Source organism: Pseudomonas sp. ASL8, from assembly GCF_056680355.1.
The window spans coordinates 5,072,523-5,130,193 of record NZ_CM155278.1 but is presented as its reverse complement, the minus strand read 5'-3'; the positions used below and the strand labels follow the sequence as shown (position 1 = coordinate 5,130,193).

At 57.8% G+C, this 57,671-nt stretch carries 41 protein-coding genes (2 of these 41 cut by a window edge); 24 read left to right on the top strand and 17 right to left on the bottom strand.

The features are described 5' to 3' along the window. Positions 1–158: the 5' end (the start) of an ATP-binding protein gene (locus AC1MEA_RS23485; RefSeq protein ID WP_219060824.1), read on the bottom strand. The gene continues 1,774 nt to the left of window position 1, outside the view; 158 of the gene's 1,932 nt are visible here — the first part of the coding sequence; its start codon is at positions 156–158; its stop codon lies beyond the left edge, outside the window. Positions 159–448: 290 nt separating this feature from the next. Between AC1MEA_RS23485 and AC1MEA_RS23480 the strand changes: the two genes are divergently transcribed. From AC1MEA_RS23480 to AC1MEA_RS23435, 10 genes are all read left to right on the top strand, one after another. Then, complete coding sequence (locus AC1MEA_RS23480) at positions 449–1,471, top strand: NAD(P)H-dependent glycerol-3-phosphate dehydrogenase (RefSeq protein ID WP_219060825.1); 1,023 nt, start codon at positions 449–451, stop codon at positions 1,469–1,471. Positions 1,472–1,569: 98 nt separating this feature from the next. Next, the gene (locus AC1MEA_RS23475) at positions 1,570–1,860 is read left to right on the top strand and encodes a DUF4389 domain-containing protein (RefSeq protein WP_480918207.1); all 291 of its coding nucleotides are present in this window, start codon (positions 1,570–1,572) and stop codon (positions 1,858–1,860) included. After that, complete coding sequence (gene sixA / locus AC1MEA_RS23470; protein ID WP_219060827.1) at positions 1,857–2,312, top strand: phosphohistidine phosphatase SixA; 456 nt, start codon at positions 1,857–1,859, stop codon at positions 2,310–2,312. The genes AC1MEA_RS23475 and sixA overlap by 4 nt, the downstream gene beginning before the upstream one ends. Before the next feature lie 138 nt (positions 2,313–2,450). Continuing rightward, positions 2,451–4,118, top strand: coding sequence for an AMP-binding protein (locus AC1MEA_RS23465; protein WP_480417547.1), 1,668 nt, complete (start codon positions 2,451–2,453; stop codon positions 4,116–4,118). Between the two features lie 51 nt (positions 4,119–4,169). Beyond that, positions 4,170–4,613, top strand: coding sequence for a hotdog fold thioesterase (locus AC1MEA_RS23460; protein WP_219060829.1), 444 nt, complete (start codon positions 4,170–4,172; stop codon positions 4,611–4,613). A 117-nt stretch (positions 4,614–4,730) separates the two neighbouring features. Continuing rightward, entirely contained in the window at positions 4,731–5,540 is an 810-nt protein-coding gene (locus tag AC1MEA_RS23455) for an alpha/beta fold hydrolase (RefSeq protein WP_219060830.1), read from the top strand. After that, the gene (locus AC1MEA_RS23450) at positions 5,537–6,391 is read left to right on the top strand and encodes an alpha/beta hydrolase (RefSeq protein WP_219060831.1); all 855 of its coding nucleotides are present in this window, start codon (positions 5,537–5,539) and stop codon (positions 6,389–6,391) included. The genes AC1MEA_RS23455 and AC1MEA_RS23450 overlap by 4 nt, the downstream gene beginning before the upstream one ends. A gap of 127 nt (positions 6,392–6,518) precedes the next feature. After that, positions 6,519–7,337, top strand: a complete 819-nt coding sequence (locus AC1MEA_RS23445) for a DUF4892 domain-containing protein (protein ID WP_219060832.1) — start codon at positions 6,519–6,521, stop codon at positions 7,335–7,337. A gap of 81 nt (positions 7,338–7,418) precedes the next feature. Further along, a complete protein-coding gene (locus AC1MEA_RS23440; protein WP_219060833.1) occupies positions 7,419–8,480 on the top strand; it encodes an AI-2E family transporter in 1,062 nt (353 codons plus the stop codon). Positions 8,481–8,662: 182 nt separating this feature from the next. Then, entirely contained in the window at positions 8,663–10,099 is a 1,437-nt protein-coding gene (locus tag AC1MEA_RS23435; protein ID WP_219060834.1) for a hypothetical protein, read from the top strand. Between the two features lie 48 nt (positions 10,100–10,147). Here AC1MEA_RS23435 and AC1MEA_RS23430 read toward each other — a convergent pair whose 3' ends face one another. The 8 genes from AC1MEA_RS23430 to AC1MEA_RS23395 all read right to left on the bottom strand — a co-directional run bounded on the left by AC1MEA_RS23430 (position 10,148) and on the right by AC1MEA_RS23395 (position 27,587). Further along, entirely contained in the window at positions 10,148–11,224 is a 1,077-nt protein-coding gene (locus AC1MEA_RS23430; protein ID WP_219060835.1) for a fimbrial protein, read from the bottom strand. 73 nt (positions 11,225–11,297) lie between these two features. Further along, complete coding sequence (locus AC1MEA_RS23425; protein WP_480417546.1) at positions 11,298–13,814, bottom strand: fimbria/pilus outer membrane usher protein; 2,517 nt, start codon at positions 13,812–13,814, stop codon at positions 11,298–11,300. A 33-nt stretch (positions 13,815–13,847) separates the two neighbouring features. Then, positions 13,848–14,603 (bottom strand): fimbrial biogenesis chaperone, encoded by a 756-nt coding sequence (locus AC1MEA_RS23420; RefSeq protein WP_219060837.1) that lies wholly within the window; start codon positions 14,601–14,603, stop codon positions 13,848–13,850. Between the two features lie 106 nt (positions 14,604–14,709). Beyond that, a complete protein-coding gene (locus AC1MEA_RS23415) occupies positions 14,710–15,264 on the bottom strand; it encodes a fimbrial protein (protein ID WP_219060838.1) in 555 nt (184 codons plus the stop codon). A 502-nt stretch (positions 15,265–15,766) separates the two neighbouring features. Continuing rightward, positions 15,767–20,704: an RHS repeat domain-containing protein gene (locus AC1MEA_RS23410; protein ID WP_480417545.1), complete on the bottom strand. Its 4,938-nt coding sequence runs from the start codon at positions 20,702–20,704 to the stop codon at positions 15,767–15,769. Positions 20,705–20,789: 85 nt separating this feature from the next. Next, positions 20,790–23,678, bottom strand: coding sequence for a hypothetical protein (locus tag AC1MEA_RS23405; protein WP_480417544.1), 2,889 nt, complete (start codon positions 23,676–23,678; stop codon positions 20,790–20,792). 49 nt (positions 23,679–23,727) lie between these two features. Further along, the gene (locus AC1MEA_RS23400) at positions 23,728–26,088 is read right to left on the bottom strand and encodes a hypothetical protein (protein WP_480417543.1); all 2,361 of its coding nucleotides are present in this window, start codon (positions 26,086–26,088) and stop codon (positions 23,728–23,730) included. 95 nt (positions 26,089–26,183) lie between these two features. After that, entirely contained in the window at positions 26,184–27,587 is a 1,404-nt protein-coding gene (locus AC1MEA_RS23395) for a hypothetical protein (protein WP_480417542.1), read from the bottom strand. Positions 27,588–28,400: 813 nt separating this feature from the next. Here AC1MEA_RS23395 and AC1MEA_RS23390 point away from each other — a divergent pair. Beyond that, positions 28,401–28,913 (top strand): hypothetical protein, encoded by a 513-nt coding sequence (locus AC1MEA_RS23390; RefSeq protein ID WP_219064685.1) that lies wholly within the window; start codon positions 28,401–28,403, stop codon positions 28,911–28,913. Positions 28,914–28,963: 50 nt separating this feature from the next. Beyond that, positions 28,964–32,782 carry a sugar-binding protein gene (locus tag AC1MEA_RS23385; RefSeq protein ID WP_480417541.1) on the top strand — a complete coding sequence of 1,273 codons (3,819 nt, stop codon included), beginning with the start codon at positions 28,964–28,966 and terminating at the stop codon, positions 32,780–32,782. 115 nt (positions 32,783–32,897) lie between these two features. On the opposite strand, the gene AC1MEA_RS23380 is transcribed toward AC1MEA_RS23385, so the two are convergent. The 4 genes from AC1MEA_RS23380 to AC1MEA_RS23365 all read right to left on the bottom strand — a co-directional run bounded on the left by AC1MEA_RS23380 (position 32,898) and on the right by AC1MEA_RS23365 (position 36,312). After that, positions 32,898–33,173 carry a helix-turn-helix transcriptional regulator gene (locus tag AC1MEA_RS23380; protein ID WP_219060317.1) on the bottom strand — a complete coding sequence of 92 codons (276 nt, stop codon included), beginning with the start codon at positions 33,171–33,173 and terminating at the stop codon, positions 32,898–32,900. Between the two features lie 425 nt (positions 33,174–33,598). Further along, positions 33,599–34,381: a XopAW family type III secretion system calcium-binding effector gene (xopAW, locus tag AC1MEA_RS23375; RefSeq protein WP_480417540.1), complete on the bottom strand. Its 783-nt coding sequence runs from the start codon at positions 34,379–34,381 to the stop codon at positions 33,599–33,601. A gap of 126 nt (positions 34,382–34,507) precedes the next feature. Then, a complete protein-coding gene (locus AC1MEA_RS23370) occupies positions 34,508–35,563 on the bottom strand; it encodes a sensor histidine kinase (protein ID WP_219060314.1) in 1,056 nt (351 codons plus the stop codon). Continuing rightward, a complete protein-coding gene (locus AC1MEA_RS23365) occupies positions 35,560–36,312 on the bottom strand; it encodes a response regulator (protein ID WP_219060312.1) in 753 nt (250 codons plus the stop codon). Before AC1MEA_RS23365 ends, AC1MEA_RS23370 begins: the two co-directional genes overlap by 4 nt. A gap of 294 nt (positions 36,313–36,606) precedes the next feature. Here AC1MEA_RS23365 and kdpF point away from each other — a divergent pair, with 294 nt between their 5' ends. The 6 genes from kdpF to AC1MEA_RS23335 are packed head-to-tail and all read left to right on the top strand — an operon-like array spanning position 36,607 to position 44,508. Then, positions 36,607–36,696: a K(+)-transporting ATPase subunit F gene (kdpF, locus tag AC1MEA_RS23360; protein ID WP_219060310.1), complete on the top strand. Its 90-nt coding sequence runs from the start codon at positions 36,607–36,609 to the stop codon at positions 36,694–36,696. Positions 36,697–36,704: 8 nt separating this feature from the next. Continuing rightward, the gene (gene kdpA / locus AC1MEA_RS23355; RefSeq protein WP_219060308.1) at positions 36,705–38,399 is read left to right on the top strand and encodes a potassium-transporting ATPase subunit KdpA; all 1,695 of its coding nucleotides are present in this window, start codon (positions 36,705–36,707) and stop codon (positions 38,397–38,399) included. 10 nt (positions 38,400–38,409) lie between these two features. Next, entirely contained in the window at positions 38,410–40,476 is a 2,067-nt protein-coding gene (gene kdpB, locus AC1MEA_RS23350) for a potassium-transporting ATPase subunit KdpB (RefSeq protein ID WP_480417539.1), read from the top strand. 60 nt (positions 40,477–40,536) lie between these two features. Then, positions 40,537–41,097 (top strand): potassium-transporting ATPase subunit KdpC, encoded by a 561-nt coding sequence (kdpC, locus tag AC1MEA_RS23345; protein ID WP_219060305.1) that lies wholly within the window; start codon positions 40,537–40,539, stop codon positions 41,095–41,097. Between the two features lie 14 nt (positions 41,098–41,111). Next, entirely contained in the window at positions 41,112–43,769 is a 2,658-nt protein-coding gene (locus AC1MEA_RS23340; protein ID WP_480417538.1) for a DUF4118 domain-containing protein, read from the top strand. Between the two features lie 49 nt (positions 43,770–43,818). After that, positions 43,819–44,508, top strand: coding sequence for a response regulator (locus AC1MEA_RS23335; RefSeq protein WP_219060300.1), 690 nt, complete (start codon positions 43,819–43,821; stop codon positions 44,506–44,508). A 258-nt stretch (positions 44,509–44,766) separates the two neighbouring features. Here the strand turns inward: AC1MEA_RS23335 and AC1MEA_RS23330 are convergent, their stop codons facing one another. Beyond that, the gene (locus tag AC1MEA_RS23330) at positions 44,767–48,291 is read right to left on the bottom strand and encodes an NEL-type E3 ubiquitin ligase domain-containing protein (protein WP_480417537.1); all 3,525 of its coding nucleotides are present in this window, start codon (positions 48,289–48,291) and stop codon (positions 44,767–44,769) included. Between the two features lie 425 nt (positions 48,292–48,716). Beyond that, positions 48,717–49,784: a patatin-like phospholipase family protein gene (locus AC1MEA_RS23325; RefSeq protein WP_219060297.1), complete on the bottom strand. Its 1,068-nt coding sequence runs from the start codon at positions 49,782–49,784 to the stop codon at positions 48,717–48,719. 153 nt (positions 49,785–49,937) lie between these two features. Here AC1MEA_RS23325 and AC1MEA_RS23320 point away from each other — a divergent pair, with 153 nt between their 5' ends. From AC1MEA_RS23320 to AC1MEA_RS23295, 6 genes are all read left to right on the top strand, one after another. Beyond that, positions 49,938–50,219: a hypothetical protein gene (locus AC1MEA_RS23320; RefSeq protein ID WP_219060295.1), complete on the top strand. Its 282-nt coding sequence runs from the start codon at positions 49,938–49,940 to the stop codon at positions 50,217–50,219. Between the two features lie 163 nt (positions 50,220–50,382). After that, positions 50,383–51,300 carry an AAA family ATPase gene (locus AC1MEA_RS23315; RefSeq protein WP_480417536.1) on the top strand — a complete coding sequence of 306 codons (918 nt, stop codon included), beginning with the start codon at positions 50,383–50,385 and terminating at the stop codon, positions 51,298–51,300. Continuing rightward, positions 51,270–52,253: a DUF58 domain-containing protein gene (locus AC1MEA_RS23310; RefSeq protein ID WP_449633553.1), complete on the top strand. Its 984-nt coding sequence runs from the start codon at positions 51,270–51,272 to the stop codon at positions 52,251–52,253. Before AC1MEA_RS23315 ends, AC1MEA_RS23310 begins: the two co-directional genes overlap by 31 nt. Next, on the top strand, positions 52,250–54,244 hold the full coding sequence (locus tag AC1MEA_RS23305) for a transglutaminase TgpA family protein (protein ID WP_480417535.1): 1,995 nt from the start codon (positions 52,250–52,252) through the stop codon (positions 54,242–54,244). Before AC1MEA_RS23310 ends, AC1MEA_RS23305 begins: the two co-directional genes overlap by 4 nt. A 1-nt stretch (position 54,245) precedes the next feature. Then, positions 54,246–55,013 carry a CHAD domain-containing protein gene (locus AC1MEA_RS23300; protein ID WP_219060291.1) on the top strand — a complete coding sequence of 256 codons (768 nt, stop codon included), beginning with the start codon at positions 54,246–54,248 and terminating at the stop codon, positions 55,011–55,013. A 106-nt stretch (positions 55,014–55,119) separates the two neighbouring features. Next, entirely contained in the window at positions 55,120–55,917 is a 798-nt protein-coding gene (locus tag AC1MEA_RS23295; RefSeq protein ID WP_219060290.1) for an acyl-CoA thioesterase, read from the top strand. Between the two features lie 20 nt (positions 55,918–55,937). Here AC1MEA_RS23295 and AC1MEA_RS23290 read toward each other — a convergent pair whose 3' ends face one another. Further along, positions 55,938–56,306, bottom strand: coding sequence for an Mpo1-like protein (locus tag AC1MEA_RS23290; RefSeq protein WP_219060289.1), 369 nt, complete (start codon positions 56,304–56,306; stop codon positions 55,938–55,940). 112 nt (positions 56,307–56,418) lie between these two features. Then, a protein-coding gene (locus tag AC1MEA_RS23285; protein ID WP_219060288.1) for a methyl-accepting chemotaxis protein crosses the window boundary here: on the bottom strand, positions 56,419–57,671 show its 3' portion. The gene runs 229 nt beyond the window's last position; only the last 1,253 of its 1,482 coding nucleotides appear in the window; its start codon lies beyond the right edge, outside the window — the gene reads right to left on this strand; the stop codon is at positions 56,419–56,421.

Below are 57,671 nucleotides of genomic sequence, written 5' to 3'. Positions count from 1 at the left end.
TTGGCGATCAATTGACCGGTATGAGTCAACTCTTGACGCAAGTCCTGAATCCGCACGAAGGTGAAGAAACTGATCAGCAATAAGGTCAGTAGCAGCGCCGGCCCCAGACTGATGATTTGGGTGCGGGTGTTGATGCCCCAGTTCAGGCGGAAAGTCATCGGACGCTTTCTCCTGCCGCCCGCGGTGGATCGCTCCCCTGCAGGCACGTGAACTGCGCGCACAGTTTTATGATCCATTGGTCATAAACACTGCTTATCCTTGACTGACAGGTCATCGCGAAACGCCATCAAAAGGGGGAGTCGGGCATGGTAACCGACGCTGCGGTAATTTCCATTGAACTTGTGGGGTATTGGTCGGCCTGAATTGAATCTCTTCAAGGCTGGTCGCGCAGGCTCTGCCCCGTATAATGCTGCCATCGCCAGATGTGATGGCTCTAAGTGGATTGGTTATGACTCAACAGCAACCTATTGCGGTTCTTGGAGGCGGCAGCTTCGGTACTGCTGTGGCGAATCTGCTGGCAGAGAACGGTTATCCGGTCAGGCAGTGGATGCGCGACCCGGCTCAGGCCGAGGCGATCCGTGTCAACCGCGAGAACCCACGGTACCTCAAAGGCATCAAGGTTCACCCTGCAGTTGAACCGGTCACGGACTTGCTGACCACGCTGAACGGCAGCGAGTTGATTTTTGTTGCCTTGCCCTCTAGCGCCTTGCGTTCTGTGCTGGCGCCTCATGCGGACCTGTTGACCGGCAAGATGTTGGTGAGCCTGACCAAAGGCATTGAGGCGCACACCTTCAAGCTGATGAGCGAAATCCTCGAAGAAATCGCCCCGAATGCGCGCATCGGTGTGTTGTCCGGACCGAATCTGGCCCGAGAAATCGCCGAGCACGCGTTGACCGCCACAGTGGTGGCCAGCGCGGATGAAGACCTCTGCCAGCAGGTGCAGGCCGCGCTGCACGGTCGGACGTTTCGTGTGTATGCCAGTGCCGATCGGTTTGGTGTCGAACTGGGCGGCGCGTTGAAGAATGTGTACGCGATTATCGCGGGCATGGCGGTCGCGTTGGGCATGGGCGAAAACACCAAGAGCATGCTGATCACCCGTGCACTGGCGGAGATGACCCGGTTTGCCGTGAGCCAGGGCGCTAATCCAATGACCTTTCTCGGCCTGGCCGGGGTTGGCGATTTGATTGTCACCTGCTCATCGCCCAAGAGCCGTAACTATCAAGTGGGTTTCGCCCTCGGTCAGGGTTTGAGTCTTGAAGAGGCTGTCACCCGCTTGGGCGAAGTGGCAGAAGGGGTTAACACCCTGAAGGTGCTCAAGGCCAAATCGGATGAGTTGCAGGTGTATATGCCGCTGGTTGCGGGCTTGCATGCGATTCTTTTCGAAGGACGTACGCTCAATCAAGTCATCGAAGTATTGATGCGTGCCGAGCCGAAAACCGATGTCGACTTTATTTCCACCAGTGGTTTTTAACGGAACCACTGTTTAACTGAAGCCCTTAGAGATAGGTGAAGGTCTTGAACGAATCGAAACTCAAACAGAATGAGTCGGTCCTGCTGCGCATTCTATGGATGCTGCTGTTTGTATTGATCTGGCAACTGGCAGAAGTCGTCCTCGGGTGTGTGGTACTGGTGCAGGTTGGCTACCGCCTGATCTACGGCGCTCCGAGTGGCAGCTTGATGAATTTTGGCGACAGCGTGAGTCAGTACTTGGCGCAGATCGGCCGTTTCGGCACGTTCCACAGCGACCAGAAGCCCTGGCCTTTCACCGATTGGCCTATGCCACGGGCACCTGAAGGCGAGGCGCCGCATAGCGTTGCCCCTGCGCCGCATCCCGTTCGAGATGAGGAGCCAAAACTGTGAAGTTGTGGATTTTGCGCCATGGTGAAGCTCACTCTCAGGCGCGCAACGATGCCGAGCGCGAGCTGACCGCTCACGGTCGCGAAGAAGTGCTGAAAAGTGCAGCGCACCTGTTGGGCAAGCCGCTGAACCGGATCATCGCCAGCCCCTATGTACGTGCACAGCAGACGGCCGAACTGGTCCATCAAGTCCTCGGGTTCAACGAGCCGATCATGACCGTTCCCTGGTTGACTCCGGACAGCGACCCGCAAAAGGTCCTGAGCGAACTGGATCTGTACTCGACGGACGATGTGCTCCTGGTCAGCCATCAACCGCTGGTGGGAGCACTGGTGGGGTTGCTTGTCGACGGTCATTATCGGCAGGCCCAACCCATGGGCACTGCCAGCCTGGCTGAGCTCGAAGGGGATTTCCCGCTGGCGGGTCTTATGGAGCTGTGCAGCATTCGGCATCCTTGATCCGGCCGCACAGGCGCCGATTGTTTGACCGGGCTGATCTCGACACGTGACAGCCCCGCACTTGATTTTGAAATTACTCCCAAGCAAGTGCTTGGTCAGCTACGCTTCCGGGAAATAAAAAACCCAGGAGCAAGTCGCATGTCTGGCGCTATTCGTTTGCCTCTCGACGTATTCTATGAACGCGAAGCCCGTCATCCGAACAAGCGCTATATGGTCCAGCCATTGGCAGGCGGCCACGTGCAGACGTTGAGCTGGTCTGATGTCGGTGACCAGGCCCGTCGCGCTGCACACTGGCTGCGCCGACGCGAATTGCCCCAAGGCAGCCATATTGCGATCATTTCCAAGAACTGCGCCCACTGGATCATTGCCGACCTGGCGATCTGGATGGCCGGCCATGTCTCGGTGCCGTTGTATCCCAATCTGACATCTGAATCCGTTGCTCAAGTGCTGGAGCATTCCGAAGCGGCACTGGTGTTTATCGGCAAGCTCGATGATTGGTCGGGCATGGCTGACGGCGTCAGGCCCGGCTTACCCACCGTCGCCTTGCCTATTTGCCCGACTGCCGACTTCGATTTCAACTGGTCCGAGTTGCAGGCCTGCGCGCCGATTCAGGACAACCCGTCGCCCTCGTCAGAGCAATTGGCGACCATCATCTACACGTCCGGCACCACCGGGCTGCCCAAAGGGGTGATGCACACCTTCGGTGGCCTGGCGTTCGCCTCCAGCCACGGGGTCGGCCTATTCCAGTTAGGGGAGCAGGATCGGCTGCTGTCCTACTTGCCGTTATGCCATGTGGCAGAGCGGATGTTCGTCGAGATGGCGTCAATCTATACGGGGCAAACGGTGTTTTTCGCTGAGAGCCTGGACACCTTTCTGGTCGATCTCAAACGCGCCCGGCCCACTGCAATGTTCGGTGTGCCGCGTATCTGGACCAAGTTCCAGATGGGGGTCTACAACAAGATGCCCGCCGCGCGCCTCGACGCGCTTCTGCGCTTGCCGATCATCGGTAAAATCGTTGGCCGCAAAGTGCTGGCCGGGTTGGGGCTGGATGCGTTGCGCATCGCATTGTCCGGCGCCGCACCTATCCCCGAGGCGTTGATGAACTGGTACCGGCGCTTGGGCCTGGAGGTGCTGGAGGTCTACGGCATGACTGAAAACTGCGGTTATTCGCACATCAGCCTGCCGGGTAAGCAGAAAATTGGCTGGATTGGCCAGCCCTGCCCGCAGGTCGAGGTCCGGATTGATCCGAGCGGCGAAGTACAGGTGCGCAGCGGTGCGACCATGCAGGGTTATTTCAAGGAGCCGCTCAAGACTGCCGAAACCATCACCGAGGACGGCTTTTTGCGCACCGGTGACAAAGGCGAGCAGGACGCCGACGGCTATTTGCGCCTGACGGGCCGTCTCAAAGAGATTTTCAAGACCAGTAAAGGCAAGTACGTCGCGCCGGCACCCATCGAAAACCGTCTGGCCGTGCACACTCGCATCGAACAAGTGTGTGTGGTCGGGGACGGTTTAAGTGCGCCGCTGGTGTTGTGCGTGTTATCCGCAACAGGTCTGCAAGATGCGGCCAGCGGAGCCCGTAGCGCATTGCACGAGAGCCTGGAAGTGCTGCTTGAAGAGGTCAATGCTGCCCTCGACAAACATGAACGCTTGCACAGGCTGATCGTCGTGAAAGATAGTTGGTCGGTCGAGAATGGCTTTCTTACGCCGACCTTGAAAATAAAACGTGCGGTCATCGAGTCGACCTATGGCGCCAGCTTCCAGAAATGGAGCGATCGATCCGAGGTTGTGCAGTGGCAAGAGTGACCCATTTATGTCTGGCGTTCGTCATGCGAGCGCCACTTAAAAGGATTGAACATGAGTGTATGGCTTAAAACCCCCGATATAGACCAACTCAACGCGCTGCAGAAAAATACCATTGGTGAAGTGCTGGACATTCGTTTCGAGGCTTTCGACGAGAATTCCCTGACCGCGAGCATGGTCATCGACCACCGTACCCATCAACCCTACGGCCTGTTACACGGTGGGGCGTCGGTGGTACTGGCTGAAACCGTAGGCTCCATGGCCAGTTACTTGTGTATTGACCCAAGAAAGTTCTTTTGCGTGGGGCTGGAGGTCAACGCTAACCACCTGCGTGGTTTGCGCAGTGGTCGCGTCACCGCCGTTGCGCGCCCGGTGCATATCGGCCGCACCACTCACGTCTGGGACATCCGTCTGACCAGCGATGAAGGCAAGGCCAGCTGTATTTCCCGCCTGACCATGGCTGTTGTGCCGGTAGGTGAGCAGCCGCCGGCACGCTGATAGCGAGCGGATCGTCATTCTGGCTCAAGTGTCACCCTTCCTGGCAGTTACAGTCATTGCTGTGTCGACGGCGGATGCGCACAATCGCCGTTGGCTTTTGTTTTTGGACGTATTCGCATGTCGCAACAGGTGTTTTTCGCTCACGCCAACGGGTTTCCGTCGGCTACGTATGGCAAATTGTTCGACGCACTGGCGCCGGATTACGCCGTCGCGCATCTGGAGCAGCACGCGCACGATCCACGCTTCCCGGTGAACGACAACTGGCTGAGTCTGGTCGACGAGCTGATTCATCACCTGCGCCAGCAACCTGAACCTGTGTGGGGTGTCGGGCACTCGTTGGGAGGCGTGCTGCACTTTCATGCCGCGTTGCGCTGTCCCGAGTTGTATCGCGGGGTGGTGATGCTCGATTCACCGGTGCTGACATGGGTTGATCAATGGATGATTCGCGCCGCCAAACGCTTTGGTTTCATTGATCGCATCACCCCGGCCGGTCGCACCCTTGGACGCCGGGAGGCTTTCGCTGATCTGAGCGCTGCCCGCACGTATTTCGCTGGCAAGACCTTGTTTCGCGGCTTCGATCCCGAATGCTTAGAGGCCTACCTTGAGCATGGTTTGCAACAGGACGGCGATCAGCTGCGCCTGCGCTTCGATCCGGCGACTGAAATAAGTATTTACCGCAGTGTGCCCCACACGAGTCCCGGTCGGGCGCAGCAGTTGAAAGTGCCACTGGCGGTGGTGCGCGGGCTACGCAGTCGGGTGGTCATGCGTCACCACGCCCATTCGGTGAAACGGATGCCGCAAGGCGAATACCTGTCCATGCCCGGCGGACATATGTTCCCGCTCGAACGTCCACAAGACACCGCTGCGCTGCTCAAGACCTTGTTCGCTCGCTGGGATGCGCGTTGCGCCGAGCAGGCGTGCGCATGAGCGTGCCCGTCGAAGAAGTCCGCCTGAGCCTGCCGCATATTGAATTGGCCGCGCACCTGTTCGGGCCTGAAGACGGTCAGCCAGTGATCGCTTTGCATGGTTGGCTGGACAATGCCAACAGCTTTGCCCGCTTGGCACCGCAGCTCAAAGGCTTGCGCATCGTCGCCCTGGATCTGGCCGGGCATGGTCACTCCGATCATCGTCCGTTGGGGGCCGGTTATACCCTGTGGGACTATGTGCATGACGTGCTGCACGTCGCCGAGCAACTGGGCTGGCAGCGCTTTTCCCTGCTTGGGCATTCATTGGGTGCGATCATTTCGGTGGTGTTGGCGGGTGCGTTGCCTGAGCGTGTGACCCGTCTGGCACTGATCGACGGAGTTATCCCGCCGACCGGCGAAGCCAGTCATGCGGCCGAGCGGTTGGGCATGGCCTTGCAAGCGCAACTGAACCTGTCGAATAAGCGCAAACCGGTCTACAGCGACATGGAGCGAGCCGTCGAGGCGCGGATGAAAGGTCTGGTTGCCGTCAGTCGTGAAGCGGCCGAGCTGCTGGCTCAACGAGGGTTGATGCCGGTGCCGGGGGGGTACACCTGGCGCAGTGACAGCCGGCTGACGTTGGCCTCTCCGATGCGCTTGACCCGCGAGCAGGCCATGGCGTTCGTCCAGCGCGTCAGTTGCCCAACCCATCTGGTGGTGGCTGGGCAGGGCATGTTGGCCCAGCACAGCGAACTGCTGTCACAGCTGACGTTCGAGACCACGACCTTGCCCGGCGGCCATCATTTGCATTTGAATGACGAGGAGGGCGCACGCGCTGTTGCAGACTGTTTCAATCGCTTTTATGCCGTTCCTTGACTTGCAGCAGGCAACTGCCGAGGCTGGGCGGATTGAAATGGGAGACAACGTTGATGGACCTACCTATCGCTGGCACTTGCAAGACGATTAACTCCGCCCCAATTTTGGCGATCCGATGAGAATACGTATGCGCTTATCCCGTGTTCTCGGCGTGTCGATCTGCGGCTCGCTGCTCAGCGCGATAGCCTGCGCCGCCGACGTGCCTGGCAGCCACGATCTGGAGGGGGTGCCGCGTTTGGCAGATGCCGAAATCGTCGACTATCGGCCCGTCACGGAGCTGGAGCGAATCTACCCGTTGGGTTCGATCCGCAAGATCAGCGGCCAGTTACGCTTTGACGGTCAGATCGGCGCACGGGGCAATGTCACCTCGGTGACCTACCAGCTGCCTGCTGAACACACGTCTGACGAAGCCTTCACCGCAGCCCGTGAAGCCCTGCAGAAGCAGGGCGCCGAGCTGTTGTTCTGGTGCCAGGCCCGTGATTGTGGTGAAAGCAGTCTGTGGGCCAATGAAGTATTTGGTAACTCCAAGTTGTATGGCGCCGATGAGCAGCAGGCTTATTTGCTGTTGCGTCTGGCTGCGCCGAAAAACGATACGTTGGTGGCCTTGTACAGCATCACTCGCGGCAACCGTCGAGCGTACCTGCATGTTGAACAGTTCAGCGCAGCAGCACCTTTGGGCGACGTGTTGCCGACCTCGGCAACCCTGTTGCGTCAACTCAAAAGCACAGGTGTGCTGAGTTTGCCCAAGCTGACAGGTGCACCTCAGGATGTCTGGGCGACCCTGCTCTCGCGTGGGCTCAATCTGGATGGCAACCTGCGCGTGACTGTGTCCGGGGCAGATGCCGAGGCCTGGCGTCAGGCGCTGATCACCAAGGGCGTACGTGCCGCGCGGATCGAGGCTGGCAGCGGCGACAAGCCGGGGCTGTTCGTCGAGCTTATTCGCTAAAGCCCTGCGTTCACCAGGCGAGCACTGGCGTTGCGGGTGTTCGCCGTTATGCTCTTATCATTCGCTTTTTCGAGATAACCCATGCCCAATAATGATCGCCTGTTGGTGCAGCTCCTGCTCCTGACACTGTTCGGTGCCAGTCTGTGGGTGATGGCGCCGTTCTGGTCGGCGCTGTTCTGGGGCGCGGTACTGGCCTTCGCCAGTTGGCCGTTGATGCGCCTGGTAACACGCTGGCTCAATGGCCGTGAAGCGTTGGCGGCGGGGCTGCTGACCTTGATCTGGATGTTATTGGTGGCATTGCCGTTGGTGTGGCTGGGTTTCAATCTCGCGGACCACATCCGTGACGTGACGCTCTTCATCAAGGACGTGCAGGTCGACGGCCTGCCCGCGCCGCCGGTATGGCTATCAGGCGTACCGTTCGTGGGCGAGCGGTTAGTGGGGTTCTGGAACACGATCGATGAGCAGGGCGCTGCGGCAATGGCCGCGATCAAGCCCTACCTGGGTCAAGTCGGCAACTGGTTGCTGGCACGTAGCGCACAGATTGGCGGCGGGATCCTCGAACTGACCCTGAGTCTGGTTTTCGTGTTCTTTTTCTACCGTGATGGCCCACGGCTGGCGGCGTTTGTCCTGAGTTTGCTGGAAAGGCTGATCGGTGACCGTGCCGGTTATTACCAGGATCTGGTGGCGGGTACCGTGCAGCGGGTGGTCAATGGGGTGATCGGCACCGCAGCGGCGCAGGCCGTGCTGGCCCTGATCGGCTTTTTGATCGCCGGCGTCCCGGGGGCGTTGGTGTTGGGGGTCGTTACGTTCCTCCTCAGTCTGGTGCCCATGGGCCCGCCGCTGGTGTGGATTCCCGCCACTGCCTGGCTGGCCTGGAAGGGCGAGTACGGCATGGCGATTTTCCTCGGTATCTGGGGCACTTTCATCATCAGTGGCGTCGACAACGTGCTCAAACCCTACTTGATCAGTCGGGGCGGTAACCTGCCGCTGGTGATCGTTCTGCTTGGGGTGTTTGGCGGTCTGTTGGCATTTGGTTTCATCGGCCTGTTCATTGGCCCGACCTTGCTGGCGGTGGCCTACAGCCTACTGATCGACTGGGCCGGCTCGAAAGCCAAGAGCCCGGACGTTCCAGGCAGCCCCTGAAACCACGCATCCGGCTGCCCGTTGGCACTTCGAAAAGCGGTCTGACATACCCGGATTTTAAGGGGGGACCTGTCATTTCTGACAGTATCCGAATGTTGTTCCTTGGCGCTAAATACCTTCCTGGCTGACACAGGAAGGACATTACCCTCTTCCTGCTATCAATGTTTGTTCAGGGAGAACCTATGATGCCAACCACCCGCACCACCGGGCCTGATGCGAACCCTTCGTCTCCCATCGTCGCAAGCCTGCTGCCAGACGATGCCCGATGGGATGAAACGGGACTGTTGCCCGCCGCTAATGCATCCTCGCCTCTGCCGATTGAAATTCCAATGTGGACACATAACTGGTTCCCGGGTTCATCCTCCTCCATTAGGGTGTACTGGGATAACACGCCCATATACGAAAAAGAATGGACTGATGAACACATCCCGCCAGTTGACCTGTTTTTTAATATGCCCAGTAACAATCTCACTCCCGGTCTTCATAAACTCTGGTATGAATTGACGTTAAGCAACGGAGATATACAGGACTCGGATCAGTTGAGCGTCACCATTGATCTCACGCCTCCGGTGTTGGGCGCCAATCAGGGGCAACTGATTTTCGACACGGCGACGGTCACCGAGCAATATTTGGAGGAACACGGTGATGAGTTGGTGGGTCGGGTGCCGCCTTATGGGTTGGGCCGCGCGGGCGACGTCATCACCTGGTACTGGAATAGGGATCCATTTACAGTGGCGGCGGCAGATGTCGTCACGTCAAGAACCCTGTACAGGGAGGATATCGGTCAGCCGTTGTCCGTGCTGTTTTCGGGCGACATGATCCGTAGGCGAGGCGACGGTGATCGTTACGCGTTCTATCAATTATTCGACCGGGCGGGGAATACAACGGCGTACTCATTGCCGGTCAGGTTGGCGACTCAAGCTCAGCCGGTGTCGCGTTTTTTACCCAGTCCCACGGTTGCGGAGGCCTTCGGTTCGTCGACGCAAAGCGTCTTGCAAGCTTACGATGCAAGAGCGGGGGCGACGGTGGTCATTCCGGACGACGCAGTGTTCAAACCGGGCGATGTGATCACGGTACAGTGGGCGGTTCCTGGCACTGAGGGTGCGTACCTGGCGATAACCCCACAATCCGGCGGGCTCAGGTTCAGTATTCCCGATACCCATATCGCCCAGCACATGGGCAAGGCCATACCGGTGTACTACCAGGTTGCCGGAGGGGAACCGGCACAGTCCGAAAACCATACGCTGACAGTCATGGCCTTGGAGTCAGCGCGGTTCAGGACCATTCAATGTACTCAGCCTGTGGGGGTCGTGAACCTTTTGAGCCTGAGCAGTGTTGTGGGTCAGGCGACCTTCAGGCTGGGGCGCTGGACGTTCATGGGGCCGGGTCAACTGGTTACGGTCACGCTAACCGGGGTAGGACCGGATCAGGTGGTCCTGGATAACTATCGGGTGGTCGAGGCCGACGTCACTACAGGGTGGGTCGAGGCCAATGTGCCAAAAGCCGTCCTGGAGTTTTTTCGGGTCAATGAGTCACTAACCGTGCGGGTCAAGGTAAGTTTTGATGGTGGGACGAGTCGTTTTGACTTTCCATCACTGTACCTGACTCTGGTGGCTTGACATCGGAGTGAGGAGACCCTGCCCCTGATTGCAGGGGCTGAGTCCGATTTACTGAAAGCTAATGGTAAAACTCAAGGAGCCTTTAGCGTCACCGGCGACGACATCGCGAGTGTCGCCTGTCTGGAATAAGCGTGCGCTCAGGTCCAGCACGGTGTTGCCGGAAGAAAGAGGCACCAAGGGAATGTCGCGTCCCAAAGGGACAGGCGTTATACCGTCGCTGCGTAATATTTGAATGGCTATGCCTTCGGCAGTGGAGTCAGTCGTTAGCGTGAACCCGCCTTCGACCCCGGCGATTGGGGTTGAGCCATTAACGCCATCGAGGCGTATGTGGGCCCAGGCGACATTGATGTCACCGGGATCGACCTCACAGTTACCAAGGGCAATATTGAAGTCGACTTTAGGTGTGCTATAGCCAGGGCCGGTAAAGGCCGAGGTACTCCATTCCCCCAGCTTGACCGGGTCATCGCTGACGGTCGAGACGTCGCACTGAGCTTGAATGACTGTCCCGGTCAGTTGGAAGTCAAACGCCTTGGGAATCATCGAAAAGCGGCTGTCGAACAATGTACGGTCTACTGTCTGCGGACCGGGAGCAATGGTTCCGGTTTTAACCAGCGTTACATTGCCCTCAAGAACATTGATTTGCAGCGGTAGAGGTGTCGCATTGAATAACCGCGCGTTGAAGGGGACCGTGGGGGGTGTCAGGGGAACGAATGAATCGCCGGCGATTCCGTCGAACGGATGCCTGAGTTTGATTCGGGCACCAATGCCGGGAATGCCCGTTTCGAATATCTTCCCCGTGACATTTTCGCCGTCAATGGGTGGCAGTGAACCACCGAAAATCGGTGCCACCGCTCGCGCATTGAATGTCAGGATCGAACCGTCGACGTTGTTACAAAATACATGGCGGCCCTCGGAGGTGACCGTAGAAAAGGGTCGGTCGAGTTGGCCTATGACACTCCCGACCGCTGCATCTCTAGGGACATAGACGGCGCCAATGTTGAGGTGGAAAGTAATGGGCCCGTCAGTGGGTCTGATCCAGCATTCACTCACCGCCAGGGCAAGGTCGGTTTGAAAACTGGCAGCCAGTGCCAGGATTCCCGAGCATCGTTTTAATGAAAAATTCATGTGGTGTGTCCTGAATGACAAGGGCGTGCGGAAGGCTTCATCGTTCCCTGAAAGAGTGGCTGTCGAGCGATGCTCAGCGGCACGTCAATGTCTGCAGTCGGTAACCCTGTGCTTGTTCCATAGCGTCGGGATTGATGGATAGCTGGCAGTGATGCTCGGCCTGCTCGCCCCAACGTACGTCCAGCGTCTGAGGTTCCGCACGGGTAGAGAGCATGACGCGCCCGGCCTGGCCCATAACGCCGATAACAGTGCCTTCGGCATCGCTTACCTGAGCGCCGAACGGCAGTGGCTGTCCCTTGGTCGTGTGTGCGGTGATCACCAAACGACTGACCGAGCGGGCGGCGAAGGTGGTCTTGACCACGGCACCGCGCCTTGGCACCACCTGAACGGAGCCGTTGTCGATTTCCACTTCGGGACCCAGCTGATCGGTTTGCAGCACCACATGGTTCACGCGATAGGGACGCAGGTAGGGCACCAGTGCATACCCGCGGTCATTGGTGCGCACACCTGTGGCGTTCACCACGCCGACCCCGCTAATGCCCGGCACTTCCACCAGCGCGGTGGTGTCGCTCAGGTACGGCCCCAACTCGACGCCACCGGCATGGAGCAGCACCGCGCCACTGGCATTGAGCGAAAGGTTGCGATAGTCGCTGCCTTGGGTCAGCCCGGCGCCGACGCTGGCGAAGGGTGCCTGATAACCGAGCGATAGCGATGCGGACTGTTGCTGGCTGTCACTGTTGGCCAGTGCGGCGCTGTAGCTAAGCCGATTCTGATCGGTGCTGCCGGTCAGACGGGCAGTCTGACTATAGCGACCGCCGCTTTCCCTGAAGTCCAGAGTCGCGGAGTTCGAATGGCCGAAATCCAGCGGGAATGACACGCTAAGCCCCATCTGCCGATCACTGTCGAGCCTGTCGTCATTCAGGGATTGAGAGGCGTACAGGTTGTAGCCCACGCCTTTGTACTGGGTGTTGAAGTTGAGCTGGAATTGGCGTTGCTGGTAGTCACTGTTCCAGTAGTCTTCCTGTGACAGTGTCAGGTTGATCGAGCTTGCATTGCCCAGGTTTTGATACACCGCTGCCTCCATTCGACTGCGTCGACTGCCGCGGTATTTCGAGTCACGGCTGCGCTCTCGCACCGCCTCATCAAAATCACGATAGCCTTCGGTCGAGTAGCGATAGCCTGCGAAACGCAAGCTCGTATTCGTCTGAAACGACTTGCCGTATTTAACGGCATAGCTCATCCCGTCGACGCTCCGGGTGTCGGTGTTATTGATCTCGGTGCTGGAGCGGGTGACATCGAAGGCGATTGCGCCGATCGCGCCCAGGTCCCGGGCGATACCCAGATTGCCTGCACGGTAGTAATCACTGACCATCAAACCGCCGTACAGGGTTGAGTCCCAGACGGTGCCCATGGCCAAAGTCCCTTGCCAGAGCATCGGGTCATCCAGATGACTGGCGGCGTTGTAACGTCCGAGGGAGGCGCTGTAACGCCATACCCCATCACGCAGCAAATTGCTCAGCGTGGCGTAGGGCTGGGTAAAGCGCCGGACCTGGCCGTCGGCTTCGGTCAGGACGATTTCCAGCTCGCCGCTGCCGCCGGCGGTACTGAGGTCATCAATCTCGTAGGGTCCGGGGCTGACGTAAGTGGAATAAATCGGATAGCCGTTCTGTAGCACCTCAAGCTTGGCGCGGGTCTGTGCGACGCCGCGAATGATCGGCGCATAACCCTGCATGGCGTCGGGCAACATGCTCAGGTCCGTGGCAATAACCAGGCCCTTGATCGGCAGACTCCGGAACACGTCTCCAGAGGTAAATGTTTCGCCCAAGGTCAGGTTTGCCCGGGTACCGGGCAGGTCGCGTTGAGCATAGGTATAAGCACGGGCCCACTCGCGTTTGCCTTCCGGGCTTTGGCGCAGGGACTGGTTGCTGCGCAAGCGCCAGGCGCCGAGATTGACGCCGCTGTTCAGGTACAGGTCATCACTGGTGTTGGCGCCGCTGTAGCGACTCGTGCCTTGTTGCGCCGACAGTTGGTAATTAATGAACGCTGCATTGATACCCGCATCCCAGCGCGCAGGGTCGACATAACCGACGACGTCGCGACGCATGGCAATCTGCGGAATCGACAGTGCGAGCGAAAGCCTGCCGGTATCGAAATCGATTTCAGCGCTAGGAATCAGTGTGGGCAGATCGATGCACTCGGCCTGCAGGCCCTCGGGGTTGGCAATACTGTCGAGGCGCACGCCGATGTTTTCCAGCAGTTCGCGTGACAGGCACGGTAACAATTGCTCGCCATTGGGGCTGAGGTTGAAGTCTATTTCTCTCTGATCGAAAAAGCTCAGGTTGACCAGAATGTCCACTCGGTAGCGGCCGGCTACAAGGTTAAGGTCCTTGGCCAGGGTACCGAGGGCGAGCGCGCCAGCGTTGGCGTCCTGGACACCGTCCTGACGCATGAATCCTGACTGGAACTCAACCGATGGCGTCGCCAGCACGGCGGGGGCCTTTAACAGGACCACACCGCTGCTGCCGATCACAAACAAATGAGCCAGGCGCAGGCGGCCAGGCAGACGCCATTGTCTGGGTGAAAAAATCATGGGCATATTCCGGACAGTGCAGCTACAGAAGGGTTAGAGGGCTAGCTGGACGGGTGCGATGAGGGGAGGGGTGATCGCGCCGTAGTCATTGATCGTCGAGAAAGTCACCTGCAGGCCGGGGCTGGGTTTAATGCCGGTCAGTTCATACACCTGGCTGGAAAGCGGCGAGGCCATGGCCAGGCTTTGGAGTTGCACGCTTTGGCCGTTGCCGGAGACCTCTATTCGGGTAAAGGACACGTGGAAGGGGGTCGGATTGTCCACGTGCAGATGCGCTTTGCCGTTGATGTTCTTGATCGACCACTGCAGGTCTTTCAGGCGCACAACCGGGTTGTCCTTGAGCTGGCTAGGGCGATAAAACAACTTGAGCCGTGTGCGCAGGGCGATGTTCAGGACGTTGCTTTCTCTGGTTTCAACCTGTGGGATTTCCTGGACATTGAAATAGAAAAGCGATTCACGATCCGTCGGTAAATCATTCGGTAGCCCATTGATCTGCACCTGCTGTTCCTTGCCCGGGTTAAGCCGGAACAGGGGCGGGGAAGGGATAAATGGCACGGCAGTCGTGGTGTCATCACTGGCGGTGTTAACCCAGGTTTGTACTGCGTAGGTTTTGCTGCCGGGGTTGGTGACAATCAGCGAGACACTGCGTTTGTCGCTGTCGAACACTACCCGAGTGCCGCTGATAGTCAGGGCGGCGTGGCTGACCGGTATCTGAAGGGTCAGCAGCAACGTGGTCACGCAGGCGAGAAGGGCGGGCCGGAGAATGGCCGAAGGTCTGTTTAAGCCGAACATGTACAAATACCTTTTACCGGCGCGCGAGCGTTCGCGCACCGGCTGTATCGAGGGTGCCCGTTGGGTCTGGCGCGGATCGCGTCGTGACCCAATGGGCGGGCTGATATCAGTTGATGGCGACGACGAAGGCCACGTCGGCTTCGGCTGGGCCTGGCGTGACGATCGCGGCGATGGACCTGTAGTAGACATCGAAGCGCAAATCGGTCGGGTCGATATCGCTCAGTGCGTACTCGGCGGACTCCGAACCATTGACAACGTTGGCACCGGTTTTGTCTTTGATGACGGCAACAACGCCTTTGGCCGCATCGGTGGTGGGTTTGAAGGCGTAATAGTCGCCGCTTGTGTCGGCTGTGCCAGTGAACGTCACTTTGGCGGTGTCGCCGGGCGCGATGGTGCAGCCCCCGACACCAGGGGTAACGCGCAATGCGAAGCCCTTGCCGCCATATTCTTGACCTGTTTCAGTGAAACGGCTGGCCTCAATGCTGCCCATGTTCACCGCACCGGTACCCGGAGCCCCTGTTACCGGATCAACAATTTCAATACCGCAGGTCACAGCAGTGATCTTGCCCTGAAAGTTGATGGTCCCGGTGGTGGCAAAAGCCGATGTGGCGCCAAGACCCAGAAGCAGGCCAAGAGGAAGGGCAAGTAAAGAGTTCTTCATGTAAGCAGTCCTTTTAATAAGAGGTATCGACACGGCCTGGAAGCAAGCAGTACCGATATTCACAGGTGTATCTGTTAGGGATTGTTGCTGTGGTATTGCGCTCTCTTGCTATAAGAGATATGCGATCGAGGAGTAAGATTGTTTCATTATGTTTGTAAGTTGCGTCCTACTCGACGCGGCAAATGGTAGTGATGTGTGCGCGTCGGTAATATAGGAAAAGTCATCAGTGGTGTAGGAAAAAAGCCACGCGTGTCGTAGGGATTCGGATGTTTGTTAGTGGACTTTAGTGTGGGTGATTGTCGGACGTCTTTGAGAGTAAAAGACGTCAGGGGCTTTTTCGGTGCGATGGGAGCATTGATTTTGGCGTTGCGCAGGAGGGTGGTGCTATTTTTCGGATGAGAGTATGTGAGCGAAAATGAGCACTCAAGTGCACTGCATCAGCAGTTGCACTTGAGGTGGAAGGTTGGATAGCGAGGAATGGTTGATGGGCAGATGATTGCAATCAGACATGTCGAACGTTACTTGCATCGTTGGGGCTGTTCGCCACTGCTCTTCGCGCTGCGTCTATATAGCTGCCAGGGTGGTTAGGTGCAGGCGGTGGTGCAAGTTCAGGCGCAGGAGTGGTTGGTGTTACCTGACGGCTCTTTATATCTTTAATTACCCGATCCATGTCGGGTATTGAATCCAATGATGATGAGCGTGATACAGGGCTTGAGGTCGTTGAGGATAAAGATGTGGCAGTTGATGCGGATCGTGAAGTCCCTGAAAATGCGCCTGCGTTCGCGTCAGGTTTAAATGCGCGCGTATTATGAAATGTTCTAGGTCCAGACTTAAAAGTCCAATTGCTTCCCTGTGCTTGTTTTGAACTAAAGAAATCGGGTACTCCCTTACCCCAATCGTCTACCAGCATCCCACCAGCCTCTCTTTTCAACATCTTTTTCCCCATTGCCCCAACCCCTTGCCCAATCCCTATGAACAGCGCCACCTTGTCAAAGGCATCACCAATTTGGTAAAGCCGTTGCTGTTCTTCAGGATCATGGTTCAGCAGCGCGGCGGTCTTGTATCCGGTCCCGGTAATCATGGCGCCTGTACCCAACACCGTCACGGCCATGTAAAAGGGGGTGGCGGTTCCCAGACTGGCGACCGCCAGTCCCGTGAAAACCACTGTCAGCAGCAGTCCGGTCACCAGCGCCCCTTTATTGACGTTGAAGACGCGGTGCTCGAGTTTCCCGACGCTGTGCCCGGTCGGGTCCTGGAAGGCGATCGGATTACCTTGGCAATACCCGTACGGATTGACTCCGCCGGCCCCGAACGGGCTCAGAGAATCCGGGCTGTGAAAGCGCATCAGGGTCGGGTTGTAGGCTCGGTAACCCTGGCCCAGCAGGTACCAGCCGCTGGCTTGATCGCGGACTTCACCGTTGAAGGCCAGCAAGCATTGCAACTCGCCATCGTTATCGTCGTGGCTGCTGCGTTCGCCATAAGCGCTGTAGACCGCTGTGCGCAGTTTGGCTTGCTGGCTTTCGCCGAGGACACTGTTGCTGGCGTTGGTCATCAACAGCAGGGTCTTTGTGTCGTCGTCCACCTGCTGCTGACCCAACGGAGTGTCTCCATCGTAGAGGTACTGGATCTTCGTGCTCCCCTGAACCGTGTTGCTCAGGCGATCACCCTCATAGAAGCGCAACGTCTCGACGGCAGCGCCCTGTGTGGTTGAGACCAAATGATTGTGCCCGTCGTAACGGTATTGACGGGTCGGGTCACCGCTGGCCGTCTCGACATTGAGCAGACGACCCTGGCTGTCATAGTGCAGGCGCTGGCCCAACTCATCGTTGAGCATGTTGCCGTCGGCGTCATACGCAAAAGGTGTGCTGGGTGGATAGTGCTTATGACTGTGGGTGATCTTCAGCAGTTGGCAAGGATCATCGGGAATGTTGTACGTGAACATGCACCGGTCGGTTGTCTGGTCGGCGAAAGTGGTCAGGGTAAGGGTGACGTTATCCAGCGCATCGAATCGGAAGACCTGCTTGACGATTTCATTGCCGTAGCGATCCTTGGGGAGGGTCTCGCCCGAACAGTCGTACTGTATCAACCGTCCGCGGGAGTCATATTCGAAGTCTTCTTCAAGCAGACTTTTTTCCAATGCTTTCAACTGCCGACACTGCAACTGATCGTCCGTCCGCCAGCTCTGACTGAGGGTTCGAGTTGGCTGGTTGGTCAGGCTTAAGGTACGCAGGATTTCGCGGCTGTGTTCGTCATACGCCAGTCGGGTCTCCAGCGTGACAAGGGTTTTAAGGTCGGTGCTGTTGGTTAGGCTCAGTCGTCCCAAAAGGTCGTATTCAAATCGGGCATGAAGTTGTCCTTGGCTCACCAGCATCACCCGCCCGTATCGGTCGTGATCGTAGGTGGTGGTCAGCCCACTGACGTCCGTGCGCTGCAATTGTCGGCCTTGCAACGAGCTGACATAACCGGTAGTCCAGGTGTTACCCCCTGCGGCCCATTCATCCTTTTTGAGATGATTGGCGCCATCATAGGTGTATGTCCGGTGTCCCAGACTGTTTTGCGAACTGGTCATGCGGGCGCTTTTTACGTCATAACCGAAGCTGACGCTTTCGTCCGGCGCGACGGTGGTAACAGGCTCTTGAGTCAGGCCAAGCGCGTACTCATAGTGGATGCTGGCCTGCAGTGGCGTGACCCGTTCGCTGACCTGCAATTGACCACCTTTGTAGTGATACGTTTCGACACGGGGGCCGGTACGCAATTCAGTCAGACGCTCAAGGCCGTCGAATACCTGGCCACCCGCGTTTACTTCAGGAGATGACTGGTTCGATGGCTGAACGGTCAGCAGGGTCGCCAGTTCGGCGCGGCTATGGTCTGCATAGCTGCGTTTGACTTTGTCCCCGTTTGGCAAGGTGCTTTCGACCATTCGGTCAAACGCATCGTAGCGGTACACGGTGCTGTGGCCGAGCGCATCAATCTCTTCGACCGTACGCCCCAGCCCGTCATAGTGATACTGCTGCTTGCCGATACTCTCGCCGATGAGGGTGAGCCGTTCGACCGTCTCTGGTTTTTCAAACAGGTTGAGTTGAGTCACCGTGAGGCCGTACCGCTCGGTGGACGAGCGATTGATTTGTTGCCAACTGCTTTGGGTTGGCATGAGTTGACCGTCGGAGGTTGTCCAGCCGAAAGGGTCCATCAGGCTAAAGGTCACCACCCCCTCAGGCGCGGTCTCACTGTCTTGCTGCCCCCAATCGTCGTAGCCAAAGGAGCGCTTGAGCGGCAAGTCTTCATCGCCCAGCCAGTCGTAATCGGTCTCGGCCAGCAACTGACCGCGCGCGTCATACTCGGCCTTGTACGTCTGACGAAACGCTCCGGCACTGGCGGGGTTGTCGGTGTCCTGACGTTCCTCCTTGATCACCCGATTGAGGCCATCCAGGTGGCTGCGCGTCTGTACACCCTTGACGTCGGTGACGGTCTGCGAGGCCGTTTGGCCCCCGAGGCCAACCAGGCTGTACGCGTAACTGCGGGTGGCGGCGAAGTCGGTGTCCGGGGCCACGGTTTCACTCACTACCCGGCCCAGCGCATCGTAGACGTAGCGGATTTCCACGTCGCTGTCGTCGCGGTTGAGCAGCGGTTCACCGGTGAGCAGCGAGTGCTCCAGGGTGATGACCTTGTGCACGCTGTCGAAGCTGCTGCTCAGGGTCTGCGTGGTCTCGAGCACGGTTTCGCCGGCACGGCCGGTGCCGGCGTTTTTTTCATAGGCGAAGTCGGTCGACGTACTGTGTTCGGCGTAGGTCAATGCGTCATGCAGGGTCAGCGTCGCTTTGCGCTGACGCCCGTGTCGAAGTGCATCCCCCGGCACATCGAAATAGCTGTAAGCCGTCGTTTGCATCAGGTGCTCGTCGCTGCCCTCGAGCTGTTGCAGGGTTTCGTTCTTGATCACCAACCAGCTTTTCACGCCGCCAGTGACCGGCGCCATGGCCTGATAGTGATAGCGGGTGCACAACGTCGGTGCCGGGCTGCCGAAGCTCGAAGACGCCGGGGTTACGGTCTGCTCCTTCAACTGGCGCACAAACCCTTCCGGGTCGGCCGGGCACAGTCCTGGCTCGCCAGCCGCCGGGTAATAGCGGCTGGTTTCGGTGATGCCGTTGGCCTGGACCTCTTTGGCCAGGTTGCCATAGAGGTCGTATTCGCTGCTGACCGTTTCCCGGCGAACGAGGTTCGGGTTGTCGAGGTTTGACCAGCTGTTGGTGAGCGTTTTGGGCAGTTGGCAATCAATGGGCTGCTTGGCGAAGTCGACGCCGTCCTTGGCGTAATAAACCGTGACCACCCTTTTCACGTTTTTGTTCTGGGTCGTGGTTTCCTGGGTCAGCAGGTGGAAGCGGTTGAAGGAGCGCTCAACCGTGCGCACCGCCTGGCCCCCCACGTACAGGCTTTCGGTGGTGCCATACACATAGGTGCCGGTGATTTTGTAGAGGTTGTCCAGCCCGTCGTCTTCCCAAATCAGACCGGAGGCGTTGTAGCCCAGGAAGTTTTTGCCGAGGTCGGTGCCGTTGCCACGGTAGGTATACCGCGCCTCGATTGTGGGCTGGCCGGCGCCGGGATCGGTGATGTGCTTGGTCACCCGTCGCAGCGCCAGGCGTGCATCAAGGCCGGGGAATGCATGCCCGCCATCGTTGTACTCAACGGTTTCGTGCCCCCCCACCGGGTTCCACACCTGCTGGATACAGGTCAGGCCATGGAGCAGGACGTATTCAAAGCGCCAACAGGCATTCTCGGCAGTCGGCAGGGTGATCTGGCTGACCTTGTAGTCATGTTCGACCAGCGACAGGACAAAACGCACCGGCGCATCGTCAGGCTGCAGCAGTACCTCGACCGTGCGGCCCGTGCGCTTGATGGTCATCAGCCGGCGCTGAGCATCGCTGACGGATTCAAGCACTTGGTGATCGCCGAAGTAACCGTAGCTCAAACTGACCTTGCGCCCGTCGGGGGAGTGGATTTCATGCGGCAAGGCGACCCTGTTGGTGGCACTGCCGCCGACCTGAAGGATCTCGACCAGACCGGACTTGTGCACGACCTTGTAGCGGCCGCTGCCCAGGTCGTGGAAGTGAAAACTGTCGAGTTTTTTCTCTTTCATCAGGAGCTGGTTGTCGACGCTGCTGGTGCCGGTGACCTTGAAGGTCTCGCCGGTACTCAGGGACAGGATCTGGTTATGCGGGGTGTACTGCGACAGTTGCAGGTTCCAGCCCAGGCCGAAGCCAGTGTCGAGGGTATTAAGCGGGCTGAAGCTCAGTGCCAGGGGAACGACCGGGCCGGCGAGGTCATCGGTCTTGAGTTCGGGCAGGCTGATCGACACCGTGTACAAACCGGTGCGCGGGTCGACTCCACTTTGCAGGAAACTCATGAAGTTAAAGGCGTTGGAATGAATGGAACTGGAGGCGGCCATGATCATGAACCTCGGGTAGGGTATTAATGTGCGATAGACCGCACCGTGCACAGTAATAACCTGCGCACGGCGCACACAAGGGGACTTATAGAACGGTCAGCAGTAGGGTGTTACGGCTGTCCGCCACCGACATAGGTGCAAAACCAATACTCAATTGATGATAATTACCGTTTTTGTCCAGTAGCTTGAGCCGCAAAGGTGCTTCAAGTCGGCTATCACTCCAATACCTGATGTCGTCGGTCCGAAACAGTCCTATAATCAACTGCCCCTCCCCCACGACTTCCGTCCCTACAATATTGCTATCCAGAGGATGATTATAAGCGTCAACGACAAGCGACATTCTCTCGTCGTAAAACATTGTTTTTTCGTCACCCAGTACTTTTTCATTATTGAACACATAGCCCGTGTAACTGAACATGAATTCATTCTGATAACGGCTTTCCCACTGCACAACCGACTGATTGCCCTCAAGTTCGAATCTTACGAACCTCACCGGCCGGCCATCCACGCCCCGATAGTCCAGAGACCAATAGTCCGTGGTGCGCAGGAAATAATCATAATCATCCTGTTCTGGCGGGTTCTTGCCACCGCCCGCGACACGCTTGGGTTTGAAGTCGTAGTGCCCTGGAACAAACGAAGGAACAACCACGGGCACAAGTTCAATATTGTAAGGCGGTAGATCGCTATTTTCATTTGAATTATGCGGTCCAAAAAATGCGTCGATAAAGCGCGCATGAAATACTTCCGGATCGGCCGCGCGCGTGTGTACAAACACCCGACGCCGGCTAATGCCATTGAGTAATTCAATGGGGTTTTCATCGACAGCCTGCGCAACACTGTCATTCCGGTTAAAGCGATTGGACTCGGTACTGACTGCCCACTGGTAAGCAGCATCGGCCTCGAAGCCCTCTTGGCCGATATCCAGATAATCCAGCTCCTGCCCTGAGTTCCGATGGACGATTGTCAGGGTACTGAATTCCTCCTCGGTGATGGGATAATCCATACCATTGACATGCTCAGTCTCAATCTCGACATCTATCGCGATCTGCTGATAACCATTGGCAAACGCCTTGGTATTATTTGCGGGGGCAGTCAGTTTGAAACTGACCACCTTGTCCCAAGAGGGTTCACCGACGAATCCGGACAACTCGATAACGCTGTAGCCCGTAAGTAAGGAAAAGCCATTATATATAATATCGCAGACCACGACACTTATAGGGTTGGTTATTTTTGCAGGCGCCGTAAACAACCCCGCAGCATTAACACTGCCTTCACCGCTGACCAGACCCCATCGCACCTCGATATCCGGATCTGGCTGTTTGTCTGCCAGTAACATTTGCGGGAAGTCAGGGTGGTCTTTCCTGGCGTCTATAAACGCCCCCCAGCTGTTCGTTAGTTGTAGTTCCCCTAATGGGGAGACGCCAGACATGTAAGACGGTTTCACTTCAAGCGAGGGAGGAGTTTTAATCAGCAATACCGTCGATTGCACTGTTTCCCCCGTCTTAGTGTCGAGCACCTGAATACGCTGCACCGCAGCATTGTCTGGCAGGTTGTCCGGTGGGGTATAAATAGCCGTGTCCTCGTTGAACACCAGACTGCCAAGCTCCGGAACAAGCAGTGACCCAAGCAAAACACCGCCACTTACCGTCGACGCCTTGAGCGTGATGGGCACACCTCTCGGCGAAATAACGCTTACCAGCGGCGCGATGGCCATACCTTCATACGTGACTAACACTAACGCCGAGGCGCTGTGTTTGATTTTAGTGTCCGGATCGGTATAGCTAGCAGTGACGACGTTACGCACAGATTCTCGACCGAGTCGGTTCCGAGTGACGCTTTTGTACACACCTGGCGCGATCTCTCCGGCTGAATGTATCGTATTGATGCTACGCACGCTCCAATCGAGATCAATACCGTTGATCATCTTGCCGGCCTGAACAACGTTGAAACGCAGTTCGCTGCCGGCTTCAATAACGCTGAATATAGGGTCTAGGGCAATGCTGGTCAGGACCGGGTCGATATTGCCAAACGCAACCAAGTCATAGGGGGCATGCCTCGAACTCTCGATAAAAACATTCTCTCCGGGGAATAACAAACTGCTTAACAGGGTCAGCGAGCCCGGCTCCACATCCTTGATAAATTCCTGGGAGACAACCACCGACGCTGAATACAGGTCCTTACCCTGCGCATCTCGATTATCCGGAATCAAGTAGGGAAATCCACTGCTTTCAGATGGCAAAACCCCGTCACCCGTATTGCCTTTAACTCGGATAAACACGACCACGGCACCATCACCATAGTTGGAGGCCTTGACATTTTTGGCGTTGGGTGCAGCTTGCGTGAGAATATAAAAGCGAGTGGGTGTCAGTGGACTATAGCCATTAAAATCGAGCACGCCCAAGTTAAAAACACGCTTATGAACTGGCAAGGCTTTGAAGCGAGCTTCGAGAAGCCTGCCGATCAATTTTCGAGCATACTCTTCGCCCGCTAGGTTACAGCTAAAGTTCAATCCATCTGAAATATCCAGAATGACTCGCCCACGGTTATCTACTTGGCCAACGACCAGGTTTAAATTAACATCGATGGTCAACATGAAGCCCTGTTGCTCGGACAGCTTAAAACTAGACAGCAGCACGGGTGGATTGCCAGCAGTGTGTTGCGAAAGTGCATAGCTGCCGGACGCTATATACAGGGTCAGTTTAGCTTTTGAACTATCAAGGGACGCCGTCTCAAACGACAGAAGTGGTTTAGTTAAGAAAATCGAATCCAAATCAGCCCAAAGCGTCTTATCGTCGGTCAAGTAAACGCGCCCGCTAAAGGCGGGTAAAAAACTAAATTCATTGAACCCTGCGACAAACTGCTGCTGCAGCAAATAATTAAGGCGCGCACGGTTAAACACGCAAATAGCGCCCCAGCCATACATCACCGAACCGTCCGCCATACGATTTAATAATTCGTCTCGTGAATTCGCCATGATAATGCTCCAATACATTGAGTTACCGTGTGGATAATTGCTCTGTCGCCTAAGGGGCGTAGAAGACTTCCAGTACATTGGCAAACTCAGTCAACGGCAACGGTAGAATTAAAAACCCTTCAAACTTGCCTAGAACTTGGAAGTCGAAAAGTGCCGTAATGACAGCGAAGCGCTTATGATTGTTTGGGTCCTCGGTGTAGATGCCCGTGTCCTCATCGACATCACCCGCGCCTTCCAACAAGTGCCACTTGATGCCTGGAAATATATTACCATTGATCCACCCTTGCAATTGAAGCTGCTCCGGCGATAAGTTTGCAGTGGCGTCGATAGTGATAGTGATCGAGGCAAATTTATGCACAACCAACACATAGCTGGATTGGCTTTTGCCCGTCGACAGATTGGTGACTTGTATCTCTTCGACGACAAATCCAGCGTTTTCGATTTTAGGCATAGCCCAATAGTCATGCTCGTTCCTCGGCTTGCCATTAGGGTCTACGTTTCCTCCTCGGCCGGGATCTTTTAAATGCCAATCCAATTTGCCCGAGCCCAGCGTCCCGGCCCACAACTGGCGAGACTGGCGCACACCGGATGTGGTCGAGTCATAAGCATCGCAGACCTGAATCACCGGGTTGACGGTAATGTCCCGGGCCACGACCGACACCAACGCCGAACTGGAATAGCCATCTACTGCAGTTGTCGCCGTTACTTTGACGCGAATGTAAGTGCCGTTGATTACTTCGGCAGAGGGTGCTGTATAGAGCCCAGCATTATTTATCACCCCCTTATCGCCGGACCCGCCTGGAATATGCTCCACTGTCCATGTGACACCGCTCGTTTCTGGAGTTGTCGAGAATGTATAGTTGTCGCCATGTCCTATGATCATCTCAAGGGGAGTAACAAAGAAGGCAGCGACAGCGGGACTGACCTTGCCAAAAAGGACCGCATCATCAGGAATATGCAACGACTTGAATTCAAGCGCATTACCAAACGGTATGCGAATATCGCCCATTATTGAAGTTTTGACACTGTCACTGTCATAGAACTCATCACCAACACCGTACAGAAAGTCAGTCGCTTTATCTTGAATATAGTACTGTGACATCTCTACCAGTTTCTGCTGATAGCCCCCACCCACGCCCGGCGGCATATCGACCGTACAAGAAAGTACATGGTATATCGGACTTAACATGAAATAGGGCTCGCGCCCAGGTGACGCACCGTCAACAAGAACGTATTCCCTGTCAAAATCAACCTGATAGTTCGCGGCAAAAGAGGCGCTTGTATTGTTTGACCGATTGTTGAACTTACCAGTAAACTTTCCTGCCACCTGCCATCTCAACCCGACATTCGTCTGTGTAAAATCGGCCGTTACGGGCAGGGGCGCACCCGCCAAATCGATCGTAAAGGCATCAGCATTCACGTCCCATGGGGGCGGATGACTACCACCATGATCAAAATACCCACTGGCAACCTGATAAGAGCCTCGCGTGGCCTGAATCGTGGTTAACTTATCACCGTCGAAGGTCTCCTTGAAAGCAGCCCCGGCTTTCTCAAAAGCTTTGATAAGACCTCGAGTGAACAGGGCTCGGCCCACCATTTTACTGCTCAGCAATACGGTGGCCGAATAGTCCTCCGCTGCATCATCAGGAATCAGGTATTTAAACGTGGACTGGTCTGGAAAGCCTCCCGAATCCCCCCTTTCCATCGCCACAAACAAGACAACCGCGCCCTGACCGAATTCAGAAGACAGTGGGTCACGGGCCGCAGCACCACTGGCTTGGGTTCGAGTTTCAAAACGGCGGGGAATCATATATTTATCCCCCCCCTCCTGCAGAGTGGTTAGAACATAAATGCGTTTTTCCTCCGGGACCGCCTCAAAGATCGTTTGAAACAGTTTACCCAGCTTTTCCTGCATGAATTCAGAGTCGGCGTACGTCAGCCTGAACTCGCTTCCTTTTGCTAAATCGAGAATAGCGTTCCTGCTTGAGTCGATGGACCCAGGCACTTCTGACAAATTAATAACCAACTCTACAGTGGGTGCATCGAGCGGGTCTATTGAGTCGATCCGTATAGCCCGTCCAACACCGAGGTTGGTCTCAACCGTCACCTGTGTGCCGCCGACCACCCGCATAGACAACGCAACCTTTGAGTCTAAAAGGTTAGCGTTTTCAAAAGACAATCGAGGGTAATCCAGGGCGAAATCGTAGAGGTATTCCCTTTGGGTCTCTACCGTCGGCGCACTGTCAGTAATGGGGGGGAAATAGGCTGCCGTGTTGAAGCGATCGATATACCCCTGAAGCAGCACCAGATTTAACTTACGTCGATCAATCACAACGACGGAGTCCCATCCCTGCGTGCGAGATTCAAGCACTAACCAGGAAAGCAGACTTTCTTTTGAGTTACCGGCCATCACATCACACTCCCAACACAGTTAGTTAACTATTGAAAAACGCCCCATCCAGCTTAATGACTTAACTCACATCCAACCCGCACTTATGCCCTCTACTAATCCCTCACCGTGAGTGGAACAGTAGGAAACGCTGTTTGCGAATGACCCTCATCAAAACTGACACTGACCTCTATCGTCAGGTGTGCGCCGGGGCCTAGTTTTTGCAGATAATCAAGCCCTAACGTTGCCTCGACTTTGCCTGCGATCAGGTGCGCCGTAGTTATCGGAAAATGTTCAAGCAAATAGATGTTCGTCGAGCTTTTGGCCTGGATGGTGAGCAACTGACCAGGCGCCATGAACATCCATCGGTCCAACGTAAACTCCGCGCCGGTAACCGGCACTTGGCTCAGTGGCAGATTTCCGAGGGATGCCTGCGCGCATTGAATCGTTCTAAACCGCGCTGGCGGCACGGTAATCACGCGCAGGTCAAAGGGCATGGAAGTTGCGGCGGCTTCGCCAGGTCGCGTGACCTGATAGAACACGTTGAGACGTTTGCCCATATTCGCCGGGACGGCGGCAGCATCAATAACGAATGTGCGCCGATCATTTGCCTCAGGTTCGGCCACGATCGAGTGACCACTGGTGCCATAACCGTCCCAATGGACCTGGACCTTATCGTTATCACCTAACGGCACTTCCTGCGGGATTTTGATAACGACCCCCCTTACCAATCCCTCCGCTTCTATAGAGCCCTGGCTAGGACCGGGCGGTTCCTCCTGAGCCCCGGCAACTATCGGGGCTTCGGGTCGCCAGGACGCACGCACGTCCAGCGCCAGTCGCTCGGAGGACTCGGCAACGCTTGGCCGCGCATACTGATACTCAAAGGTCACCGTATTGCCGAGGTTGCCCTGCAGCCATTTTTGCTCGACGGTGAAAGAGAGCTTGCCACTGTCAATCATCGGCTGATCGACCTGCAAAGACGCCACTACACGGGTGCTCGCGAGCGGCCCCATGGCATACAGCAACACATAATCCCCGATTTGAATGCCCGCATACGCATTCGCCAGCAGCGTGAGACCTTCCGGGAAAAGCCCGGGGTCAATTGAACTGCCGCTGTGATTCTCGATGCCGATTGCAGGCAAACGAACCTGCAATGGCTTGACGATGCTGATTGTCTGCGGTGGCGAGTCGCCCGGATTGTCCGAAGGACTGGCGTAGGTGATGCTGTAGTTCATCTGCGCACTGCCACCGCTGATGAAGTCGACATACGTTCTTTCCAGGCTCCAGATCATTACCTTTGTAAGCTCACCGACGTCGAGGCTTTTTGTGTTGGTGTAAGGAAAGTCTTCGTCGCCGTCATCAAAAAATCCCTGCCAGGTGATCGTGACCTTATCGCCGACAGCCATGCCCGGGTAAGGTGGGATTACGAGTGTGAATGCCCCACTACTCGGTGGCGCATCAGGGTCCAACGCCAGAGCATGAGACTCTCTTAGTTGCACGACCGGGAGGGAACTGTCCATGCGGTGAACTCCTTGCACACATTTAAATCCGGCAGTCGGCCATTATTTTTCAACAGCAGCACGACGTGACATGGGTCTAGGTGTACGCCTGATCAATAACGTTGCCTACCTAGCAGAACTGCTAGGTAGGCAAATGTCAGCGTGGTGTTATCGTTAATTGAATGGAGTGCTCAACCACGGAGGCAAGCAAGAAATGAATCTTTTTATAATAGCGCGCCGATTATTGATCATCCTACTTGTCGGAAACTTCGGGCATGCACTGGCCGGCGATACCGATAAAACACAGAGTGAGGGGACCCTGTCTTTTTACTTCAGTGATGGGACGCCACAGTGTAGTTTTCCTGCAAACCCTGGAACACAACTATTTGTAGAGAAGCCCAACTCAAGTGGAAACTATCCGTGCAAGCTGCTGAAAAACGGTGGTTACTTTGAATTACGAGACGTTCCTTCCACTACCAGAATCTGGCTCGTTACAGGACGGCCAAAACAGGGTCAGGTAGCATCGAGCCCAAAAAAATGCGGATTATCTGACTTCGACGCGTTTAGCTGGTATGAATTATTAGTTATAAAGAACCCGACCACGACCGCCAACAAAATTAACACTCTTGACCTCAATACACTGCCACCTGGCAACGTGATCGCACCTGGACTTAGGTTCATAAATCGACCCGTCTTCCAGACACCCGTGAATCCAAATGAAATTAATTGCGTCATCATCCAACGCTGACCCCCACCATAACCCAACTTAAATTCGGACACGACATAGCACCACGACAAGACTTTCTCCGCGTTCACTAACCGAGGCAACCCATAATGGCTCCTCTTAAAATCGTATCCTGTGGGTTGGTGCTTGTCACGCTATTAACCTGCCCCCGTCTTATCATGGCTGCCACTGCCATATTGCCTGCCGCCGCCGAGACACCCAAAATAACGTTGGAAGGCGCCAACGGAGAAAACCATTGCACGCTTGATTTCAAAAGCGGCACTTACGTATTTAAAAGCAACAATTATTGCAGAAATGACCAGGCTATCGGACTTGAACTTGAACACGTTCCCTCCGCCTCCAATATCTGGCTGTATGACGACTACACCTGCGACCATCACGACAGTGGTAATTATTTCTGGGTGGCACTGCGAATCATAAAAAATGACACGTCTACGCTTGAGCCCATCAACCTGGATACGTTTGCCAGCGCACCTATCGACTCGGTCGTCGTACCGGGCGTTCAATTAAAGGGCCGATATTTAAAAGCAAACGAATCAATGAAAAAAAGAACCTCGTGCGTGAGAATCGAACTTGATACACCGCCTCCGGTTTTCCCCTGAATGTTTTAGCGCACTACCTTTTTAGAACTCCCCACCCGAGGTTCATGATCATGGCCGCCTCCAGTTCCATTCATTCCAACGCCTTTAACTTCATGAGTTTCCTGCAAAGTGGAGTCGACCCGCGCACCGGTTTGTACACGGTGTCGATCAGCCTGCCCGAACTCAAGACCGATGACCTCGCCGGCCCGGTCGTTCCCCTGGTGCTGAGCTTCAGCCCGCTCAATACCCTCGACACCGGCTTCGGCCTGGGCTGGAACTTGCAGCTGTCGCAGTACACCCCACATGACCAGATCCTGGCCCTGAGCACCGGCGAGACCTTCAAGGTCACCGGCACCAGCAGCGTCGACAACCAGCTCCTGATGAAAGAGAAAAAACTCGACAGTTTTCACTTCCACGACCTGGGCAGCGGCCGCTACAAGGTCGTGCACAAGTCCGGTCTGGTCGAGATCCTTCAGGTCGGCGGCAGTGCCACCAACAGGGTCGCCTTGCCGCATGAAATCCACTCCCCCGACGGGCGCAAGGTCAGTTTGAGCTACGGTTACTTCGGCGATCACCAAGTGCTTGAATCCGTCAGCGATGCTCAGCGCCGGCTGATGACCATCAAGCGCACGGGCCGCACGGTCGAGGTACTGCTGCAGCCTGACGATGCGCCGGTGCGTTTTGTCCTGTCGCTGGTCGAACATGACTACAAGGTCAGCCAGATCACCCTGCCGACTGCCGAGAATGCCTGTTGGCGCTTTGAATACGTCCTGCTCCATGGCCTGACCTGTATCCAGCAGGTGTGGAACCCGGTGGGGGGGCACGAAACCGTTGAGTACAACGATGGCGGGCATGCATTCCCCGGCCTTGATGCACGCCTGGCGCTGCGACGGGTGACCAAGCACATCACCGATCCCGGCGCCGGCCAGCCCACAATCGAGGCGCGGTATACCTACCGTGGCAACGGCACCGACCTCGGCAAAAACTTCCTGGGCTACAACGCCTCCGGTCTGATTTGGGAAGACGACGGGCTGGACAACCTCTACAAAATCACCGGCACCTATGTGTATGGCACCACCGAAAGCCTGTACGTGGGGGGCCAGGCGGTGCGCACGGTTGAGCGCTCCTTCAACCGCTTCCACCTGCTGACCCAGGAAACCACGACCCAGAACAAAAACGTGAAAAGGGTGGTCACGGTTTATTACGCCAAGGACGGCGTCGACTTCGCCAAGCAGCCCATTGATTGCCAACTGCCCAAAACGCTCACCAACAGCTGGTCAAACCTCGACAACCCGAACCTCGTTCGCCGGGAAACGGTCAGCAGCGAATACGACCTCTATGGCAACCTGGCCAAAGAGGTCCAGGCCAACGGCATCACCGAAACCAGCCGCTATTACCCGGCGGCTGGCGAGCCAGGACTGTGCCCGGCCGACCCGGAAGGGTTTGTGCGCCAGTTGAAGGAGCAGACCGTAACCCCGGCGTCTTCGAGCTTCGGCAGCCCGGCACCGACGTTGTGCACCCGCTATCACTATCAGGCCATGGCGCCGGTCACTGGCGGCGTGAAAAGCTGGTTGGTGATCAAGAACGAAACCCTGCAACAGCTCGAGGGCAGCGACGAGCACCTGATGCAAACGACGGCTTACAGCTATTTCGATGTGCCGGGGGATGCACTTCGACACGGGCGTCAGCGCAAAGTGACGCTGACCCTGCATGACGCATTGACCTACGCCGAACACAGTACGTCGACCGACTTCGCCTATGAAAAAAACGCCGGCACCGGCCGTGCCGGCGAAACCGTGCTCGAGACCACGCAGACCCTGAGCAGCAGCTTCGACAGCGTGCACAAGGTCATCACCCTGGAGCACTCGCTGCTCACCGGTGAACCGCTGCTCAACCGCGACGACAGCGACGTGGAAATCCGCTACGTCTACGATGCGCTGGGCCGGGTAGTGAGTGAAACCGTGGCCCCGGACACCGACTTCGCCGCCACCCGCAGTTACGCGTACAGCCTGGTTGGCCTCGGGGGCCAAACGGCCTCGCAGACCGTCACCGACGTCAAGGGTGTACAGACGCGCAGCCACCTGGATGGCCTCAATCGGGTGATCAAGGAGGAACGTCAGGACACCGACAACCCCGCCAGTGCCGGAGCGTTTCGTCAGACGTACAAGGCCGAGTATGACGCGCGCGGTCAGTTGCTGGCCGAGACCGATTACGACTGGCTGGGCGATGAAGACTTGCCGCTCAAGCGCTCCTTTGGCTACGACGATTGGGGGCAGCAGGACAGTGAGACCGCGCCTGAGGGGGTGGTGATGTTCAGCGAAACCGACTTGATTGACGGTACCTCCGGCCCGATCCAGCGTGAATGGACTCAAGCCAGCCAGTCCTCCATGGAGAAGTACAACCTCACGGTGACCCAACTCAACCTGTTTGAAAAACCAGAGACGGTCGAACGGTTCACCCGCATCGGCGAGAGTATCGGCAAGCAGTATTATCGTTATGACGGGTTGGGGCGTACGGTTGAAGAAATTGATGCGCTCGGCCACAGCACCGGGTACCGCTACGATGCGTTTGACCGAATGGTCGAAAGCACCTTGCCTGACAAAACGGTGGTCATACGTGAATATGCCCTGCACAGCACCGGGGACTTACCGACATTGATCAGCGTCGATGATCGGGTACTGGGCGAGCAATCCTTCGACGGACTTGACCGTATGTACAGTTCTATCTCTGGAGGTAGAGAACAGGTATTTACGTTTGAATCGGGGCAAACCCGGCCCAAGACGGTGACCACTGCCAGTGCGCAAGTGATTGAATACACCTATCTGCCGATGCTGGGAGAAGAACCGTTGATTCGGCGTATTCCTGCCAGCGACACCACAGCCAACTACACCTACGATCCTCACAACGCCCGGCTGCTGTATTGTTCGGAACTCGACCAGCAACTGACCCGCGAGTATTACAGCACCGGCGAGCTGATGTGCGAAGTGCGTACTCAGGGCGCCGACACCTATAACATGCATTACAGCTACAGCTTGAGTGGACGCTTGCGTGCTTATACCGATGTGCTCGGCCAGACTCAGCTTTACGAGTACGACACCGCCGGACGGCTGAACAAGACCACGCTCGGTCAAACCGTTTCGACCTTTAGCTATAACGCGCAGGGCCAGACGCAGAGTATAAAAACGGTGGACGGTGCGCAAAGCGTGACCATCAATCTGGAGTATGACGACCTGGGCCGTGAGGTAAAACGCACCTTTGAGTTCAGCAATGTGACCCAGACCTTGGCCCAGAGCTACAACGAGGTCGATGCCCTGGTGACGCGAATCCTCGAAGAAGGCACGGCCGTGCTGCGCGATGAAACGTTCGGTTACGACACCCGTGGTCGTTTGGCTAATTACACCTGCAAAATAGGCAGTCAGCCGCCTGTCGATCCCTATGGCAAAAGCATTCTCAGCCAGTCGTTCCGGTTTGACGCGCGGGATAACCTGACACTCGTACTTACTACGTTTGAGGGCGGCAGCAACCGGGCCACCTATACCTACGCTGAAACCGACCCCACGCAATTGATCAAGATCGTCAACAGCCATGACGACTACGCCCCAAAAATTATCGAACTGAGCTATGACCCTGACGGTAATTTGATCGTCGACGAGCAGGGTCGCACCCTTAGCTACGACGCGCTCGGTCGCTTGACTGAAGTCAGCGGTCCATCGGCCAACAGTCAATACCGTTACGACCCGCTTGATAAACTGTCCAGCTACACCGGCGACAGCGGCCAGGACCAGCGCTTCTACCGTGAGGGTGAGTTGGCCAATCAACTCCGGGGGGAGCAACACAGCACGTTTGTCCGCGGCAGCGATTACCTGTTGGCGGAACAGCAGGGCGGATGAAGCGAAAACATGCTGCTGTTGGCAGGGGATAAAAAAGCACGGTACTGAGCGAAGAAAAGCCCGGTGCCGTCGGAATCTGTGCTTACTTCGACTACAAGATTGTTGGCCTTGCCCTTCAATGCAACAAAATAACCCCCTGTTCAATCGCCTTGACCAATGCCGATCTAAGCGAAGTCACCTCAAACTTGCGCCGAATGTTGCACAGGTGAAAATTCACCGCCGCTTCTGATTTGCCCAGAATTCGGGACACTTCCCACGCTGATTTTCCGAGGACCATCCACTCAAGTGTTTCCCGTTCTTTGGTCGTCAGTTTTACGGACGGCGTTTCCTTCGCCTGCGTCGACTGACAATCAATAGAGGGGGTGGCAGGCTTTTGGTTGAGGCGGTTCATCGCTAAGCTCCTTATCCTTGAGAGGCTTTGGCCGTGGTGCTGACTGCATGCGGTTACACATTCATCCTTATCGCGTGCGGCTTTTCTGTCCGGCAGATTTTGACCGGGGCCGAACTCTCTTATAGCCCTCCCGGACGCATCTGAAACCTGTCAGAAGTAACAGGGGGTACGTCTGTGTGATGTCTCACTGGCTTTGGTGCAGGCGTTTACTTAGTTGATTTAAAAGAAATTTTCACGAGGGTACGCAGGGCTGAAAGCGAGTATTGGTTCGATTTAAAACACACCATTCGTCGATTGACGTTGATGCGGTAATGTCAAAGTAATGCTGCGCTTACGCCAGTAACGGGCAAAAGCACCGCCCCCTACGCTGTACTTGCCTGAGGAAAATCCGCCGCGAAACATAGCCTTCGCGGCGGGTTTGGTTGTCAGGCTGCGACGTTCAGGTGGTTGCCGATGGGCTTGCTGCCGTCGGTTTCATAACGTTGGCTCAGCGCAGCGACCATCTTGCTCAACGCTTCGGCAGCGGCCGTTTTGGCGCTGGCGCTTTGCCCGGTGGTGTCGGTGCTCAACGCAGAGGTCAGTTCGTCGAGGCTGACACTGCCGCTGCTGTCAGCATCAAGGTTACTGAACAACGTGCTGGCGTCAGACGTACTGGTGCTGGTAGTGGTGGAAGAGCCCGTGGTACTGGAGTCTTGCTCGGCGGGTGGCGGTGGTGGCGCGGGCTGCAGGCTGGCGGTCAGCTCGTCAAGGCTGATAGTCCCATCCTTGTTGGTGTCCAGCGCCGAAAATACTTTTGAACTGTCAGCGCTGCTGCTGTCAGTGCTGCTCAAACCGGTACTCAGCTCATCACTGCTGACGGAACCATCGCCATTGCTGTCCAGGTAACTGAGCACTTTTTCAGCGACGTCCGTGGACGGCTCGGCGGGTGGCTGCGGTGGCTGGGCCATGGCCGACAGTTCGGTGGCGTCCAGGCTGCTATTGTCATTGCTATCGAGGCCGCTGAACGCTTTGCTCAGGCTGACCACTACGCCATCGTTGCTGTTCGACGACAGGGCTGAACTCAGTTCATCCTTACCGATACTGCCATCACCGTTAGTGTCCAGTTTGGCCAGCAATTCTTCCTGGAATTTCTTGCTGTTCGCGCTGGCCGTTGTGCTCGCGCTTGAGCTTGTATAGCTCGAATAACTGTTACTGACGCCACTGATCATCGGCTTGACTCCACAGGTTGTTTGGGCCGGTGGCAGTGCACCGGCTTATGAAGCCTCGGGGCGTCAAGTGTCGGGGGTATTCGGGATTTGTATCGAGGCTGACACGCACAGTCGGCGCGTCGGATTTTACCGGCGGGGCAGGTCGATGACGACGGTCAGGCCGCCCCCCTGAGTGTCTTCCAGGCGTAGGTCGCCGCCCATGCGCCGGGCGGCTTCGCGGGCGATGGTCATGCCCATGCCGATGCCGCCGGAGTTGCGATTACGTGAGCCTTCGACGCGATAGAACGGCTCGAATACCGCCTCGCGCAGACCTGCAGCGATCCCCGGTCCTTGATCGCTGACTCGCAGTTGCACCCGTTGTGGATGATCCTGAATGTCGACATGCGCGTGCCCCGCATAACGCAGGGCATTATCGATCAGGTTACCCAGGCATGAACGCAACGCCATCGGCTGCGCCATGAGCGGCTTGCACTGGCCGCTGCTGTGTACGTCATCGCCCTGATCCTGGGCGTTTTCGGTCAGGGATTCGACCAGTGCCTGCACATCGAAAAGCTGCAACGCCTCGCTATTACGCTGTTCGTGCAAGTAGGTCAGGGTGGCATCGAGCATGCCGATCATGTCGTCCAGGTCCTGGCTCATCTGCCCGTGCAGCTTCGGTTCATCAATCTGTTCGACGCGCAGTTTCAGGCGCGACAGTGGTGTGCGTAAGTCATGGGACATGGCCGCGAGCATGCGTCCGCGTTGCTGGACCTGTTCACGGATGCGCTGCTGCATCAAGTTGAACGTCTGCGCCGCCTGACGCGCCTCACGTGGGCCGCTGACTTCAAGGGGTTGGCTGTCGAGGTTCTCGCTCAAGCGCTCGGCGGCCTCGCTCAAGCGCTGGATCGGTCGGCTGAGGGCTTTGGCTCCATACCAGGCGGCGACCACCAGGGTAATTAATTGAAATATCAGCGGCACGACGGGGCCCCCGAACAAGGGTGGCCTTCCTGGTGGGCGCTGCATGGGGGGGTGTGAAGCGTCGAAACCGGGGGGCGGCTGACCGAACGCGTCTGGCATAGGGGGAGGCGGCGGGGGCGGTCCGTAATGCATGAACCACATGAACGCCAGCACATGCGCCAACAGGATCGCGAGCAACGCCCCGCCGAACAGACGGGCGAACAGTGTGTCGGCCGAGCGGATCAACCGATGTCCCTGGCGTCGAACAGATAACCTTCGCCGCGTACAGTTTTGATCAGTTGCGGCGCTCTCGGGTCATCTCCGAGCTTCTGTCGCAGGCGCGATACCAGTAAATCGATGCTGCGGTCGAAAGCTTCTATGGTCCGGCCGCGTGCTGCATCCAGCAATTGCTCACGATTGAGTACGCGCCGTGGGCGTTCAAGAAACACGCGCAGCAGGCGGAACTCGGCGTTGGACAGCGGCACCACCAGGCCATCGGGCGCGGTCAACTGGCGCATTACGCTGTTCAGGCGCCAGGCGTCGAAACGGATGTTGTTGCGCGGTTCGCTTCGGTCGTCGCGCACCCGGCGCAACACAGTCTGGATGCGTGCTACCAGCTCGCGGGGTTCGAAAGGCTTGGCCATGTAGTCGTCGGCACCCAGTTCCAGACCGATGATGCGGTCGGTGGGCTCGCAACGGGCGGTTAGCATCAAGATAGGAATGTCCGATGTACCGCGTAGCCAGCGGCACAGCGAGAGGCCGTCTTCACCGGGCAGCATCAGGTCCAGCACGACCACGTCGAAGGTTTCTTCGCCGAGCGCCTGGCGCATGGCGCTGCCATCGGTCACGCCACGGCAGTGGATGTTGAACCGGGCCAGGTAATCGCAAAGGAGTTCGCGTATGGGCACATCGTCGTCAACGATCAGGGCGCGGGTATTCCAGCGGCGCTCATCGGTCGGAGCGTTGTCGATACTGATAGGGGGGACTGCTTGCATGGTACGACTGTCGCCTGAGGGTGCCGCCATCACTGGCCGCGATTGAAGAACAACGCTGCCCGCCATGCTACTTCGCTGGCGCGCGCGGCGGAAGGCTGTTGTGTCCACGTGTCCGGCGGTTGTCTGGAATGTATCGGGTTTGATACAAGGCCCCTCGGTCCTCCTGACGCCCCCTGTAAATCCCACTCTTTACGCTTTCTTTATGCCCATCAGGGTTCGTCGATCTCGTTCCTTTACACCCTCCCTGCGGACAATGGCTGACACGCGGCAGTTGCCGTACGACGGAGAATTTCCATGAGCGTTCTGGACGGGGTGTCACTGCTGTTGGCAGCAGGGCTGTTCATTTACTTACTGGTGGCGCTGTTACGCGCCGGCCGGAATTAGGAGCCGCCATGCACAGTTATGACTATCTACTGATCCTGGCTTTTTTTGTGCTGGTGCTGCTGCCAGCGCCATGGCTGGGGCGTTTTTATTACCGGGTCATGGAGGGTGAGCGTACCTTTTTGAGTCCGGTATTGGGGCCGGTCGAGCGCATCTGTTATCGCCTGTCCGGCGTTGATCCGCAGACCGAACAGAGTTGGAAAACCTATGCCCTGGCCTTGCTCGCCTTCAACCTGGCGGGTTTCCTCCTGTTGTTCGCGATTCTGCTGTTCCAAGGCGCTCTGCCGCTCAACCCGCAGCAACTGCCGGGAATGGAGTGGTCGCTGGCGTTCAACACGGCAATGAGTTTTGTCACCAACACCAACTGGCAGAACTACAGCGGCGAAGCTTCGCTCAGCTACTTGAGTCAGATGGCTGGCTTGACCGTGCAGAACTTCGTCAGTGCCGCCACTGGCATCGCGGTGCTGGTCGCGTTTTGCCGTGGCATCAGCCGCCGTTCGACGCAACACCTTGGCAACTTCTGGGCCGACATGACACGCGCCACCCTCTATGGGCTGCTGCCGTTGTGTCTGGTGCTGGCATTGTTTTTGGTCTGGCAGGGCGTTCCGCAAACTTTCGCTCATTACGTTGACGCAGTGACTCTGCAAGGCGCCAATCAGAGCATCCCGTTGGGGCCGGCAGCCAGTCAGATCGCGATCAAGCAACTGGGCACCAACGGCGGTGGTTTCTTTGGAGTCAACTCGGCGCATCCGTTCGAGAACCCGACCGCCTGGAGCAATCTGTTCGAACTGGTATCGATCATCCTGATTCCGGTCGCGCTGGTGTTCACCTTCGGTAACTACGTTAAAGACATGCGTCAAAGCAAAGCCATTATTGCGTGCATGTTGACCCTGTTCTTGATCGGCGGTGCGACGGCGATGTGGGCTGAGTATCAACCGAATCCGACTCTGAACATCGTGTCGGTCGAACAAGCCGCACCGATGGAAGGCAAGGAAACCCGGTTCGGCACCAGCGGCACGGTGCTCTGGACTGCGACCACCACTGCGGCGTCCAACGGCTCGGTGAATGGCATGCACGACAGCCTTAACCCACTGACCGGGATGGTCGCGCTGGTCAACATGATGGTCGGCGAAGTGATCTTCGGCGGGGTCGGGGCGGGCCTGTACGGCATGTTGCTCAATGTGTTGATTGCGGTGTTTCTTGCCGGTTTGATGATTGGCCGCACACCTGAATACCTGGGCAAGAAGCTGCAAGCCCGGGAAGTGAAACTGTTGGTCGCGACCTTGCTGGTGATGCCCGTTGGTGTGTTGGTGTTCGGTGCTCTGGCGGCGAGCTTGCCGGGACCGATGGCGGCGGTGAGCAATCCCGGTCCGCATGGTTTCAGTCAGCTGCTGTACGCCTACACCTCAGCCACCGCCAATAACGGCTCGGCGTTCGGCGGTTTCAGCGCGAACACCTTGTTCCATAACTTGATGCTCAGCCTGTCGATGTTTCTCGGTCGCTTCGGCTACATCCTGCCGGTGCTGGCATTGGCGGGCAGTCTGGCGATGAAAAAAACCGCACCCCAGGGCCAGGACAGCTTTCCAACCCATGGCGTGCTGTTTGTGACCTTGCTGACCGTGACCATTTTGCTGGTCGGTGGTTTGACCTTCTTGCCGACCCTCGCGCTGGGGCCGATTGCCGAACACTTGAGCATGGGCTTCTGAGGAGCAGATCATGAATATGCCAATTCCTGTAACAAAGAACGTCGATAAAAGCCGCGCGACCGAACAGCCAGCGACAGCCCTCTCGACGCTGTGGCGCCCGGCACTGGTGCAAGCGTTCGTCAAACTTGACCCGCGCCAGTTGCAACGCGCGCCAGTCATGCTGGTGGTCGAGCTGACCGCCATCTTCACGACTGTTCTGTGCCTGATTCCTGACCCGCAGGTGCCGACGTCGGTGGCGGTGCAGATCGCTCTTTGGCTGTGGTTCACCGTACTGTTCGCCAACTTTGCCGAGGCCCTGGCTGAAGGTCGTGGCAAGGCCCGCGCCGACAGCCTGAAAGCTGGCAGTGAAGGTCTGAAAGCGCGACGCAAGGACGAAAACGGAGCCTTCCACGTGGTCGATGCCAGCCGGTTGCGCAAGGGCGATGTGGTGCGGGTCGACGCGGGGGAAATGATCCCTGGCGACGGCGAGGTCATCGAAGGCATCGCGGCGGTCAACGAAGCCGCGATTACTGGCGAATCCGCGCCGGTGATTCGTGAGTCGGGCGGTGATCGTTCGGCGGTTACCGGCAACACGCGGCTGGTGTCCGACTGGTTGCTGGTGCGTATCACCGTCAACCCGGGTGAGTCGACGCTGGACCGCATGATTGCACTGGTGGAAGGTGCCAAACGGCAGAAAACCCCCAATGAAGTCGCGCTGGATATTCTGCTGATCGGCCTGACCCTGATTTTTCTGTTGGTGGTGGTCACCCTGCAACCGTTCGCCCGCTTCGCCAATGGCAGCCTGCCGCTGGTGTTTCTGGTGGCGCTGCTGGTGACTCTGATTCCTACAACCATTGGCGGCCTGTTGTCGGCCATTGGTATTGCCGGGATGGACCGTCTGGTCAGGCTGAACGTGATTGCCAAATCAGGTCGTGCAGTGGAAGCCGCCGGTGACGTGCACGTGTTGCTGCTGGACAAGACCGGCACCATCACGTTCGGCAACCGTCGCTGCACCGCGATTCACCCCGCGCCGGGTGTCAGCGCCAAGGAGCTGGGTGAGGGCGCGTTGTTGGCCTCGCTGGCGGATGATACGGCTGAAGGCAAGTCGATTGTCGAATACCTGCGTGAGCTGCACCCGATGATCGAACCCAATGTTGCAACGCTGACACCGGTAGCGTTCAGTGCTGAAACCCGCTTGTCCGGGGTCGACTATCAAGGCCGGGTTTACCGTAAAGGCGCGGTGGATTCGCTGCTGGCGTTCATTGATGTCAAGCGCACGGACCTGATGCCAGCGCTGGTCCGGGAAGTCGAAAAAATCGCCAAAACCGGGGGCACGCCGCTGCTGGTGTGCGTGGACGGCAAGTTACTGGGCGTGATCCACCTCAAAGATGTGGTCAAACCGGGCATCCGCGAGCGGTTCGCTGAATTGCGCAAGCTGGGGATTCGCACGGTCATGGTGACCGGTGATAACCCGCTGACGGCGGCTGCGATTGCCGCTGAAGCCGGGGTCGATGACGTCTTGGCCGAAGCCACCCCAGAGAAAAAGCTGGAGCGTATTCGTCTGGAGCAGAACGACGGTCGTTTGGTCGCAATGTGTGGCGACGGTGCCAACGATGCCCCTGCCTTGGCGCAGGCTGACGTTGGTATGGCGATGAACGATGGCACTCAGGCGGCGCGTGAGGCGGCGAACATGGTCGATCTCGACAGCGACCCGACCAAGCTGCTGGATGTGGTGCAGATCGGCAAAGAATTGCTGGTGACACGCGGCGCCTTGACCACGTTCTCTATTGCCAACGACGTGGCCAAGTACTTCGCGATCCTGCCTGCGTTATTCGCGGCTATCTATCCGCAGTTGGGGGTGCTCAACGTCATGCACCTGGCCAGCCCGCAGAGCGCGATCCTCTCGGCGATTGTCTTCAATGCCCTGATCATCGTGGTCCTGATCCCGCTGGCATTGCGCGGCGTGCGCGTGCAGGCAGCCAGTGCGGCGCACCTGTTGCGTCGGAACCTGTTGATCTATGGCCTGGGCGGGATTGTTGTGCCGTTCGTGGGGATCAAGCTGATCGATATGCTGCTGACGGGCCTTCATCTGGTTTAAGAGAGCGACTGTCGTCGCGCTCGACAGGGCGCGACATTCACACTGATTGAGGATTCGATGATGTCGACTGTATTGCGTCCGGCCCTGAGCCTGATTGTGTTAATGACCTTGATCACCGGCGTGGCGTACCCGCTGGTGGTCACCGGTATTGCCCAGGTGGCGTTCCCTGATCAAGCCAATGGCAGCCTGTTGCGCGACGCCACTGGCAACGTGCGAGGTTCGGAACTGATCTCGCAGAATTTTACCGGTGATGGCTGGTTCCATTCGCGTCCCTCTGCCGGGGACTTTGCCACGGTGTCCAGTAGCGCCAGCAACCTCGGGCCGAGCAACCCGGCACTGGCCGCACGGGTCACAGAGGCTGTCGCCAGGGAACGGGTTGCGGGGCAGGGCGCGGTACCCCTGGCCTTGCTGACCACCTCTGGCAGCGGTCTTGATCCACACTTGCCACCTGCAGCCGTGGCCTATCAAATGGTGCGGGTGGCTGCTGCACGCAATCTGTCGGTAGAGACCCTGCAACGGTTGGTGGATGAAAACACCTATCGGCCACTGATTGGTCCACCCGTGGTAAACGTGTTGACCTTGAATCAAACCTTGAATGAGTTACCGTCTGCGCAATTGTGATGCGAGAACAAACTATGAGTAACGCTGGTCGAGCCGATGCACTGTTAGCTGATCTGCCCAAGGAGGGACGGGGGCGGCTCAAGGTGTTTCTCGGCGCCGCGCCGGGGGTGGGCAAGACTTACGCCATGCTCCAGGCGGCCCATGCACAGTTGCGCCAGGGCGTGCAGGTCGTGGCGGGGGTGGTGGAAACCCATGGCCGTGCCGAAACCGAAGCATTGCTCAGCGGTTTGCCACAACAACCGATGCTGCGTTCGGAATACCGTGGCGTCACCCTGGAGGAGATGGACCTGGACGGCCTGCTCAAGGCCGCACCGACACTGGTGCTGGTCGACGAGCTGGCGCACAGCAATGCTCCGGGCAGCCGCCACACCAAGCGTTGGCAAGACATTCAGGAATTGCTCGCGGCGGGGATCAACGTCTACACCACCGTCAACGTCCAGCATCTGGAAAGCCTTAATGATCAGGTGCGGGGCATCACCGGGGTGCTGGTCCGCGAAACATTGCCTGACTGGGTGTTGCAGGAAGCCTATGAACTGGTGCTGATCGACCTGCCTCCGCGTGAGCTACTGGAGCGGTTGCGTGACGGCAAGGTCTATGTGCCGGAGCAGGCCCGCGCCGCCATTGATGCGTTCTTCACCCAGACCAACCTGACGGCGTTGCGCGAGTTGGCGATGCAGACTGCGGCAGCTCAGGTCGATGATGACCTGGCCTTGGGTTACCGTCAGTTGGGTCAGGCCGCCCCCGCAGTACGCGGTCGACTGCTGGTTGGTATCGACGGTGATGCCCAGGCCGAGCGTCTGGTGCGACATGCCAGTCGCGTTGCGCAACGTCGGCATCTGCCCTGGAGCCTGGTGCATGTCGATAACGGCAAGGTCATCGATGAACAGGCCCGGATGCGCCTGCAAAATGCCCAACTACTGGCAGAGCGCCTTGGCGGCGAAGTGGTATTGCTGCGAGCAGGCGAAGTGGCAAAAACCCTGATCCAGCATGCAGCCGAGCGGCGTGCAAGTCTGGTGCTGGTGGGTCAATCGCGCCCGCGTTTGCGCAGACGGCTGTTTGGCGGTGGTCTGGCGACGCGCTTGCTGCGCGATGCCCATGGCCTGGAAATCAATGTACTCGACAGTGAGGCTCAGCACGATCAGCCGCGCTTGCATTCGACCCGCGCAGTCGCCTGGTTCGATTATGGTCTGGCATTGATTGCCACGGTTCTGGCCAGCGCCTTGGCCTGGGGGGTGGCGAGTGTGCTGGCGCTGCCGAACATCTCCTTGGTGTTCCTCGCGGCAGTGTTGCTGGTGGCGGTGCGCAGCAGTCTCGGTCCGGCGCTGGCCTGTGCGGCGTTGTCGTTCCTGGCCTACGACTTTCTCTTCATTCCACCGATATTCTCGTTCAGCATCCAGCGTGAAGAAGATGTGCTGACGCTGTTGTTCTTTCTCTTGATGGCGGCCTTGACCGGCAACCTGGCGGCCCGGCAGCGTCGGCAACTGCAGGCCTTGCGCGACACGCAGGAGGAAACCAGCGAACTGCTCGACCTGTCGCGCAAACTCACGGCCGCCACTGATCGTCAGGCGGTGTTGAGCGCCGCCGAGCAACATTTGAATGGCTGGAAAGAGCTACAGGTGTGCCTGCTCGATCGAGACGGGCAGGACGGCTGGAAGATCGAAGTCGGCAGCCCCTTGCAGCTTTCCGAGGCCGAACGCGCCGCAGCGGATTGGGCCTGGCAACACGATCAACCTGCTGGGTTGGGGACTGGCACTTTACCGCTGGGTCGTTGGTGGTGGTGGCCGTTGTCGATGGAAGAGGGGCCTTTGGCATTGCTCGGCGTCTGCCCACGTGAGGGGCAGCCATTTACCGACCAGCGTCGGCGCCTGCTGACCGCACTCAGCCAGCCGCTGGCGCAGGCGCTGGCCCGGGCGCAACTGGCTGATGAGCTGGAGGCTGCGCGTTTGCACGGTGAAACCGAACAGCTGCGCAGCGCTTTGTTGGCCTCGGTGTCCCACGACCTGCGCACCCCGTTGACCGCCATGCGCGGCGGGATCGACAGTTTGCTGGCATTGGGCGAGGCGATTTCGCTGGAAGACCGCCGCGAGTTGCTTGAAGGCACTCGTGACGAGGCCGAGCGTCTGGATCGTTATATCCAGAACTTGCTGGACATGACACGCCTGGGCCATGGCGCGTTGAAGCTGGCGCGGGATTGGGTGTCTCCTGGCGACATCGTCGGCAGCGCCCTCAACCGCTTGCGCACGGTGCTGGCGCCCTTGCAGGTCAGTACCCACGTGCCAGCGGAGTTGCCGCTGCTTTTCGTGCACGCCGCGTTGATCGAGCAGGCGCTGGTCAACGTGCTGGAAAATGCCGCACGTTTTTCGCCGTCGCAGGGTCGTTTGCGGGTGGAGGCTGGTGCCAGTGACAGCGAGTTGTTCTTCTCGGTAAGCGACGAAGGACCGGGAATTCCCGAAGCTGAGCGGGCGAAGATTTTCGATATGTTCTACACCGCTGCACGGGGTGACCGGGGTGGGCAGGGTACGGGCCTGGGCTTGGCGATCTGCCAGGGTATGGTGGGTGCTCACGGTGGAAGAATTACCGTCGCGGAAGGCATCGACGGGCGGGGTACCTGTATCACTTTGCACCTACCCCTGCAGACCCAGCCTGAAGCAGAAATAGAGCACGCGCGGTGATGGCGTCTTGGGTTACGCTTGTTTTTTATTGTGAAACGGCAAGGCAACCATGAGCCAGACCTCGACCATCCTGGTGATTGATGATGAGCCGCAGATACGCAAATTTCTGCGTATCAGCCTGGCCTCGCAAGGTTACAAAGTGCTTGAAGCCGGCAGCGGTACCGAAGGCTTGAGCCAGGCGGCGCTGAACAAACCGGACCTGCTGGTGCTTGACCTCGGCCTGCCGGACATGGACGGCCAGGACGTGCTGCGGGCGTTTCGTGAATGGTCGACAGTGCCGGTATTGGTGCTGTCGGTACGTGCGAGCGAGGGACAGAAAGTCCAGGCGCTGGACAACGGCGCCAACGATTACGTGACCAAACCGTTCGGTATTCAGGAGTTTCTGGCACGGGTCCGCGCATTATTGCGTCAGGCGCCCAGCGGTGAGGCACAGGAAGCAGCGCTGACATTCGGCCCGCTGACGGTAGACCTTGCCTATCGGCGGGTGTTGCTCGACGGCGTTGAAGTGGGGCTGACCCGCAAGGAATACGCGGTGCTGGCGCAACTGGCCCGGTATCCAGGGCGAGTCATCACCCAGCAGCAGTTACTCAAGGATATCTGGGGCCCAACCCATGCCGAAGACAGCCACTACCTGCGCATCGTCGTCGGCCATCTGCGCCAGAAACTGGCCGACGACCCGACTAATCCGCGTTTCATCGTGACTGAAGCCGGGGTGGGGTATCGGTTGCGGGAGCGTTAAATCTGCGGTGTCTGCAAGGACCTTTCGCCAACACGTTGGCTGCTCCGGCCAGAATCTGACTCCGCACTCTGGAACTGCGCCCTGTAACAATGCACCCGAACCATAATCAAGCATCTTCGTAACTCGGCGGGTTCGAACATGCATAGCTCCCTCAAGATCGCTTCAACCTTGGGCAACGATCGATCCAGCGGATGGGCCCGCTCAATACCGGAACCCGGAAGCAATAATCCTGTGCAACCGGGCAACTCTCGGAAAGCCTCAATACCAGGCTTGTCGATACTGATGGGTGATCTGTTCTAGCACCTCCCGCTCGTCGGCATCGCGAAGGCTGATCAGCGACAGGCCTTGTCGGTGGTATTGATCGGGATCAGCAGGGGGATGCTCTTCAAGTGCATCCATCTGTGCCCTGACCTGCGACGTCGCGTGTTCGACTTGCACCGCATTTTCAGCACGCAAGCGGGCATTCCACAACCGGTCGTTCACGGCAAAATCGAGAAACGCTGGCCCGGCTTCACGCTCAAGAATCAAACGTCTGGCGTCGAGTATCGCTTGAGGCGCGACATTGCTCAGTCCCTCCCACACCATACGCAGCGGTTGGCCGGGTAATGCCAGATATGAAGCCAGCCCGATGCGATAAGCCAGACGTACCTCGGCCTGATCGACGTGAACGCCGGTGGAGGTCTGTCGCCTGATCTCCACGTCAGCAATGGACCGAACCTGATCAAGCCGGAACATGCTTCTGATCACACTGAACAGTCGTTCTGTCTGCTGCTCGGCGGGCACACCCAGCAAGGCCGTGTGGGCGTAAACCGCTACTTGCATGTCACTGAAAATCAGTCTGGCACCGTCCTGGCAGGTCTGGTCAGGACCGAATAATCGATCACTGGCCATGATTTCAAGCTGCCCGCGCAATGGCGTATCGTCGGCGGCCGCTTCCAGCACGGTCATCACATCGTTAGCCAACTCCTCATGAAATTGCTGAAAGTCTGCGGTTTCTCTTAACCTGTGCAGCAGGTTCATCAAATTCGGCGCGTCGCCTTGCGTGTGGACCCGTTCCCATGCCGAGCGAATTCGCGAGTTGAGTTCGGCTCGCCCCTCAACAATCCAGCTATCGACGCAGGGCGGTGTTGTGTCGAACTCGGCACCACCAATCGAATGTGAATGAGTCGTGAACGGGCTGCCCGTTGAGCTTTGGCGGTCGTTGCTGTGCGCAGAGGGCAGGGCACGAATCTCCTCGGGAAACTCGAACTCCAGGGTGTACCGGCGGCCATACCCGGCGTTCAGCCAGTAAGCACGCAAATCGTCGGTATTGATCGGGTTGCCAGCAGCGAAAATTGTCGTGTGGTGAAAAGGGTCGAGCACGTTGTCGAGAATAACCTCAGGCAGCGAGGTGATGAGATTGTCACTGACATCCAGCTCCCGCAAATTCAACGCATCCACCCAGTGCGGCCAGCGCGTCAGCCCTGTGTCCCCCAGCGTCAGCTCGCTAAGTCGCAAGCGGCTTGTGTCGGTGAACTCGCCGACCACGTTGCCACGCAGGTTGAGCGATGACAGCTGGGGGATATCCATCAACAGGTTCATGGCGGACTGATCGATGGCAAGACCCTGCCCCGCCACCGACAGACTGTACAAATGCTCCAGTACGGCCAAGGCAGTTGGCAGTTCTTGCAATCCGCCGTCAACTATTGCCAGTCGAGTAAGCCCGCTGAATTGGCGCAACAGGCTGTCGAGCTGTTCGACATCCCCCAACATCGCTCGCAACGTGAGGAAGCGGATCTGACTGTACTGCGAAGGCAGATCAGGCAAATCTGCAAGATGTGTGAGGTCCAGGGACTCCAACAACAAGATGTCGGGCCCTCGGGGGGCGTCATCGTCGCTGTAGCGCCACGCCTGACACAGCGCGTCGGCAAATGTCTGGCGAGCTTGCTCACTGATCGGCACAGAGTGATTGCCTGACGGCACATTCGCAGGCATAGGCTCCACCCACGCGTCCAGCGCTGAATGCAAGGCCTGGTAGTCTTCAAGCCTGCGTTGCGTTGACAGGGTCAGCGTCTCCAGGTCCTCTCCGATCATCACAAACCAATCCACATGCGCCTGGACATTGGTGACCTCGGGAAACAGTGCAGTCATTGCATTGATCAGGTTTTGCTGAGGGTCCGCATGCCAGCCCGTTGCACCTCGACCTCGCCCACTCAGCAGATACCCCAGACGCCCGTCCGGCAGACGCGTCGGCATTTTAAACGCGGGCTTGGGTATCGATGGGGGAACGGCTGCTGGCGCATGGCTCAAGCGCGTCACGCCGTCGCGAGAACGGGCCGTGACCATTGCATCAATAAAAGAAGACGCTTTGATCGGCGGCACAAGCCCCGTTGACAATAAAGCAGCCCTGGACAATAACGCGGTCATGGCGACTGACTCCGCCACGCTGCTCAAATGCTCAAGTGCTTCAGTCATCTGGCCATGACTCCAGGCGTCAATGCCTTCAAATGTCTCCACCAGCCACTGACTGCCCGCCATGAGCAACATCGCCTCGCCCAGACCCGGTAAAACGATGCTTGCCAGGTTAAGCACGTCCATACCGTTTTCCAAAAAGCTCGCCAGCCGCTCCTTTCGCGACTTTTCGTTTTCATCACCGGTTGGCACTGCCAGGGCCCGTGCATCGTCCTTGATGCGCAGCATGTGCTGGAGATAAAAATAATCGGGCAGCTCACCTGCGATAGCGTTTTTTACTGCATTGAGATTAGCGCGCAGGTTTGGTTCACGCGCTTTGATCCTGGGTTTGATCAGGCCGCTGCTTCCCGGGATGGATCGTGTGACGTAGGGGTTCAGACAGTTTTCCAGACGGGCGAAAAACAGCGCCCTGCTGCGCAGCGGTATCAATTGCTTGAGATATTGGCGGTACTGCGGTGTTCTGGCGTTTTCCCGCAGTTGGTCCATGAACTCGCCGAAATGGGCGAACTCCTTCAGCGGCTCTGACGGCTGCGAAGGCATATAAACCACGCAAGCGTTTTGCCCGCGCCCCTGAAACACAAGCACGCCACGCAAACTGACCCCAAGCACCGTGAAGTACTGCAGCACGAAAGGTTTTCCACCCACTGTGGGCTTAACACCCGGCGTGTCCAGCGCCAAGATTGCGGTGTGAAAGGGCTTGGAAATCAACTCTTTCATGTAGGCGATATTTGCCTCCACTCGCAAGACGTCACGCTCGCGATTCACAAACAACGCTTTTACCTGCTCAAGATCAGGCTGCGACAGCTTGCTCTCCAGATAACGCTGGTAGCGCCCGCCCAAGTCTAGGCGTCGACACACCTCAATGAATTTTTTCGGGCTGACGCTCGCCGGTTCGACGCTCGGTAGATCCACCTCTCGCAATGCTGGATCGCGGTGATAGATCACCGAAGTCGATTCTTTCCCGGCCTCAATCGCTTCTTTCGCCTCAAAGTTTTGCAACGCTGCCTGCATCAGCGTTTGAACCCTTGATCGGTCAGGCGACCGACGTCCGTTCAATGATCCTTTTTTAAAACGTGCCTGAAAAAAACGGGCCTGTTCAGGATCCAGCCCCGGCCCAAACTCGTCGTCCAGCGCTTGGGTCAGCAGCGGTCGGGAGAACTCGAGCACACTCAGAACACCCGCTGAAAATTCGGCAAGCTGCGCCCGTGAAAGATGACTGGCCACCATGCTCTGCGTCAGAAGCCGCCGTTGCTGAGGGTGTGCTTTGATAAACCAGGGCGCGAGTCGTTCTTGAATGAATGCCTGATGAGGCTGTGGCTCCAGAGAGCGCATGGGCAATGTCCTTATTGCGTTGATTGAGCCGGTAGTCAATCAGGACACTGACGCAAAAAAGCTTAAATAGTTACCGTCGGCTGTCACGGCGATCACCTGGGATGCCGGGTTAATTGCGTGCAGGGTTAACATGCGCGGTCACGTCGTAGCCGAGCTCTGCATGACCATGACCCAGCACGCCCGGATAGAGCTGCACTCGTACCTGCAAACCGCACAGTGGTGGATTTCGCGCAGCGGCACGGCATTCAGATCACCTCATGCATGACGCTAGCCTACGGCGGAGTGCTGAAAGACCCGGTGCTCAGCCCTGGCAGCCTTGCGCCAAAGTCGGATTGATCGGCGGCGTCAGGCGCTTTTTATTCTGACCGGCGCAATTTTCTGTAGAGCCAACTTGTTGGAGAAGGGCTTTACATGGTCCATCTGATTCAACGATTACGTTCTTGTTCATACCGATCCAGCGTGTCCCGAGCGATCTCTCGCCCTAACGCGATCAGCTCCGGTGCTTTGTAGAACTCAAAGAACCGACACACGCGTTTGGGGACGTTGATCAGGATATCGGGCGGGTAACCGGCGATCTTGTACTGGGCCAGTGAGGTTTGCATAACCTCGAAACTCTGGTTGATTAAATCCAGCAAAGAGGCAGGGCCAACGTTGTCGATGATGAACGAACCACTGGCTGACTTCGGTGCCGGTCCAGCAGCGGGCTCGGCCTCCGGGGCTGCGGCGGGCTGCTGAGCTTGAGGGTCGGCGGCTTCCAGCCAAGGGTTGGGAAGCGTCGCAGAACTGGATTTGAGGCTGTCCTGTTCGAGTCGCAACACGTCGAGGTCCGTCGAGGGTTCGAGCTTGCGCCGGAACGGCAAGTGCGACCCCAACGAGTTGATCAGGTTGTCGAAACGCTTCTTCACCGCAGGCGCCCGTTCGATCACGGGTAGCTGATAGTGCTTCTGGTTGGTCGAGTTGAGGTTGACCGCAACAATCAGGTCACAGTGGCTCGAGACCACGGGCACGATGGGCAGCGGATTGAGCAGGCCGCCATCGACCAGCATCCGATTGCCCTGCATCACTGGCGTGAACAGGCTGGGGATCGCTGCAGAGGCACGCATGGCTTGGTGCAGGCAGCCTTCCTGAAACCAGATTTCTTGCTGATTGGTCAGGTCGGTGGCGACGGCGGTATAAGGAATTCGCAGGTCTTCGATATTGATTTCACCGACGATGTCACGAATCTGGCCGAACACTTTTTCCCCGCGAATCGCCCCCAGGCGGAAGCTGACATCCACCAGGCGCAGTACGTCGAGGTAATCCAGGCTTTCGATCCATTCACGGTATTCCTTGAGTTTGCCAGCGGCGTAGATACCGCCGACCACCGCACCCATGGAACAACCCGCTATGCAGGCGATGTCGTAACCGCGCCGTTCGAGCTCTTCAATGACCCCGATGTGTGCATAACCGCGTGCGCCACCAGACCCGAGCACCAGTGCTATTCGTTTGTTCATGTATGCTTTCCTGGTTGCAGTTGTTCCACCATACGCCCGAAGCGATCCCGCTGGAACTGGGTTACCCTTGCCAGCGCTTGGCCTGCGGCACTTTTTGCTGCCCGCACCGTCAAAGCCCGCACAATCGATTTTTATTTTTTTGAGGTAACACCGATGAAAGCCTGGATTTGCATACCATTGATTGCTTTGGTTCTCGCAGGTTGTGCCGGTAATAAAGCCGCGTATCGCGACAGCTGTGCGACCCAGATCGACGCCGCCTGGCACGAGCTGGACTTGGCCAAGGCTGAAGGCTTTGCCGGTACCGTCAGCTACTCCAAGGCACTGTCGCTGTTGACCGGGGCGAAAACCCAGCAGCAATTTGAAGCGTTCGAAGGCTGCGCCACTAAAGCCGAGAAAGCCCGTTTCTACATTCGTGAGTCTCGCGCCGGTCGCTAAACCACCTGCTAACCTCTCTACCAAAGCCATCGAGCGCTATCCGCGCTCGGTGGCTTTTGTGTTTAGGGTCTGGTTAAACAGGCCGGGCTGACCGTAAAGTGGCCACACATCTGGCATTGATTGCAGTGTTACCGCCACGACAGTCGTCTGGAGAAGCTTTTCGATGGTCAGAAAACTCGATGCGTGCCTCAACGCCGTGAATGAAGTGGTACTGGGCAAGGAAGCTCAGGTGCGTTTGGCCCTGACCTGTCTGTTGGGCGGTGGGCATTTGCTCATTGAGGATCTGCCGGGCATGGGCAAGACCACCCTTAGCCAAACCCTGGCCAAGGTGCTGGGGCTGAGCTTCCAGCGGATTCAATTCACGTCTGATTTGTTGCCCGGTGACATCCTCGGAACATCGGTCTTTGATCGGGAAACAGGGCAGTTTACCTTTCATCCAGGACCGATCTTCGCCGAACTGGTGTTGGCCGATGAAATCAACCGGGCCACGCCAAAAAGCCAGAGTGCATTGCTCGAAGCCATGGAGGAGGGCCAGGTGACTATCGAAGGCGCAACGCGGCCGTTGCCCGATCCTTTTTTTGTCATTGCCACACAAAATCCTTTCAGCCAAGGGGGCACTTTCGCCTTGCCTGAGTCACAGCTGGATCGTTTTCTCATGCGTCTGTCTTTGGGGTATCCGGCCAGGGCTGCGGAGAAAGCCTTGCTGCAGGGCGAGCCACGGCGAGATCTGTTGCCGCGCCTGCAAGCAATCCTCAACCATACTGAGTTAGCGGCCTTGCAAGCCGAAGCCCGGCAAGTGCGCGCCAGTGACGCGCTGGTCGACTATGTGCTGCGTCTGGTAGACGCCACCCGCAGCCAGCCACAGTTCGCTTGGGGCCTGTCGCCCCGCGCGAGTTTGGCGATTTTGGCGGCTGCGCGGGCCTGGGCCTTGTTGACAGGTCGTGACTATGTGATCCCTGAAGATGTTCAGGCGGTGCTGCCGTCAGTGATCAGTCACCGTTTACGCGAACGTTCCGATCCCACCGGGCATGGCGACGGGGCCTTGGTTCAATGGTTATTGCGCGAGGTGCCGGTGCTTTGATCGAACAGCTCAAACCGTTTTGGCAGCGCTGGCTGGTGCGGCGGATTCCCCCAGCCTCGCGTGTTGAATTGAACCACCGCCGAATCTTCATCATGCCCACCCGCGCCGGAGCGATCTTTGCGCTGGTGCTGATCCTGATGCTGTTGGTCGCGATCAACTACCAAAACAGCCTGGCCTACGGTTTGACCTTCCTCCTGCTGTCGGTGGCGGTGCTGGCCATTCTGCACACGTACCGTAACCTCAGCGGCCTGGTCCTCAGCTCAGGTACCGCCCGTTCGGTGTTCGTTGGCGAGCCTCTGTTGCTGCGCCTGCGCCTGGAAAGCATCGGCCAGCCGCATCAGGCGATTGCCGTGGGTTGGGATGTCAGTCAGTTGCAGGCATTCGATGTACCTGGCGCCGGACGGGTCGATGTTGAAGTCGGCCTGCCTGCCGTCGCGCGCGGTTGGCTGCGCGCGCCCCGGCTGCGGGTGGAAAGCGGCTTCCCGTTGGGCATTTTTTGCGCCTGGAGCTGGCTGGATCTGCAACAGTCGGTATTGATCTATCCACGGCCCTTGCCCGGCGCCATGCCGTTGCTGGTAGGGGCGCAACCCCATGCCGACGATCTGGGCCAGATAACGCAGGGCCCCGGCGTGGATGATTATCAAGGCCTGAAAGCGTATCAGCCGGGCGATTCACGGCGGCGCCTGCACTGGAAAGCCTACTCCCGCGGACAGGGCCTGCTGATCAAGGATTTTACTGACGTCAGCGGTCATGACTTGTGTCTGGACTTCATGGCCTTGGGTGGCGATATCGAAGAGCGCTTGTCGCGCCTTTGCTATTGGGTGCTGGAGTTATCCCAGCGTCACCAGCCTTTTGCATTGCGCCTGCCCGGTTTCCTCTTGGCGCCGGGCAGCGGCGATGAGCACCGAGAGGCCTGTCTGCAAGCATTGGCTTTATTTGGTAGTCGTCCATGAGCCGGAACCTGCCGATCCCGCGCTCCAGCCTGATCTGGCTGTTGGTGGCGCAGGCATTGGTAATGGTTCCGTATTTGCCGCACCTGCCGATCTGGATGATTGGTTTGTGGGTCGGTTGCAGTCTTTGGCGGGTGCAGATCGTGCGCATGCGCGCCGATTACCCAGGCACGCTGGTTAAATGCACGCTGTTGCTGGCGACAGCTGCCGGAGTGTTTTTTTCACGAGGCAGCCTGATCGGCCTGGATGCGGGTGCCGCGTTGCTGATGGCGGCCTTCATTCTGAAACTGCTCGAAATGCGTACTCGTCGTGATGCGCTGGTGCTGATTTTTCTTGGATTCTTTTGCGTGGTGGTGGGCTATCTGTTCGAGGACAGCCTGCTCTGGGCCGTCTTCACATTGCTCACGGTCAGCACGCTACTGGCGGCATTGATTGGCCTGCAACAGGCCGCGTTGGCGAGTAAACCGGTCAGCACCCTGAAACTGGCGCTTAAGCTGTTGCTACAGGCCGTGCCGTTGATGGTGCTGTTGTTCCTGTTCTTCCCCCGCCTGGAACCGCTGTGGTCACTGCCGCAGCCCAGCAACAAAGGCATCACAGGCCTGTCCGACAGCATGGCGCCGGGTGATATCGCACAGCTGAGCCGGTCGGCGGCGCTGGTGTTTCGTGCCAGCTTCGAGGGGCCGATACCACCGCACAGTCAGCTGTACTGGCGCGGCCTGAGTCTGGAGCAGTTCGATGGTCGACGCTGGTCCCAGTCGGGCAGGGCGATGGTCAGTCAGGCGCCAGACTGGCAAAAGCGCGGTGACCCGGTCACGTACAGCATCGTCATGGAGCCCAGCGGGCGACCCTGGTTACTGGCGTTGGACATTGGCGAAACCCGTCTGGCAGACGTACGTCAGATGAACGATTTTCGCCTGCAGCGTCGCCACCCCATCGAGCAGACCTTGCTGTATGGCGTCAGCTCGTGGCCGAACGCGGTTCGCGAAACGCAGCTAAGCGAAGGCGCCGTACGCCAAAATCTGCAACTGCCACCTCGCGGCAATCCCCAGGCCCGGCAATGGGCTGCAGATTTGAGCCGCCGTCATCCGCATGCCGACGCGTTGGTCGACGCGATGATGGCGCATTTCAGCGATGAACCCTACCACTACACCCTGAAGCCGCCGGTGCTGGGCGCAGACAGCATCGATGACTTTCTCTTCAGCAGCCGCAGTGGTTTCTGCGCCCATTACGCGGGTGCAATGACCTTTGTCCTGCGTGCGGCGGGGATTCCGGCACGGGTAGTGGCCGGCTATCAAGGCGGTGAGCTTAATCCGGACGGCCAGTACCTGAGCGTGCGCCAGTTCGATGCCCACGCCTGGGTTGAATACTGGCAACCGGGGGTCGGTTGGCGAAGCGTGGACCCCACAGCCGCCGTCGCCCCGCAACGGATTGAGCAGGGTCTGGAGCAGGCCCTGGCCGCAGATGAGCCGTTTCTCGAAAATGCGCCTTTTTCAACCCTACGTTACCGAAACTTGCCATGGCTCAATTCGCTGCGATTAAGTTGGGATAGTCTCAACTATGGCTGGCAGCGCTGGGTGCTGGGTTATCAGGGGCAGCAGCAAGTGCTGGTGCTCAGTCGCTGGTTTTCTGGCTTCGACGGTGCGGCGTTTTTCGGCGGTGCTGCAGCGATCATAGGGCTATTGGCCCTGTGGTTGTTCAAGCCCTGGCAGCGCGAAAGCGACCCGCAACTCCGATTATTCAAGGCATTTGAGCGATTATTGGCGCGACACGGTGTGCGTCGTCGGCAAGCAGAGGGTGCACATGATTTTTCCCGGCGAGCGGCCCTGCAGTTTCCGGCGCACGCTACGGCTATCCTGGCCTTCGTCATCGAATTCGAAGCCCAGCGTTATGCTGGCAAGACGCAGTCGTTGACACCACTGCGGCGACAATTGAAGCAATTACGGCGAAGTCTGCCATGGCGATTTTCAACAATAAAAGTCGAAGAGGAGCAATAGCATGTCTGAACGGGTGGATCGTCTTGTCGCTCAGGTGTTGACCCTTGAGGTCAAACTCATGGCCTGTCATGCGCGGTTGACCGCCGAGACGGACAGTGAGGCGCTGCATGACCTGCGGATCACCGTACGGCGCTTGCGCAGCCTGTTGCGACCGTTGCGTGACTTGCCGGGCGTAGAACAGCTCGAAGCTGCGGCCAAAGAGGTGGGGCAGTTGACCACGCCGTTGCGTGACAAGGAGGTGCTGGCCGCCTGGCTGCATCAACAGGGCATGATTCAAGCGGCGAAACAGCGTAGCGATTCATTGAGCGAAGCCTATGCCTCCGTCGCAACCTCTCCGGCACTGGCTCGACTGTTTAGCGTGCTGGAGGCTTTCCCTCGTTTTGTTCGCGCGTCACAGCATCAGAAGTTATTGGGTGGTTTGCACACGCGTATTGAAAAGCGCCTGAACAAACAATGGAAGAAGCTCAGGGCCGCGATGAATGATCCTGAGCATGATCGCCATCGTCTGCGCCTGTTGATCAAGCGCGTGCGCTACGGCGCCGAGGCGTACCCGGACTTGACCCATTCCAGCAAAAAAATCCAGGCCAGCCTGAAGGCTGCGCAGGGTGAACTGGGCACCTGGCACGACCATCTGCAATGGCTGACGCGGGCCGAGCAAGAACACGATCTGGCACCGTGTGTGGTGGGGTGGCATTTGGGGATTGTGCGTGCGGAACGCAAAGCCGACGCGGCGCTGGAGCGCTTGGGTCGGGTGTGTTTTGGTCGTTAGGTCGAATTCAGGCCGCAGTTTGGCGTAAATGAACCCTGCGGATCGGCACCGTGCTGGTTAAGATCCATGCAGCGTTTTTTATCCCGTTTACAGGCATGAGGTCTGCATGAGCTTTTCTGACTTGGTTGACGCCGTACGTGACAATCCCCTGTCCGTGGTCATTCCCGCTGAATGGTCGCAAGGTCGCGCCTGTTTTGGCGGGTTGATGGCCGCGTTGCAGTTTGAGGCAATGCGCGCAAAGGTCCCGGCGGATCGGCCGATTCGCTCATTGGCTATCACATTTGTCGGTCCTGCCGAGTCGGGTGTGCCGATCAGCTTCGACGTGGAAGTGTTGCGTGAAGGCAAAGCGGTCAGCCAGGTGCTGGGGCGTGCCACTCAGAACGGTCAGGTCATGACCCTGGTTCAAGGCAGCTTCGGCGCGCCCCGTGAGTCGACGATTGCAGTCCAGTCTTTGCCCGCACCCACCCTGAAACCGATGGAAGACTGTCAGGAGTTGCCCTTTATCAAGGGTGTAACGCCTGAGTACCTGCGCTTTATGGCCATGCGCTGGGGCCTGGGCGGCTTGCCTTTCAGCAATACACCGTCGATGGAAATCGGTGGGTATGTGCGTATGCGCGGTGAGGTCAAAGAAGAATGCCTGACCGAAGCGCATCTATTGGCGTTGGTCGACACGTGGCCGCCTGCTTTGCTGCCGCATTTGAGTAAGCCTGCGCCCGGAAGCTCACTGACCTGGACCATCGAGTTCGTGCAGCCGCTGCCCGTGGTAAGCACGTTGGAGTGGTGTGTGTATCGGGCAGTGATCGAGCATGCCCGCGATGGTTACGGGCATACCGCTTCTGCATTGTGGTCGCCTCAGGGTGAGTTGATCGCGATCAGCCGGCAGACGGTCACCGTGTTTGGCTAAGTTTGTTTTAACCGCTGACGTCAATGACGGTGGCGATGGCGTTCTTTCCAGGCTCGCCACCAGCCGCCGCTGAGCACGAAGCGTGGGAAGGTCACGAGCTGCTCGACCAGCAAACGCTGGAGCGCATCGTTGCGATCAGTGAAAGGCTCCGGCGATTGCGCTTCAAGTGAATGGCCGTGGCGCTGAAAACCCAGCGCCGCGATCAGGCCGATCACTCCAATGGCAATCGATGAAAAGCTTAGGCCGAGCAGCCCGTCAACGATCAGTAGCGCCGCAATAATGAACAGCGGCACGGCGATCAAATGCAACGCCAGATTGGTCGGGTGCCGATGGTTATCGGCATAACCGCGCCATTGCCACGTGCGGAGATTGGGAAGTCGCTTGCCCATGCTGCAGTCCTCTTCGAAACACCGTTCAGATGCTCGAAGAATAGGCTGCGCCCCGGTTGTCAGCGAATCAAACCTGACTATGAGGCTCATAGCGTGGGCGTGGGCGTAGGCGCTAAAGCTTGAGCTGGCCGATGGCGCGGTTCAGCTCGCCTGCCAGGGTGGCCAGCTCGCCGCTGGTTGTGGCTGACTCGACGGTCTGTTGCACGGTTTGTTCGGTCACATCGCGAATGCTCACCACGGCCCGGTTCATTTCTTCTGCCACTTGGCTTTGCTGCTGGGCTGCCACGGCTATCTGGGTATTGCTTTCGCGCATTTGTGCCACTGCGCCAGTGATAGCCTCCAGCGCGTCCCCGGCTTCCTTCGCCTGTTGCACGCAGTCATCGGCCTTGAACGAGCTTTCTTGCATGAAGTCCACCGCGTCACGGGTGCCAGCCTGTAGGGCGGAGACCATGCTGGTGATCTCATCGGTCGAGGTCTGCACCCGTTTGGCGAGGTTACGGACTTCGTCGGCAACTACCGCAAATCCACGGCCCATCTCGCCGGCGCGCGCGGCTTCGATGGCGGCGTTGAGGGCCAGCAGGTTGGTCTGTTCGGCGATGCTGTGGATGACGTTAACCACACCGTTGATTTTCTGACTGTCCTGAGCCAGTTGCTGGATCATCTCTGCAGTCTGCTGCACCCCGTTGGAGAGCCCGGCGATTGACAGCTGTACACGATTGACCACTTCTCTGCCGCTGCCGGCCAGTGAATCGGCAGTCTGTGACTGGTCGCGGGTAGCGTTGGCGTGCTGAGAAATATGAAACACCGTGGCGGTCATTTCGTTGATCGCCGTCGCAACCTGATCCGTCTCGCTTTGCTGGCCGAGCATGCCGTGGCGGACTTCGCTCATGCCTGCCGCCAGACGTCCAGCGCCCTCATCAAGGCGTGCCGCCGTCTGGGCCACGGTATTGACCACGCGTTGGTAGCCGGCTTGCATTGCATTGAATGCCTTGGCCATCTGGCCCACTTCATCTTCGCCGATCAAGGGCACGCGAGCAGACAGGTCGCCGCTTTTTTCTACGTGCAGCATCACGTCCTTGAGGGTGTTGAGGTGGCTGAGCAGAAAACGGATCAGCAACTGCGAGGCCCCCAGCATGGCCAGTGTCAGGATGAACACAGCGATGGCGTACTGGGCGAAGCGATCTGCCAGAACTTGCATCAGACTTGGCGCGAAAGCCAGCACCGCCAGCTTTTGACCATCGGGTCGCGTGACCACTTGAGCACCGATCAGTGGATCGTCCCCCACCAGCGGCTGGTGGCTTAACTCGATCCAGCCGTTGGCATTGCTCAACTCAGGCAAAGCTTGCCCTTTCACGCTGGGAGCTT

Bases quoted from the DNA above. Each gene is read 5' to 3' on its own strand.
- AC1MEA_RS23340 (WP_480417538.1), top strand. From the start codon at position 41,112: ATGAGTAACGCTGGTCGAGCCGATGCACTGTTAGCTGATCTGCCCAAG.
- AC1MEA_RS23300 (WP_219060291.1), top strand. From the start codon at position 54,246: ATGTCTGAACGGGTGGATCGTCTTGTCGCTCAGGTGTTGACCCTTGAG.
- AC1MEA_RS23365 (WP_219060312.1), bottom strand. From the start codon at position 36,312: ATGCAAGCAGTCCCCCCTATCAGTATCGACAACGCTCCGACCGATGAG.
- AC1MEA_RS23330 (WP_480417537.1), bottom strand. From the start codon at position 48,291: ATGCGCTCTCTGGAGCCACAGCCTCATCAGGCATTCATTCAAGAACGA.
- AC1MEA_RS23480 (WP_219060825.1), top strand. From the start codon at position 449: ATGACTCAACAGCAACCTATTGCGGTTCTTGGAGGCGGCAGCTTCGGT.
- AC1MEA_RS23450 (WP_219060831.1), top strand. From the start codon at position 5,537: ATGAGCGTGCCCGTCGAAGAAGTCCGCCTGAGCCTGCCGCATATTGAA.
- AC1MEA_RS23465 (WP_480417547.1), top strand. From the start codon at position 2,451: ATGTCTGGCGCTATTCGTTTGCCTCTCGACGTATTCTATGAACGCGAA.
- AC1MEA_RS23390 (WP_219064685.1), top strand. From the start codon at position 28,401: ATGGCTCCTCTTAAAATCGTATCCTGTGGGTTGGTGCTTGTCACGCTA.
- AC1MEA_RS23395 (WP_480417542.1), bottom strand. From the start codon at position 27,587: ATGGACAGTTCCCTCCCGGTCGTGCAACTAAGAGAGTCTCATGCTCTG.
- AC1MEA_RS23290 (WP_219060289.1), bottom strand. From the start codon at position 56,306: ATGGGCAAGCGACTTCCCAATCTCCGCACGTGGCAATGGCGCGGTTAT.
- AC1MEA_RS23415 (WP_219060838.1), bottom strand. From the start codon at position 15,264: ATGAAGAACTCTTTACTTGCCCTTCCTCTTGGCCTGCTTCTGGGTCTT.
- AC1MEA_RS23405 (WP_480417544.1), bottom strand. From the start codon at position 23,678: ATGGCGAATTCACGAGACGAATTATTAAATCGTATGGCGGACGGTTCG.
- kdpB (WP_480417539.1), top strand. From the start codon at position 38,410: ATGAATATGCCAATTCCTGTAACAAAGAACGTCGATAAAAGCCGCGCG.
- kdpF (WP_219060310.1), top strand. From the start codon at position 36,607: ATGAGCGTTCTGGACGGGGTGTCACTGCTGTTGGCAGCAGGGCTGTTC.
- AC1MEA_RS23475 (WP_480918207.1), top strand. From the start codon at position 1,570: ATGCTGCTGTTTGTATTGATCTGGCAACTGGCAGAAGTCGTCCTCGGG.
- kdpC (WP_219060305.1), top strand. From the start codon at position 40,537: ATGTCGACTGTATTGCGTCCGGCCCTGAGCCTGATTGTGTTAATGACC.
- AC1MEA_RS23335 (WP_219060300.1), top strand. From the start codon at position 43,819: ATGAGCCAGACCTCGACCATCCTGGTGATTGATGATGAGCCGCAGATA.
- AC1MEA_RS23425 (WP_480417546.1), bottom strand. From the start codon at position 13,814: ATGATTTTTTCACCCAGACAATGGCGTCTGCCTGGCCGCCTGCGCCTG.
- kdpA (WP_219060308.1), top strand. From the start codon at position 36,705: ATGCACAGTTATGACTATCTACTGATCCTGGCTTTTTTTGTGCTGGTG.
- AC1MEA_RS23325 (WP_219060297.1), bottom strand. From the start codon at position 49,784: ATGAACAAACGAATAGCACTGGTGCTCGGGTCTGGTGGCGCACGCGGT.
- AC1MEA_RS23430 (WP_219060835.1), bottom strand. From the start codon at position 11,224: ATGAATTTTTCATTAAAACGATGCTCGGGAATCCTGGCACTGGCTGCC.
- AC1MEA_RS23315 (WP_480417536.1), top strand. From the start codon at position 50,383: ATGGTCAGAAAACTCGATGCGTGCCTCAACGCCGTGAATGAAGTGGTA.
- AC1MEA_RS23295 (WP_219060290.1), top strand. From the start codon at position 55,120: ATGAGCTTTTCTGACTTGGTTGACGCCGTACGTGACAATCCCCTGTCC.
- AC1MEA_RS23410 (WP_480417545.1), bottom strand. From the start codon at position 20,704: ATGGCCGCCTCCAGTTCCATTCATTCCAACGCCTTTAACTTCATGAGT.
- AC1MEA_RS23445 (WP_219060832.1), top strand. From the start codon at position 6,519: ATGCGCTTATCCCGTGTTCTCGGCGTGTCGATCTGCGGCTCGCTGCTC.
- AC1MEA_RS23385 (WP_480417541.1), top strand. From the start codon at position 28,964: ATGGCCGCCTCCAGTTCCATTCATTCCAACGCCTTTAACTTCATGAGT.
- AC1MEA_RS23305 (WP_480417535.1), top strand. From the start codon at position 52,250: ATGAGCCGGAACCTGCCGATCCCGCGCTCCAGCCTGATCTGGCTGTTG.
- AC1MEA_RS23460 (WP_219060829.1), top strand. From the start codon at position 4,170: ATGAGTGTATGGCTTAAAACCCCCGATATAGACCAACTCAACGCGCTG.
- xopAW (WP_480417540.1), bottom strand. From the start codon at position 34,381: ATGATCAGTGGCGTCAGTAACAGTTATTCGAGCTATACAAGCTCAAGC.
- AC1MEA_RS23380 (WP_219060317.1), bottom strand. From the start codon at position 33,173: ATGAACCGCCTCAACCAAAAGCCTGCCACCCCCTCTATTGATTGTCAG.
- AC1MEA_RS23455 (WP_219060830.1), top strand. From the start codon at position 4,731: ATGTCGCAACAGGTGTTTTTCGCTCACGCCAACGGGTTTCCGTCGGCT.
- AC1MEA_RS23440 (WP_219060833.1), top strand. From the start codon at position 7,419: ATGCCCAATAATGATCGCCTGTTGGTGCAGCTCCTGCTCCTGACACTG.
- AC1MEA_RS23420 (WP_219060837.1), bottom strand. From the start codon at position 14,603: ATGTTCGGCTTAAACAGACCTTCGGCCATTCTCCGGCCCGCCCTTCTC.
- AC1MEA_RS23310 (WP_449633553.1), top strand. From the start codon at position 51,270: ATGGTTATTGCGCGAGGTGCCGGTGCTTTGATCGAACAGCTCAAACCG.
- AC1MEA_RS23435 (WP_219060834.1), top strand. From the start codon at position 8,663: ATGATGCCAACCACCCGCACCACCGGGCCTGATGCGAACCCTTCGTCT.
- AC1MEA_RS23400 (WP_480417543.1), bottom strand. From the start codon at position 26,088: ATGGCCGGTAACTCAAAAGAAAGTCTGCTTTCCTGGTTAGTGCTTGAA.
- AC1MEA_RS23320 (WP_219060295.1), top strand. From the start codon at position 49,938: ATGAAAGCCTGGATTTGCATACCATTGATTGCTTTGGTTCTCGCAGGT.